Below are 57,671 nucleotides of genomic sequence, written 5' to 3' on the forward strand. Positions count from 1 at the left end.
TTGCCGATCGGGAATAGCTCCTTCGGAATGACCTTCGTTGCCGGGAGATTGCGTATTCCGTAGCCTGCTGCCGGAATGATCGCTTTGCGAATCACGTGGAATCACCTCTTGACTGCGTACTTCAACCATTTTCTTGTTCGGGCGATGAATCTTCCCGTTTTTAGCAGATAGGATCTTTTGGGTCTCCAAGTATGCATGTTCGGATCTGATCGACGCATATAGACGTAGTTATGTCTATTCGTCGCATAGATTCTATAGCCGCTCTTGCGAAATCTCGTCATGAAATCGACATCCTCGCCGAGTGACAGCGCACCGAATCTTACCTGCTGGAACGCGCTCTTCCGGATAACCATCGTACCGCCGGCAACATAGTTTTGGTAGCTATTCTCATAGCCGGGAAACCGCAATATGAGCATTCCATCTTCAAGGAAGTAGGTTAAAACGGACCGTTTACCGACCATGTCGACGTTTTTGCGCCGCATGGCTCGCAAGGCGGTAGTTAAATAGTACTTCGAATAGAAGTCATCGTCGTCGAACTTTGCTATGACATTGTATCGGCCTAAGTCGGCGGCATAGTTGAGGCACTCGCCGAGCGAGTATGACTCGGATAACTGGAAAATGAAGACGTCATGGTACGATTTTGCTTTCTCGTACCAGACACCCGCGTCTATCGAATTGCTGTTCAATATGATAATAAGCTGCTTGTTGGGAAGCAACTGACGTTGATAGTTGTCAAAAATGTTATTCATATACTGTAGTTTATTCGTACTCGTAATAATCGTTACGCCATTAATAAATCTAGATGAAAGAGCTGCTTCTTGCATAATGGAATCACCTCGGCAAGTAGATTAGATGAACTTCCCTTTTTTAAGCAAGAGCTTAATCTCGTCATGAGACATTAACTCCTGATCGGATTGGTAATAAGGAAAGCCGATGTTGTTCAGATGCTTATAGTGATTTAGAAGCTGATCATCCGGATGGGACGGTAGAATAACGAAATATTGCTTGTCGTATTGGAACGTGGTTAGCGATTCCGCTCGTGAGATAAGAACCTCGTGCAGCTTCTCACCTTCGCGCATCCCGATCTCCATGACAGGCAGATCGTTCTGATCATATATGGACTTGAGCACGTCGATCAGATCGGTAATTTTGCAGGCTGGCATCTTCATGACGAAGGTCTCGCCGCCAATTGCGGCGGAAGCAGCTTTAATGAGCAGCTCGATTGCTTCCGGAATCGTAAGGAAGAAGCGCGTCATTTCTTTATCGGTGAGCGTGAGCGGTTTGCCTTGAGCGATTTGCTGCTTAAACAGAGGCACGACGCTTCCGTTCGTGCCAAGCACGTTGCCGCCGCGAATGCAGACAAACTTAGTATGCTTACTGAGATCATTCGCTTTAATAATCAGTTTCTCGCCGATCGCTTTGGTCATTCCGTAGAAATTGATAGGATCGACCGCCTTATCTGTCGATACATCGATTACTTTCACTACACCTTGGGCGATACTCGCGCGGATGATGTTTTGCGTGCCGTTCACGTTCGTCTTTAGCGCTTCGAGAGGTTGATATTCACAAATTGGCACATGCTTCAATGCGGCGAGGTGGAACACGAAATCTACGTTCTGGCAAGCGTCGGATACCGCCTCATAGTCGCGAATATCTCCGATCAGAAAGTTCAAGACGGGGCTGTTGAATTTTCGCTTCATTTCGACTTGCGTAAATTCGTTGCGCGAAAAAATACGAATTTCCTTCGGTTCCTCAATGAGCAACTTGCGCGTCAACTCCTGACCCCAAGAGCCGGTACCCCCAGTAACGAGTATCGTTTTATTTTTAAACATGGTAAACCTCCTTATATGCTGCTTGCTTATTTGTTCCATATGACTTTGTTGATGATCGGGGTGTAGCTCTGAATGAGCTTGACGACTTTCACGGAAACATTCGTATCCCTATAATCGACGGGAGAATGCTGATGTGCCTTGTCTTGCGCATGAATGCCCACTGCGAGCCGAATCGATCCGACGAGATGCTCGCCCGTTATGCCCCCGATAACGATTGAGCCTTTGTCGAGCACTTCCGGCCGTTCGGTGCTAGTGCGTATTAAGACGCCAGGGAAGTTTAGAATGGCTGACTCCTCGCTTAGAGTGCCGCTGTCGGATAGTACGCAATAGGCATGCTGCTGAAGATGGTTGTATTCAATGAAGCCAAAAGGCTGATGGATCTGGACGAGCGGATGAAGCTCGATCTGCTTTGCTTGCAGCTTTTTGACCGATCTTGGATGGGCGGTATATAGGATCGGCAGGCCAAACTGTTCAGCTACCTCGTTCACCGCGGTCATGAGCGAGAAGAGCTGGCTGTCAATATCCAGGTTTTCTTCACGATGCGCGCTTAGGACGAAATACCGGTTAGGTTCAAGACTGAACTTTGTGAGCACCTCGCATTTATTGATCGCTTCTTGATGGTCGCGCAATACCTCAGTCATCGGCGAACCGGTAACGAATATATGCTCCTTGCGAACGCCCTCGGCTAACAGATAACGTCTGCTATGTTCCGTATAGGGCAGGTTGATATCACTAATGTGGTCGACGATTCGCCGGTTTGTTTCTTCAGGCACGTTCTGATCGAAGCAGCGGTTGCCGGCCTCCATATGGAAGATTGGAATCTTGAGCCTTTTGGCGGCAATGGCGCTAAGCGCGCTGTTCGTATCGCCTAGCAATAGCACGGCATGCGGCCGTTCCCGCTCCATAATCTCGTAAGAACGGGCAATGACGTTGCCGATCGTTTCGCCAAGGTTGTGGCCGACTACATTCAAATAATAATCGGGCTTGCGAAGTTGTAGATCTTCGAAGAAAATATCGTTCAGCGTGGGATCCCAGTTCTGTCCGGTGTGCACGAATATGTGTTCGAAGTGTACGTCGCAAGCTTTAATAACCGCCGATAAACGTATAATCTCCGGCCTCGTGCCCAGTATCGTCATCACTTTCAACTTGTTCACTTCAGACCGCCCTCCTAGTAAAATCTAGCGACCATGAGCTCAAACAGCTTATGGGTCTGGTATAGCTGATTAAATAAAGGCTGCTCAGGCGTATCCTGAGCAAGCAACATATTAACGTTTAGCTCATTCGTCAAATATTCTGTCGGAAGAGGGATATGAGAGGAATAGAACATGGCATAGGGAGAATAGATCATTTCTCTGGCTTTCATCATTACTTCCCGATCGGAAGCCGAAGGCATGCTGACGTATTGAACTCTTGGGTCGGGCATGTTGGTTACAATGGGATGCAGAACCATGTTTGGCGTTTGATCGATGACAATGCAGATCAGGTTATGATGAGTTTGATTCAAAATGCCGCTCAGTCTTTCGATTTCATTCGATGAAGCGGCGCTTGTGAGTAAGACTGTCACTTCGGGGTAAATTCGCCGCCGCTCTCTAGCTTCTAGACGAATTAGCTGAGATATATATTTTTTCTGACGCAAAAACAATTTAGAGGTTGCTAGTTTTCTGGACATGCTGAAAGGAGAACGGACTCTGTATTTCATAAGCTCTATCGGTAAATAGATCGTTCCACAGCGTTCTGTAACTCTAAGCCAATAATCGTAATCCTCAACAGGCGTATGCCTGTAATCTCCTACCTCGACAGCTACCGATTTTCTATACATAAATGAAGCTCCAATAAAACAGGTATTGATTAAGTTCTCAATTGGCTGTCCGCGCCATTGCCGTATAAGATTTAATCGGGCCGGCGTATGAATCGATTTTCCGTTGTTGTTGATCATATAAGAGTTGCTATAAACAAAACCGGTATGGGACGGGGCGTTGACCAGGCTTGTGCGTAACATATCGATATAATTGGGAAAGTAAATGTTGTCGCTGGATACCCAGGTTAAATAGCGGATATTGGGATTGTTTATTAATACATGAAACCCTGTATTCAGGGCATGGCTAGTGCCTTTATTGACACGATATGAAATGATCTTTACCCGTGAATCGAGTCTTGTCATTTTCCGCACCGTTTGTACCACATTAGCAGTTGTACCGTCAATTACAATGATAAGTTTATAGTTTCGGTACCTTTGGTTTAGGATGGAGCGCAGGGCAGCTTGTAGAAATCTCGTTTTTTGTTTATACACAGGCATAACAATACCTACATCCGTCATGAAATAACCTCCTCTCTAACGAATTATTGGTATTGTTCAAACTATTCGTGTTGCCGCCAGTCTGCTAACGGCAATTATCTATTTTCTATGAATATAGGCTTGAAAAGAAGTGTTGCGACTTAAATAGACGGTAGAAGCCTTATTTTTCTAGTATCAATCGCAATCCGCAATAAGTGACATATATTAGACAGAGTAATAGGGGAAATAAGTATAACGGAGAGGAGAATGTCCCGATGAATGTGTTGGTCACAGGCGCAAATGGATTTCTAGGAAAAAACCTAGTAGAAGGACTAAGCAGGTTCGACCATGTCCGAATACATGCATTTCACCGAAGCGATAGCCTGGCAGTATTGGAGAACCATTTATTGTCGGCGGATGTCATCTATCATTTAGCTGGCGTTAACCGCCCTGAGCATGAGGATGATTATAACGTAAATGAACAGTTAATGGATACGATCACAGCCATATTAAGAAAGCATAGCAAAGCTCCGAAAATCATATACGCATCAACCATCCAAGCGCTCAGTCATAATGCTTACGGAATGAGCAAAAAAGCAGCGGAGGATATTCTGATCCAATATGGGATGGAAGCACTGGCGAAGATTTATATATTCAGACTGCCGCATCTGTTCGGCAAATGGAGTAAACCGAATTATAATTCGGTAGTAGCTACCTTTTGCCACAACCTTTCAAGACAGTTAGACATTACCGTTTCCGATACGGATCATACAATAGAGCTAGCATACATCGATGATGTAGTTAATCGGTTTTTACAGCTTCTCGGTGAGGACGAGGGACCAGACGCCACATATTATGATATATCCCCTATCTTTGCCGTTACTTTAGGAGAGCTCGCGAATACTTTACGTACATTTAATAGTCTTCGCAAGACAGGTATACTTCCCCGATTAGACGATCCCCTTACCAAATATTTATACTCGACATTTTTGTCCTATCTAGACCGAGCCGACTTTGCATATGAAATCAAAACATTCCAGGATCATAGAGGCAGCTTATTCGAAGTTATTAAATCGGATGCGGCAGGCCAAATATTTGTATCCACATCATACAACGGAGTAGTGCGAGGCAATCACTATCATAATACAAAGGTTGAAAAGTTTTGTGTGATTAAGGGCAAAGCGATAGTGAAATTTCGACATATCTTTGAAGAGGCGGCCTTCGCGTACGAATTATCGGAAGAGAAGAAAGTCGTCATCGATATTCCCCCCGGCTACACGCATTCGATTGAAAACGTTACGGGGGAGGAGTTAATTGTATTGTTTTGGGCAAATGAATTTTTTCAAGCAGATCGTCCCGACACGTATGCCAATAAGGTATAACTGCTTGTACAACAGGAGGCAATGAAAATGAGTGAGCCTGTGAAGATTCCGAATATGAAGGTAGTTATTCTTGCAGGGGGCTACGGAACGAGAATTAGCGAAGAGTCTGTGCTGACGCCAAAGCCTATGATCGAAATCGGTGGGAAACCGATCCTTTGGCATATTTTAAAAATTTATTCTTCTTACGGATTTAACGATTTCATTATTTGTCTAGGGTACAAAGGAGATAAGATTAAACAATATTTTTATCATTATGCATTGCACAATTCGGACGTTACGTTTGACTATAGCCAAGAAGGACAGATGACAACCCATCAGTATATTGCTGAGCCTTGGCGTGTCACGCTTGTCGATACCGGGAAAGACACCATGACAGGCGGCAGAATCAAACGGGTAAAGGATTATTTGGGGGATGAGCCGTTCATGCTGACCTACGGCGACGGCGTATCGGATATTAACATTCGCGAGCTTGTCGAATTTCATATTCAGCATGGCAAGATGGCAACACTTACAGCTGTGCAGCCTCCTGGACGGTTCGGTTCGCTTAAGATAGACGCCGATCGTAAGGTAGAGGGTTTCGCCGAGAAAACAAAGGGCGACGGCGGCTGGATCAATGCGGGTTTTTTTGTTATGAAGCCGGAGATGATCGATTATATCGAAGGCGATCATTCTATTTTGGAACACGAGACGTTAGAGAAGCTTGCGATGGAAGGCAAGTTGATGGCGTATCCGCATACGAGCTTCTGGCATCCGATGGATACGCTCAGGGACAAAAATTATTTGGATGAGCTATATAAAGCGGGAAAAGCGCCGTGGAAAATATGGTAAACACTAGTGGGGGTATGAGCTTTTGGCTGAATAAAAAGGTGTTTATTACCGGGCATACAGGGTTTAAAGGTTCTTGGCTAAGCCTATGGCTCAGCTCGCTCGGAGCTAAAGTGACCGGCTATGCGTTAGAGGCACCAACAACTCCGTCCCTGTATCGCTTAGGTCGAATCGATGCGCTTATCCACTCGGTTATGGGGGATATACGAGACAGAAGCAAGCTCCGTGAGGCGTTGAACGCCGCCGAGCCTGACATTGTCTTTCACATGGCAGCACAGCCGCTTGTAAGGGAATCGTATCGAAATCCAGTCGAGACATACGAAGTGAATGTGCTGGGCACGGTTTATTTGTTAGATGCGGTGAAGGAACTTGGAAAGGCAGGGAAGCCAGTTAAGGCTATCGTCAATATTACAACGGATAAATGTTATGAGAACAAAGAGTGGATATGGGGCTACCGCGAGACAGATGCGCTCGGCGGCTATGATCCTTATTCGAACAGCAAAGCCTGCTCGGAGCTCGTAACGGATAGCTACTGGAATTCTTACTTCAAATTAAGCGGCAGCACGATGGTTGCAACCGCTAGGGCGGGCAATGTGATCGGCGGCGGAGATTGGGCGGATGACAGACTTATACCCGACTGTTTGCGCGCAATCGCAGCTGGTGAGGCGATTACGATTCGCAATCCCAATGCGATACGGCCTTGGCAGCATGTGCTGGAGCCTCTTAGCGGTTATATGCAGCTTGCCGAGAAGCTGGTGACCGAAGGCTCGCGTTATTGCGGAGCTTGGAACTTCGGGCCTAACGATGAATCCGTTAGAACGGTCGAATGGGTAGTAGGCCAACTCAACTCGAGATGGGGCAAGAACGTGAACATTCAACTAGAACAACAAATTCAGCCTCATGAGGCTGGCTTGCTCAAGCTCGATTGCTCTAAGTCCAATACGATACTAGGCTGGGAGCCGAAGTGGAGATTAGAGGAGACGATCGGCCAAATCGTAGCTTGGCATAAACGCTACGAGCAAGCAGATGATGTGCGCGACATTTGTCTTCATCAAATTAATGAATATACCAATTGGATTGACAGTAGGCGGTATTCATAAAAACGCCCGTGTCCTTCTTACTAACAGGGGCAACAGGGTATATCGGCTCCCGCTTGGCAAGAAGATTAGCTCATGCAGGTCATCGCGTCCATGTTGTTGTAAGACCGAATTCCAGTCTAGATTCATTGAAGCCCATCTTAAACCGTGTTCAACTTCATACGTACGATGGAACTGCGCAAAGTTTGCTTAAGCTGTTCACAACGAACCAGATCGATCTGGTTATCCATTTGGCCTCACTTGCTTCTGTGACCCATAGCTTGAACAATTTTGAATCGATGCTGCAGAGCAATATTGTATTTGGAACACAGTTGGCTGAGGCGATGCTCATTGGCAAAGTACCTTATCTTATTAATACGGGAACTTTCTCGCAGCATTATAACAACTGCGACTATAATCCACAAAGTTTATATGCCGCTACAAAGCAAGCTTTCGATGACATCATCCTTTATTATTCGGAGGCTACCTCGCTGCATTGCACGACGCTGGAACTGTTCGATAGCTATGGTCCCTTCGATCCGCGGCCGAAAATAATTCCTTTACTCATTCAGGCGTATCGCGACGGCAAGACACTTGCAATGTCTCCAGGCGAGCAACAGCTGGATCTGGTTTACATTGATGACATCGTGGACGCCTATGTAACTGCAGCAATGCGCCAGCTTCAAGGTAGGACAGCTAAGTTGGAACGCTTTGTTGTTGCAACGAATCAACCGATTACACTCAAACAGGTAGTGGAGCAGCTAGAGAGGGTGACTCAGAGCAGGCTGCCTATCATCTGGGGCGAGCGCAGCTATCGCATGCGCGAGATTATGATCCCATGGAATAAAGGTAAACAGCTGCCAGACTGGCAAGCGGTCACTTCGATTGAAGAGGGTTTGAAGCAGAGCGTGTTCGCTACGGATGATGATTAATAAATGTTAGGAGAGAGAGTATGATATTTTGCAGCGTTACGACGAATAACCATATAGGGTTCGCCGTCATGATGGCAAGCTCCATTAGAAACTACTACCCTAAAGCGAAAATCGTACTATGTTTGGTAGAAGAGAATACCACATTGCTAACACCTTATATGTCGCTTTTCGATGAGGTTATATTGGCGAAAAATCTCGGCTTCCCTCAATTCTATCGTCATATATTCAAGCATAGCGAGATGGAAGGGCCTTGCTCCTGTAAAGCAAGATTAATGCAATTTGCATTCAAGCGGTATCCAAGTGAAAGCAAATATATTTATATGGATACCGATATAATGCTCTTTGGCGATATCTCCGAGCTTATCAATGCGCTCGACGTACACCCGATTATATTAACACCGCATAACTTTATTCCTATACCGCTCATTATTCGTCATGGCGTATTCAATGCCGGTATGTTTGCAGTGCGTAAATCTCGCGCTGCTAGACGATTTTTACGCTGGTGGGCGAAAAAGTTGGATACGAGATGTTATCTGGATGTTGATAAGGGATTGAATGCAGACCAGAAGTGGCTCGATTATGTGCCGAAACGGTTCGGAGGTTATATATTTCCACATCCGGGTTATAACGTAGGGCCTTGGAATCTGAATGAAAGAATAATCACGATATCGGATTCGGGCGTCTTTCTCGTAAACGGCGAGCCTCTTAAAGCCTTTCACTTCTCAAGTTCGCTTAGGCATGCCGATTATATATCCTTCCTTCAACGTTGCGCAGGGAATGTACCCATAAGCGAGGCGACGATTCTATTGGTTAAGGCTTACTTGAATGAAATCAGCCCGCTGCGCGGTAATTATGAACATCCCTGGAGCTATAGTTACTTCCGTTCGGGCAGACCGATCGAGCTGGAGACGAGACATAAATTTAGAAATCGTCCAAGGCTCTTTGCCAAAGTGAAGAATCCGTACCTGAAATCGAATACTTTCTTTTTACGAAGACAGCCGAGCCAAAACAAGTAGCTTGTTAACAGGAATCAAGGAAGAGGGAGGAATAGACAGTGCCAGATGTAGGAATTGTGCTTCCTGTATATGTCCAAAGGAAAGACTATCTTCGCACAGCTATCCGTTCAATTCGAAACCAGTTGTACCGTAATTTCAAGCTGGTTATCGTTATAGACGGCATCACTCCGGAGGTGCAGCAGGTGGTGAATCAAGAAGCGAAACGAGACAAGCGAATCAAGGTTATTGCTTATACGCAAAATAAAGGTACAGAACACGCTTTGAACGTGGGATTCAATCACTTGAATCGAATGAAGGGCATTAGATATTTGACTTGGGTCGCAAGCGATAATATCTACCATAAACATTTTATCAAAGTTCTGAGAAATAACCTGAGACGAAGCCCTGGATCTGTAGGCTTGGCATACAGCATTATGAAATTGATCCGAAGCTCGGGAGAATTTATCTCGTATACGAAAAATTGGCAAAACCATCCGAAAGAAAAGCTGCTTGATTATAATTTCATATATGGTTCATTCATGTATAAGAAAAAGTATGCGGCGATTGCCGGACCTTACCAGCATTCACCTGTTGAAGATTACGATTATTGGCTGCGGTTAGCTGAGCATTGCGATGTTAAATACGTTCCAAGAACACTAGTCACTTATCGGATGTTCGCGCCGCTTAGCAACTCGATCAAGATCAAACGCGATCCAGTTTCCTTTCGGTTTAATCGGTATAAGTATCAACTAGTCAAGCAACTAGCTCGAACCAGAAGAGGGATTGCGACTGAAACGAGCATCATATTCCCAGTGCACGACGCTTCCGAGAATACGATTTACAGGCTGGAGGAACTGCTTAATCAAGATTACTCCAATTATCGCATCTTATTAATCGATACTTCTCCCGGTGCTGTAGTAACAGAAGCAATAAGGAATATACCTGATCCTCGTATCGACTACGTATCCGTGCCTTCTGCTACGGCGCAGGACATACGCCAGTCGACAATCCATTATGCGACAACCCCATTCGTCATGTTCTATTCGAGCCATTACAGTACAATGAAATCGGATTATATAGAGAACATGGCTGTGAGTCTAAGACAATCTCCTTATACGTTGGAAGTGGCCGAATTTGAGAATAACAAGCTCTATTCGACCGCTAACCTGCATTCGTCGTATTCTGGCGTAACTTAATATCCCCGTGGTTCGGGCGTCAACAATTGATTGCAATCGTTGACGCTTCCTTGCTACTTATTGTTCTTCAAATGTTTTTTCACCCAACCCTGGATTTGGACAACCGCTTCTGATACGGATGTAATAGAAGTGTCAATGACGGGATCAGATTTAGCTAGAGCAGCATCACGCAATCGTTGGGCATATGCATTCGTGTCTTCGAGTGCCTTCGGGGACCAACCGCCACGAGCATTTAATCGCTGAATTCTCGATGAATCACTGCAGTGCAAGAGCATATAATGAACAGGATCAAAGTGATAGAAGTAATCACATTTGTTTACATCGTACGGGAAAGGAACCGCACCAAATAAAATTGTAATATTTCCATTTAATGAATTAAAGTAAGAAACGCGCATCCAATTATTGCAAGCTGTTTGGTAGTCCTGATCATTAACGATATAGTCCATATCATATAAATTGAACCCTTTACTCATTTCTTTTCTTAATTCTTTAACGATAGTTGATTTTCCGGAACCGCTGGGACCAGTAACAATAAACAGTGGGTAGGTCATTTCTATCTCCTCCTAATCAATATGAATCTATTATTTATTAAATGCTAGAATTTCTATTCGGTGCTTGAATTGCCCTCCTTTGTATTGATTTGTATGTTTGAGGATAGGAAGGAACGCCGTTTCGGGAAGCTGATCCGCTGCATATGCTGATCATCAACAAGCATGCATTTTACGAGAGGAGACGTCAGCTTTGAACGTTATTTTATCGGCTGCTACACATCGATCAGGTTCTACGCTCGTTCAACGGATTTTGAACGCGAGGCCGCAGACGTTGATTTGGGGAGAACATCTGGGGATACTGAGGCAGTTTCATGCCATACAAAACAAAATGCAAACCTTCTCGAGGAAAGGCATTTCCAGCAGACAGGCATACTTTCAAAGTGGAGAGAATCCGAATCAATGGATGGCGCTTATGACACCGTCGCCTGAGTATGTCGAACAAGCTACGATCCAGTCGGTCAAAACGTTCTTGGATCACCTCTATCAGCAAAACAAAGAAGGCCATGACATTATTGGCTTCAAGGAAGTCCGTTATGGAGCCAAAGAGTTAACGATATTGAAAAAGTGCTATCCCGAGGCCAAACTTCTCCTGCTTGTCCGAAATCCGTTAAAAGCGTGGGAGAGTTATCCGAAATCATGGGGAGAATACCGCAGCACGCTACAATTCGCAAAGCAATGGAACAATAACGTTAACGACTATTTGAAGCTCGTTAATAGCGATCCACTGGCTATATTTGTTCAATACGAGAAGCTTATAGACAAGGATGAGCATACGGTAGATCAGATTACGCAGCTTGCGCAAATATCGAAGGAGCAGTTGGAAGCTGTACTGGCACAAAAAATACGCGGCTCTATACGAAAAAAATCAATTACACCAAAGCAGGCGGCGATCATAATGCGCATATGCAGGCGAAACATGAAACAGCTTGGGTATTTGTAACAACGAACGGCCGTCCTTGGAGGACGGCCGTTCGTTGCATTAGGAAGAAGTTCGGTAAAATTGCTGAAACGCTATTTCGTCCTTCGAATTCATTCGGTGACTGTAGGGAATATGGACCAGTTGACGCGCCCTCTGAATCTTGTCCTCGAAGTCATTGATATCATCAGAATATTCACCTTTACCATAAAACATGACATACGGTGTAGTCACGAGCTCAAGTTCTTTATTAACAGCATCGATGTACGACATCTGCGGATAGGCGATATATTCAATTCGCGGATCGGGTATTTCTCTAAACTTAGGCATGGCGTCTGTATTCGGCGTAAGATCGATAAGCTTAATTTTTAGATTGGTGTAGACTTGCTCCAATAAGCAATTCAATCGATGGATGGTTTCTTCGGAGGCGTCCTCAACGGGATAAATTATGCTTGTTTCAGCAGGAATCTTTCGTCTGTTTCGTGCTTCAAGTACAGTTAGATTGAGCAAGTAACGCTTCAACCAGTATTTCTTCTTCGAGTTCCGTAATGCAACAGAATTGCTGTGAGGAGTACGAATTCTAAAATCCATTAAGGTATGCGGCACGAACCTCATATCGGAAACTTCATTAAGGCGGAGGAAATAGTCATAGTCCTCAACGGGGGTGTAACGGTAATCACCTATTTGTTTGGCATAGCCTTTCCTGTACAGAAACGAATAACCAAGGAAATAGTTTTCAAGCAATCGTTCTTTTGAATGCTGGCTGTGATGTAAGATATCTACTTCGACAGGCACTCTCTCGAAATGAACTACATAGCGGAATTTGGAGTAGACGAAACCGATATTTGCAGGGGCGTTTCTCAAAGATCTTCGTAATCTTTGGATGAAGTGAAGATAATAAAAGTTGTCGCTGGATACCCAGGTCAAATATCTGATGCTGCGCATTTTCTTCAAACGGTTGAAGCCGATATTAAGGGCAGTATCCGTCCCTTTATTTTGCTTTCTTGGAATAACTTGAACTCTAGAATCCTTATGTGCAAAATGCCTAGCAATGCGAAGCACGTTGGGCGTAACGCCGTCAATGACAATAATGAGCTTCAAGCCTCTATAGCTCTGATTAAGAATGGAGCGTATTGCTTGCTTGAATAGCTGGCTGTCTTGTGTATATACAGGCATGACAATCCCAACATCGGCCATTATGAAAAGCACTCCCTCGTCTCTTGTGATAGTGTAGTATATTCACAATTGATTTATAGGACACGGCATATTCCCAGTCAGTTGACCGCCCATTTTATGCGATTGCCGCACCATTAAGACCCACTATTCATATGATAAGTTGACTGTATCCCTTAACCTTGTTAAACCATAAAAACCCGAGCAAGGAGGGGTGACAAACTTTGAAGGGTAGCGACCATAAGAGCAAGTTTTTATTGACGCATCGTGAACGCGAGGTATTCGAGCTGTTGGTACAGGATAAGACAACGAGGGATATTGCACAGCAATTATTCATCAGCGAGAAAACCGTTCGCAACCATATTTCGAATGTCATGCAGAAATTGAACGTAAAAGGTCGTTCGCAAGCGGTTGTCGAGCTGATTAAGCTTGGGGAGTTACAAATTTAACATAGTAAGCTCTCTCCATTCTCGTTTGTCAGGGCTTCTCGCCCTTTCTACATGCTTATAGAGAAAGTCAATGAGGCAGCATAGCGATATGCTGTCTTTGTTTTGTCCGGAGAGGGGGGGATATCGTGCTTGCTTATATTACAGATCATTAACCGTTCAACTCGGCGCGCAAAATAATTTCATGGCCAGAAGAGACGTTGCCGTCCGTAACTAGCTGTTCGACGATCTTCGTCAGCTCTGTGTTCTCGATCGCAACGGATGTAACCGGCGAATAACCAGATGCAATAATCGTATCTATGTCGAAGTCAATGAGCGTCTCGCCTGCCCGGAACGTATCTCCTGCTCGAACATGAGATATAAATCCATCGCCGCCAAGCCCGCTAGTACCAATCCCGATATCAATCTGAAGTCTTAAGCCCGAAGCGTGCTCGACGACAATGGAGTGGCTAGTATCGGCAATATGCGATACGGTGCCATAGAAAGGTGCGACAATTTGTCCGTTCTCTGGGTTAATGGCGAGCGCGTCCTCGCGGGGACCAGCTAGAATCACACCTGATAGGGGGGATGCGATGTCGACCTTTGTTCGTTTGCTCCTACCAAACAGCTTAGTCAGCATATCGTATGATGCTCCTTTATAATATGAGATCTATTATGGTGCTAGTATTGAGCCATGTGAGAGTACGTTTTCTGCCGCCGAAGCGACAGCTGTCTCTGCATGGCTCTTGTTTCTGATTAATGTGGAATCAATAGCCGTCCGTTTGCTCGCCCAGCTCTTCCGCTATTTCCATACCTTCGTTCGCTGGATGCGTGCCGACATGGCCGGAAGCGCCTTGTCCATTCGCATTCGCTTGCTTCAAGCCATCAGCAACGCGAGCGCCATAATCGGCATCCGCTTCGGTGAAATGGCTGACCATCTTCTCTTGAATATACGGAGTGCAATTGCTCAATGCATCTACCAGGTTAGCAATCAGCTCATCGCGCTCAAGCTGGCTGAACTGGCGGTACGTATCGCCTGCCTGCTTGAAGTTGTTCTGGCGGTCGATCGTCGCCCGCGTAAGCTTGTCCGAGTAGAACGGCTCATATGGAGCGCCGGGACGGTCTGCCTCCTGCAGTCCGCCGAGCGATGAAGGCTCATAGTTGACATGCGGATTTTGTCCAGGCGCGATATCGACGTAGAATGCCATTTGGCCGTCGCGCTGATTGGTCGCCACCCTTTTCTTGGGCGCATTAATCGGCAATTGCAAGTAGTTGCTGCCCACCCTGTAGCGCTGCGTATCGGAGTAGGAAAGCGTGCGGCCTTGCAGCATTTTGTCATCGGAGAAGTCGAGTCCGTCAACGAGGACGCCTGTTCCGAAGGCAGCCTGCTCGACCTCGGCGAAATAGTTTTCCGGGTTTTTGTTCAGAACCATTTTGCCGACGGGCAGCATAGGGAATTGGTCTGGCGGCCACAGCTTCGTATCGTCAAGCGGATCGAAGTCCAGCTCCTCGTGAGCATCGTCGCTCATCCACTGAACTTGAAGCTCCCACTCCGGATAGTTGCCTTGTTCGATCGCTTCATACAGATCCTGTGTGGCATGGTTGAAGTTTTTGGCTTGCAGCTTCTCTGCCTCGTCTTGAGTCAAGTTGCGAATGCCTTGAAGGGGCTCCCAGTGGTATTTGACTAGAACGGCGTTGCCCTCCGCATTCACCCACTTATATGTATTGACGCCGGAGCCCTGCATCTGGCGATAGTTAGCCGGTATGCCCCAAGGGGAGAAGATGAATGTAACCATATGCGTGGCTTCCGGTGTCTGCGATACGAAGTCGAAGAATCGCCCCATGCTCTGCACATTGGTTACCGGGTCGGGCTTAAAGGCGTGAATCATATCCGGAAATTTTATCGCGTCGCGAATGAAGAAGATCTTAAGATTGTTCCCCACTAGATCCCAGTTGCCGTCCTCCGTGTAGAACTTCGTTGCGAAGCCGCGCGGATCGCGCAGCGTTTCCGGAGAATGGCCGCCGTGAATAACGCTGGAGAAGCGCACGAACACCGGCGTTTGCTTGCCTGCCGTCTGGAATAGCTTTGCGCGCGTATACCCCGCAATCGGCTCATCGCCCAGCTTGCCATACGCTTCGAAGTAGCCGTGAGCGCCGGCGCCTCTGGCATGAACGACCCGCTCAGGCACGCGCTCGCGGTCGAAGTGTGATATTTTCTCAATAAAATGGTAGTTTTCGAGTGTGGACGGACCGCGGTTGCCAATCGTTCTAATATTTTGGTTGTCGGTTATCGGATGGCCTTGGCGATTCGTTAACGTTTGCTCCGTCTCACCGGGAGCTAGGCTGCTTTTATTGTCATTCGTTTCATTTGTACTCATAGCACAGCTACCCTCCATATTGGAATCATGTGGATTCTTGCCATAGTATGAAGCGGCATAAATATTTTTATTCATATAAAAAAGAATGGGGCAATATAGATCGATTTGCTCTAAAAATATGAATTATATGGTATGATAGAACTATTACATACGCATATTCACGTTTAACAGGTTAAAATTTCATAAAATTTGCACGTTTTGTTATGTTGCTAGGAATATTGTTCCGTATTGTAATGATAGTTTACACGGCTAAATGGTAATGGTTTTTGCCATTATTCAATTGTCAAAAAGAGTTGGATTGTCCATTAAGCGATCATGAGACATAATGAGAGCTATAATATACAGAAGGGCAAGATGCAGGGGATGCAGCGCAACATTTGGTTAATGGCGGTTAGCATAATCGTCATTCTTATTCTAATCAATAATACGGTCTATTATTTTTTGACGAAGAAGACGCTGGAAGAGTCGTTGAATCATGAAATGCTGACACTAGCGAAGCAGCTTGAGATATCCCTCGAGCAATCAAGGCTTGGCGCGGAGCTTTATCAAAATCAAATCGGTCGGGAGCTGCGCACTGCTTCGATCGCAACGCAATACGCACTTGATCCGGATGTTGAGAAAGTGACGAACGAGCAGCTAATGGAGCTGAGAGACAAGCTTGACCTTAGCCACATTACTCTGCTCAAGCGAGAGCCCGACGACATTATTTTGTACAAGTCATCCGACCCAACCCAGCTTGGCAAGAGCACGAAATCATGGGATCCTTGGTACACCGCTTTCAATCAGCTTTTCGACAATAAGGAAGTGACGGTTGATTGGTTAGGTCAGACGCTCACGAATTTCTGGAGCGGGCCCTTTGAAGTATCATCCACGGACGTCAGCAAAATTTATAAATGGGGCTATTATTTCGACGGAGCTTCCAATTACATCGTTGACCCCTATATCAGCTATGAGCTGTTGGATGAATTCGAGAGGATGACGGGTGTCGATCGAATGATCGAGAATTCGGTCAAGCATAATGATGATTTGCTCGAAATTGCTTTTATTAATCCGGAAATGTTCCCTGACGGCCATCAAACGATTCATCCGAATGGCGATGTGCAGGAGCATCAAGTACAGCGACCGATTTTCTACGGCAATTATACGTTTAAGTCAAAGAAGGATATTGAGCTCGTAAGACAAGCGTATATGTCGAAGCAAATGGTAACGTTGAAAGAAAATATAAACGGCAAGCATGTATTCAAAATGTTCATCCCCGTTGATGTAACGGATAATGGGATGAGCATTACGGATGAGAACGGCGTTCCGATGAACAGCTATGTGTTAAGTCTCGTGTCCGACTACAATGTTGTTCAGAGGCAGCTCGACAAGCAGTTTCTTAATCTTGGTCTTATTATTATCATTCTTACGGGCTTTAGTCTGCTCGTTGCCTTCGTAGCCATGCATTATTTCAGACAGTCTCGCGATAAGGCGGTTCGTGTTACGCAGGAAACCTATATTGATGAGATTAACCAAATGTTCCATTCGATTCGTGCCCAAAGGCATGATTTCCTTAATCATGTACAGACGATCCACTCTCTGGCCGAATTAAGCAAGACGAAGGAACTTGCTGCCTATACGAAGGAGCTAACCGGCGAAATTCGCTTAATGAACGATATTATTAATATCGGCAACCCGGCTATTGCGGCGCTCATCCGCTCGAAGATCTCGCAGGCAGAGAGCAGCAAAATTCAGTTCGCATGCTCATTCAGCGGCTTGAATATGCAGGAGATGGGAGCTAAGACGCTGGATGTGAATCGTATACTCGGCAATCTTATCGATAATGCCTTCGACGAAGTGCTCAAGTACCCGGATGAGCAGCGAGTCGTCAATTTAATCGGCAATCAGACTGCTTCCGGGTTGGAGCTGACGATCAGCAATGTTTGCGCAGATGCGCCGAGAGTCATAACGAAGCCGCTGATGGAGGCTGGATATTCGACGAAGCAGGATGAACATCAAGGTCTTGGACTGTCCATCGTGAAGTCGATTACCGACAAATATAAGGGCTCGGTGAAAATAACTGCCGAACCTAATGATTGGATTACGTTTTCGGTTATTATTCCTATTTAACGCCGCTAATAAGCCAATCCGACGAGTGTGATTCGTCGGATTGGCTTATTTTTGTTTCAAGAATGAAGGATTGGGAACTTAGAGAGGCAATTGACTTGGCGTCATGTGGTATAATAGTAAGAATGCAATGGAACGGAAAGGAAGCGGGTGAATGTCATTTATGCCTCTTAGTGAAAAGCTGCACACTGCGCTGGAACAAGAGCTGCGCGATCATATAGATGCATCCGTATTAAAACGGGGTTGGCAATATTATGTAGACGGCCGCGTTCAAAATACTCGAGCAAGCGAATACGATACGTTGTATGGGATTGTGCAAGGCAGCGATCTTTATTCGGTCGTCATGGATGCAAGCCACTTTGCTTACAGCTCATGCACTTGTCCGGAGGATCATTACTGCAAGCATATGGCTGCTGTCTTATTCCAAGCATGCAGCGAGCTGCCAGATGGTCATAAGACAGCGGAGAGAACCTACTTTCGAATGCTCGGACTTACGTCTGCTAGCGAAGTATCGATAGGCAGTCGGGAACAAGCTGCTGTACCTGCAGAAGCGGGGAGCATGACACATCCGTCCGAGCTCGCAAGCGGGGCGGAGTGGCTGGCTTGGATGGAGCAATCGCAAGGCGAGACATGGCGCAAATGCCGGCATTCGCTTCATGCCCTGCAGCCTGTGCTTCAATCGCTTAAAGGGTTATCAAAGGATTGGGAGAAGCCGCGGCAACGCCTTCACTGGGCAACTGCGGTTATATTCGTGCTTGAGCAGGCCGAGATGGCCATTACGACCGTCGATTCGTTCAGCCGGTATTACCATGAAATGTCGTTTATTCGAATGGCTGAGCCTTGGGTTGAGCATTTATATACGCTTATTGGCGAGCTTGAGCCCGCGGCTATGGATAATGCGGAGACGCAGTGGGCAGATCTGCTCATTGCGGTCATTAAAGCGCGGGCTTCAAACGTAGAACGCCAACTGTTTGAATGGGAATATATTTATTTGTCACTGAGCGAGAAGCTGTCGAGCAATAGAGAATGGTTCGAGCGTGAGCTTGCGTTGATGCTGGAAGCGGAGAAGGAGGAGTCGTCGGCTTTCGTGCAAATTGCAATTGCCATGATGTATTTCTTCGATAAACGGGATGACAAGTCGATGGAGCATTTCGCCAAGGCTAGCTTCGATAAGGCACAAAGGGTTATTTATCCTTGCGCGGCACAACGGATGGAGGAGGAGAAGTGGGAGCTTGTAGAGCTCTGGATGAGCTTCCTGTATGAGCGTATCTATCCGAATCGCAACGGCAGAACGGTAGGCGTCTTCGTGACGTTGTGCCGGAGAGCGGATCAGGATCGTCCCGACCTGCCGCAATGGTCCACCTATATGACGGAGCTGTTGCCATTTTCCTTTCTAGAATTATCGGAGCATTGGCTGGGGCAGCAGCGTTATGAGGAATGGGCCGATCTCCAGCTGCTAACCGGAGCGAGGCTTGAGGATGTTGGTGTTCAGGCGTTGCGAGAAGTAGCCAAATCCGCGCCGCAGGTGCTCCTGCCGCTATACCATCAATCGATTGACGCAAGCATTCAGTCTCGTAATCGGCAAGGGTACAAGATGGCGGTGAAGCAGCTCAAGAAGCTGGAACGTCTGTACAAATCCGAGCAGGAGGATGCTCGCTGGGATAACTATATTAAAGGCTTAACTTCGAAATATCAGCGTTTGCGCGCATTCCAGGAGGAATTGTGGAAAGGGAAAATCGTAACATGAGAGTACAAAGCAGCGTTCGCAAACTTGTGGTTGACGGATTTTGGAACGAGAACGCGGAAGAGTCCGCGATTATGCTGGTCGCAGAAGGCCGGAAGGATGCGGCAGACAATCGGCTGCGCTCGCTCTTGTTCGCATGGCATAAGGCTTCATGGTACGGTACGGAGGTTGAAGAGATCAGCGCTGGCGGCAGGACGCTGCTGCAGCTTAAGCCGCTAATAGCGGTCGATTATTTATCCGCTCCTCAGGCGGTAAGGCTGCTGCAGCTCGAATGGACGCCGAGGCTAACGCTTCTCATGCGAATCGCGGAGCAAATAAGAGAAGCGCTATTGAACGGTTGGTTCATGCCTGATTGGGCGACATGGACCGAGCATCATCGCAGCTGGCGGATGGCTATTCCGAGTCAAGAAGAGCAGAAGTTGCTCATGTGGGAGCAGTCCTTGCAGGAGGCGGCAGATGCCGGAGATAAAGGTGTCGATAGGTGGCTCGGTTATGCCGTCGAGCAGATGGTCGAGGAGAATGAGCTAGCTGCAAAAGCATGGCGAGAGATCGGCCTGTTATCGGGTGAAGGCGTGCTAAGACGCAAATCGTCGGATGAGGAAGATTGGCTCATTGCTATTGGACTGAGCAAGGATACGCTGCCGTTCCGCGTAGCGTTGCAGCTCGTCGAGCCTCAAGAGACGAGCGGCTGGCGTCTGCGCCCGGCGCTTCAAAGCCGGGAAGGCGGGCCGTGGCTGCCGATTCGCCATGACGGTTATACCGGCTGGGAAGCAGACACGGCAGATGGCCGCGCGATCGAAGAAGCGTGGCTGCCGCTTATAGAGGCGAAGCTTGCGAAGGAGCAAGCGAAGTGGATTGATGCGCTGCCGGAGTGGGAAGATACGGCGGCAGAAGGCGTGATTCGCGCAGAGCTGACGGATAATGAAGCGTGGATGTTTCTCGAGGGGGCAAGCGTTCAACTGCTGGAGGCTGGCTGTCCCGTACTGCTTCCGAGCTGGTGGGAAGCGGTGCGTTCGCGCAAGTTGCGTCTGAAGGCGAAGATGAAATCGTCGGTCGGGTCGGCTGCCCAGCCGATGTTCGGTCTGAATCAGATCGTTCAATTCGATTGGAAGCTGGCGCTTGGCAATGTCGATCTGTCAGAGGCGGAATTTCTTCATCTTGCCGAGCAGAATCGCAGACTCTTCCAAGTAGGCGGCGAATGGGTGCATCTTGACCCGCAGGATGTTGACCAAATAAAGCAGTGGCTGAATAAGATGGGCAAGCGCAGCGGATTATCGTTCCGTGACGTGCTGGAGATGCACCTGCGCGGAGGAACGCCGCTGGAAGACGACAGTGTGTATGAATCAGAGCTTCGCGCCGAGGTTGAGCTGAACGAGCATTTGACGACATGGCTTGCCCAGTTGCAACAAGCATCGCAGATTCCGCTAGCCGAGTTGCCTCCTCAATTTCTCGGAGAGCTTCGTCCTTATCAGCTGGAAGGCGTGTCATGGCTGCTGTTCTTGCGCAGATTCGGACTTGGCGGCGTGTTGGCCGATGATATGGGTCTCGGCAAGACGATTCAGTTCATGGCTTATATGATGGTTATTAAGGAGAAGCAGGGCGGATTCAGAGGTCCGTCGCTGCTCATCTGTCCGACCTCCGTCATCGGCAACTGGGAGAAAGAGCTTGAGAAGTTCGCCCCGTCGCTGAAGGTGATGCTGCATTACGGCGCGAAGCGCGACAAGGGTGAAGCGTTCAGAGAGGCAGCGGATCAAGCGGATATTGTTATAACCTCGTATTCGCTTGCTCAATTAGATGAAGAAGTGCTAAGTCTCGTTGAATGGGATGTATTGTGCTTGGATGAAGCCCAAAATATAAAGAACGTATATACGAAACAATCGAGCGCGATACGCAGGTTCAATGCCTTGCACCGAATCGCTCTTACCGGCACGCCGATGGAGAATCGACTTACGGAATTATGGTCGATCTATGATTTCATTAATCCAGGGTACTTAGGCAGCTTGAATGAATTCCGCACCGCCGTAGTTGCCCCGATCGAGAAGACGCGCGACGAGGCGATGATTGCAGGGCTGCAGCGCTGGGTGAAGCCGTTCATGCTGCGCAGAATTAAGAAGGACCCTTCCATTCAGCTGTCGCTGCCGGAGAAGAATGAGGCGAAGACGTATATGACGCTGACAGCAGAGCAAGGCGTCATATACGAGAATCTGGTTGCCGATCTGTTGGATAAGCTCGATAAGCTGGGGCCGATGCAGCGCCGCGGGCTTATCTTGTCCGCGCTCACGAAGTTCAAGCAGCTGTGCGACCATCCCTCGCTTCTTAATGCTGATGAACGCAAGCTGCAATGGGAACCTGAGCGCTCGAATAAAGTGGTTCGGCTGCTGGAGATGTGCGAGGAGATCGCCGCTGAAGGCGAGCGTTGCCTCATCTTCACCCAATATGTTGATATGGGCGAGCAGCTTCAGAAGCTGCTTGAAGAGCGTCTTGGGATGCCGGTACCGTATTTGCACGGCGGCGTGCCGAAGGCGAAGCGCGATGAAATGATTGAACGGTTCCAAAATCAAGATGATCCGTGCTGCGCCTTCGTATTATCGCTTAAGGCCGGCGGGACCGGGCTTAACCTGACAGCGGCCAACCATGTGTTTCACTTCGATCGCTGGTGGAATCCGGCGGTCGAGAATCAGGCCACGGACCGAGCGTTCCGAATCGGGCAGACAAAGCAGGTACAGGTGCATAAGTTCGTTACGCTTGGCACGCTGGAGGAGAAGATCGACGAAATGATCGAGAGCAAGCAATCGCTTAGCGAGCAAGTCGTCGGACAGTCGGAGCAATGGATTACGGAAATGTCTACCGATGACTTGAAAGAGATTTTTGCCCTCCGCAAGAGCTGGCTGAAGGGGTGAGGGATATAAATGTCGGACGATAATGCACTGTTTAAGCAAAGACTGGAGAGACTGAGGAAAGAAAACGCTCCCTCTTCGAAGGAAAACTCACATCAGGATCCGTCGAAATCCAAAGAAATTGGCGGATTGCATAGTGAGAGCAGCGAGTGGAGACGGTTTTACGAAGTAGTCAAGCAAATAACAGAGGATATGCGTCACTAATACGTAAGATAAATTCACATAGCCTGTCGGGAAAAGTAACCCGGCGGGCTATAAGATTTTATCCCTCCCCGCCAAAAAAGTAGAATTGTATCCCTAACTTATTGTTTTTTGGACCTCCTAGCGATAGGCAATGGCATCCTATAATGAGGGTGCGAGGCAAACAAGCAACACCATAAACGAGGAGGTCTATCAAATGAAAAGAAGCTTTACGAGTATCGCTGTTGCATTGGTATCCATTATGTTGGTCGCATCCGCTTGCGGAGGCAACAACAACGGCGGCAACAACAAGCCGGCTAATGAAGGCACGGACGCAACAAACGCACCGGTAGAGACGAAAGCGCCGGAAGCGGAAGCGAAAGACGTAACGTTGTCCCTTCGTCACACACAAATTAAAGAGACAAGCAAAACACGCTTGAAAATCCTAGAAGATGTCGTTGCAAAAACACAAGATGAGAACAAAGGCTTGACGTTCAAGCTTGAAGGCATCGACGAGATCGTTAACCGCGATCAGAAGCTGAAAGCCGAGATGGCTGCAGGCAACCCTCCGGACATCTTCGAAGTATTCGGCGGAGCTGACCTTAACCTGTACGTGAAAGCAAACCGCATGCTTGACCTGACACCGATCATCGAAGAGCTTGGAATTAAAGACAAGTTCGCAAGCTTGGATGAGTTCACGATTGACGGCAAAGTATACGGCCTTCCTTTCGGCGGCTACAGCGAAGCGATCTTCTACAATAAGAAAATTTTCTCCGAGCTAGGTTTGGAAATCCCCACAACTTGGGCGCAATTGCTTGAAATTTCCGACAAAATCAAAGCGGCAGGCTACACGCCATTTGGTCTTGCTGCCAAAGACGGCTGGGTTAACGGCATGATGTGGAACACGGTTATGGAACGTAACGTAGGCATCGACGCATTCAGCAAAGTCGTATCGGGCGAAGCAAAGTGGACAGACGAAAACTTCGTTAAAGGTCTAACATCCTACGCTGAACTTGTTAACAAAGACTTCTTCACGAAAGGCGCACTCGGACTTGCATACGCAGATCAAGGCGCACAGTTGCTTTCCGGCAAAGCGGCAATGGTATTCACGGGAACATGGGACGCAAACCGTTTCTCCGGCGACGAAGCTGGCGAGTTGAAAGGTCAAATCGGCTACTTCGCATTCCCGTCCATCGAAGGCGGCGCAGGCGACCAAACGTCGATCAACGCATCGTACTCGAACGGCTTCGGCTTCTCGGCTAACCTGAAAGAAGATCAAATTGGAGCCGTTAAGAAATTTATCGCTAACTTCTACACCGAAGAAGTGCAAAAACGTACGCTTGTCGAAGACAAATTGCTTCCTTCCATGAAGCTGAGCGACCTGTCCGGCGTAGACCCGCTTACGACTGAAATCTTGACGGTAATGGCTAACGCTTCGAGCTCGTGGAAAGCTTATGACGCTATCGTTCAACCGGCAGTCGGCGCTGACATCAACGTTGGTATCCAAGAGCTGATCGGCAAAGTAAGCACGCCTGAAAAAGTAGCTGAGAAAATTCAAGCTTCCCAAGAGAAAGCGAATGCAGCTCAGTAATTGACAATAGCGACACATGACAATCGATCCTGATTGGCGAGAGGGTGTCCTTCCTTGCAGGAGGACACCCTCTTTCACTCTCAGGCACGGTATCGCTTACAAGTGAATCGTATTCGCAAAACTGTTAAGGAGAGGGAAGCTATGAACAAAGCGCTCAAAAACCCGATCACCTATATCGCGTTCATTATTCCAACGCTCGTCTTGTACGCCATATTTTTCTGTTATCCGGTTATCGTTTCTTTCATTTACGGTTTCTTCCGGTGGGATGGCATTACCGAGAAAGTATTTATAGGTTTCGACAACTTCGCAAGGCTTTGGGATGATGAAGTATTTAGAAAAGCGTTACTGAACAATTTCTACTTCATGGTATTTTCCTTAATCGTGAATATTCCGCTCGTCTTCCTGATCTCGATCATCATCAGCAAAGTTAGACGGATGCGTGACTTCTACAAATCGGCCGTGTTCGTGCCGGTTGTTATATCGACAGCTACTGTAGCGATTCTGTTCGGCGTTCTATACAATTACGATTCCGGTCTGATCAATCAGTTCATTCGCCTCGTTGCTCCTGAAAGCTGGGCGCGCGAATGGTTGTCCGATCCGAAGCTCGCGCTGCTCTCCATCTTGATTGCCAATGCTTGGCAGAACGTCGGTTTCTTCATCGTATTATGTCTTGCGGCGATCTTGAACATTCCGAAGGAAATCGTTGAAGCATCGAAGATTGACGGCGTTAACGGCTGGCAAGAAACGTGGAGCATTACGCTTCCGCTCGTGAAGCCGGTGCTGTTCGTTATGCTGCTGCTCTCGGTATCCGGAACAATGAAGGTGCTGGACATTGTCCAAATCATGACGAACGGCGGACCGTTCCAATCGACCGAGGTTATGGCGACATACATGCTTAAGGTAGGCTTCCGTTCGATGGAGCTAGGTTACGGCAGCGCGATCGGCGTTGCGATGTTCATCATTATTTTGGTTCTGACCGGCATTCTGCAACGGTTAACGAAGAGCGAGGAGGTGCAGTACTAATGACAGCACGTATGAAAAACTCACAATGGTGGATGCACAGCTTCCTATTCGTCTATGTCGTCGCACTGCTCTTCCCGTTATTATGGCTGTTCATGTCTTCCTTCAAAACGAATCGACAAATTACGGAAAATACATGGTCTTTCCCGACTTCGTTCAACTTCGACAACTATGTAGCCGCATGGGGTACGGCCAATATCGGCAAGTATGCGCTGAATAGCGTGTACGTAACCGTTGCCGCATGTTTACTAACGCTGCTATTTGCTGCGATGACTTCATTCGCCATTTCCCGGATGAAATACGAGAAGATGAATAAAATCGTGTATCAATTCATCCTGCTCGGTCTGCTCGTTCCGGCTGGCGCCTTGTTCATCCCGCTGTACCGCTTGATTCAAGGGATTGAGCTGTTCGGACACAAGCTTTATGATACGCATTTGTCGCTAATTTTGGTATACTCCACATATGCGTTGCCGATTACCGTCTTCATTATTTACGCCTTCATGCTCTCGATTCCAAGCGAGCTCGAAGAGGCAGGCATTATGGACGGATTAGGCGCATCGGGGCTGTTTTTCCGAATTATTGTTCCGATTTCTGTGCCGGCGCTAGTTACGGTGTTTATATTAAACTTCATCGGCAACTGGAACGAGTATATTTTATCCCAATTGTTCATCACTTCCGAATCGCTCCGAACGCTGCCGACAGGCATGGCGACCTTTAACGACGGTTATCGAACGAACTTTGCTTCCCTTTCGGCTGCCGTAATTATAAGTATCATTCCTGTTCTTATCGTCTATGTGTTCCTGCAACGTCAGATCATAGAAGGAATGACCGCGGGCAGCGTCAAAGGTTAATAGAATCGCTTTACAATCAGAAGCAGCTTGCCGTCCATGGACGGCATCTGCTGTTTATGCTAGTTACTGACCAGGAGGCTCCCTAGATGAACTTGAGACCGAAGCTTATGCTCGCATTCATAGCTCTGATCGTCATCCCGATGATTGGCCTCGGCATCTTCTCGTTTCTGAATTCGGAAACGCTGCTTGAGGAAAAATATAGCGAGCAGACGGAAATTTCGCTCAAGGCGGTAGGAGGCAACATCCGTTATTTCTTCCGGGAACTCGATCAACTGTCAGACGGCAATCTGACAAGCTCCGAGGTTCAGGATACGCTTAAGTACAGCACTTATACGGCAATCGATCCAAGTACGCTCATCGCGATTAATCAGGCGGAGAAGGAGATGAACCGGATTCTGTTCCAGCATCCGGCGGTCAGCTTCGTCGTGCTTTACGCGAAGGACGGCACGATGTTCCGCTCCTATCGCAACGATCCGACGACGTTCAAGCCGATTACCTTCGATATGTTTAAGCTGCATTCGATCTATGACGAGGTGATAGCGCTAGGGGGACGTCCGCTATGGATCGGACCTTACGAGCAGCGAGAGCTGACGGGCGTTGATCCGCCCTTGTTTACTCAGCTTCGCGTCGTAAAGGATATCGAGACGTTCAACGATCTGGGCGTCATGATTACGCAGTACAAGACCGAAGAAGTGATGAGCATGCTCAAAGCGTTCCAGAATCCCGACAGCAATGTACCGGAAACGCGTTATATGATTATTAATAATAGCGGACTCATTATGCTGGACAGCATGGGAGAAGCGCAGGGCAACAAAATTAACGAATACACGGCGCTTAAGCTGCAAAATACGGTCAATTACGAGAGCTCGCGCGAGACCTTCGATACGATTGACGCGCTTGTCTCGTCCTATCAGCTTGATCGGAGCGGGTGGATTCTCGTTTCGATTAAGTCGTGGAACTCGCTGACGAACGAGAATGTGCGATTCGTGCAGTGGATCGGCATGATTACGGCGCTTGGCGTTATTTCGGCGATATTGTTCAACGTCTTCTTCGTTAATCGCGTGGCAAGGTCGATTATCAAGGTCGTTCGCAAAATGCGTCTTGTAGAGCAAGGACTATTAGATATTCGTATTACCGCCCAAGGCAAGGACGAGACGGTGCTGCTCGCAAATAGTTTCAATAGTATGGTCGAGCGAATCGGCAGTTTGCTGAGCGAGGTCCGCAGAGAGCAGCAGCGCAAGCAGCATGCGGAGATGATGCTCATGCAGGCGCAGATCAAGCCTCACTTCCTGTTCAACACGTTGGAGTCCATTAACGCGCTCGCCGCGCAGAACGAAGGCAAGAAGATTATGCTCATGGTTCGCCGACTGAGCAACCTGCTGCGGACGAGCATGCATCATTCCGAGGAAATTACGATCGCGCAAGAAATCGAGCATGTGCGCAGCTATTTGGAAATTCAGAAATACCGCTTTGAGGAGCTGTTCGCCTACGAGATGAACGTTCCGGAAGAGGCGCTCGATTATTCGATTTTGAAGCTGACGCTCCAGCCCCTGGTCGAGAACAGCATACAGCATGGACTTGAAGGATATGGCGACGGAGAAGGGATTATCACGATCGAGGTATTTGTTGAACTTCACCAAATCGTGTTGTTCATCCGCGACAACGGAGTCGGGATGAGCGAAAACGTATTGCAGAAGCTGGCACAGGGCTGGGGTCCGACCAGCAAAGGTCAGAATGCGGCGGAGCTTGGCGAGAGAAGAGGACTTGGTCTAAGAAACGTAGCGGACCGGCTGCGTATCCATTACGGACCGAACTTCGGTTTATGGATTTGCAGCGGCGAGGGATATGGTACCGTTATCCGCTGCGTCATTCCAAAGAGCAGAGGTGAACAGCAATGAGCGGTAAAGTACTCTTAGTCGACGACGAAGCACATATTACACGAAACTTGGAAAAGGTTATTCCCTGGGAAATGCTTGGCTTGACCGTAGCCGGCGTTGCCAAAAACGGCGTCGAGGCGCTGGAGCTGATGGAGCAAGGGCCGATTGATTTGCTGCTATGCGATATTCGTATGCCGGTTATGGACGGTCTTGAGCTTGTCCGCCATATTCGCGAGAAAGAAATAGCTTGCGATATCATTATGCTGTCGGGATACCAAGATTTCACGTACACACGCACCGCCATTCAATATGGCGTCAATGATTATATGCTGAAGCCGATTCCATACGATGAGCTGACGGGCGTTATTGCCCGCATTATGGCGAACCAGCGGAACAAGCAGAAGCAGAAGCTCGAAGAGAAGCAGAAGCTTGGCAGAATGATCGACCTTGCTAGCGAAAAAATATTGTACGACATCATCATGGATTATACCGATGTAACGGCAGACAATTGGCTGCTTACAGGCGATGAGCAGCAGCTTAAGGAGCAACAGTTCGTCCTCATTGTATTGGATCTGGACGTCAGCTCGGAGAAAACGAAGGATTGGCGCGACTGGTCCGATAAGGAACGCAAGCTGTGGAACTTCGCGGTGTGCAACGTGCTTCGGGAGAAGCTGCATCAGCAGTCGCTTCACCATGCGGTCATACAAATTCGCGATGGCGAGTGGTGCGTGCTGATTGAGGTGGACAAAGATATTCCATACAATTTGGCTCAAATCAAAGAATGGACGGAGATGCTGCTCATAACCGTAAGCGGTCATGTGAAGCTGAGCCTGTTCGCCGGCATATTCCGAGAATTCGCCTCTGTAGCCGACTTGTCCAGTGCTTATAAGGTTGTACAGCAAGGCATGCAGCTTACACCCGTGCACGATGTCATTGCGGTCTATCCATCCGAGCAGATGAGATCGTCGAAGGCGGATCAAGCGTTCTGGGATACGGCGGAGAAAATCATCGGCGCGGTGAAGCGCGGCGATTCGATCACCGTTGATTTCGAATTGCAGAGCGTGACGCTGCTGCTCCAACAGATGAATGAGCCGAGTCTCGGCCGGGTGAAGCCGCTGCTCCATTTCTTCGTCCTGCATCTGATGCGGGAGATGAAGGAGATGGGCGTGTTTACCCGCGAGCAGGAGGATATGCTGTGGCGCAGGTTGGACCGAAGATTCGGCATTAAGGATTTGTTGTCGGTCATTAGGCAAGTGACAAGCACGGTATCCGAGAAATCAATGGATAAGAAGAAGCAGTCGGAGCGTTCGATGGCCGAGGCGAGATCGTTCTTGGATCGAAATCTATACCGCGATCTTAGCGTGGAGGAAGCGGCGACGCATGTGGGCTTAAGCACGTCGTACTTCAGCTTGCTGTTCAAGCAGACGTTCGGCGAGACGTTCATCGAATATGTAACGAGGCAACGGATGGAGCGGGCGAAAGCCATGCTCGCCGATACGCAGAAGAGCGTCGCTCAGATTGCGAAAGAGGTAGGATACGCGGAACGGCGGTATTTTACGAAAGTATTCATGAAATATACGGGCGAGAATCCGACGGATTATAGAAGCAAGCATCAAGATGGGGAGCAGGGTACGGATTCGTTATAAGGAGAGAGGATGGGGAAACGGTGTCTATTAAGCGCGATTGGAAGCAATGGAGTCTTAAGGAGAAGATCGGCCAGTTGTTCGTATTCGGCTTTCATGGGACGGAGCCGACGGAGCAGATTCAAGATCTAATTCGCGAATATGGGATAGGAGGAACGATCTACTTCTCCCGTAATGTCGTGAATGCCCAGCAAGTGCATGAGCTGAGCGGCAATCTGCAGCGCATCGCGAGCGATGCGGGCAGGCCGCCTGTATTCGTCGCTATTGATCAAGAAGGCGGCATGGTTGCAAGGCTGGTAGAGGGCGTTACGCTTATGCCGGGCAACATGGCTTTAGGTGCTGCCAGCATTGCTGCAGGCGCTCGCGAGACGGCGCGAGTATGCGGCGAGGAGCTTCGCAAGCTCGGCGTTACGATGAACTATGCGCCGTGCATTGACGTTAACAATAACCCGGACAATCCGGTTATTAATGTTCGTTCGTACAGCGATCGCTCGGACGTCGTTGCCGAGCTGGGCGCTGCGGCGGTTCAAGGCTACCAGGAGGCGCGTATTGCCGCGACGGTGAAACATTTCCCAGGGCATGGCGATACGTCGGTGGACTCGCATCATGCGCTGCCGGTATTGCCGCATGATCGAGCGCGTCTCGACGCGATCGAGCTTAAACCGTTCCGAGCGGCGATCGAAGCCGGAACGGATTGTATTATGACGGCGCATGTATGCTTGCCGGCGCTTGATCCGAGCGGCGTGCCGTCGACGCTATCGCAGCCTGTGTTGACCGGGCTGCTGCGCGAGGAGCTTGGCTACGACGGCATCGTCGTGACCGATTGCCTCGAGATGAGCGCAATCGACGAGTTTTACGGTCCGGGACCGGGCGCTGTACAGGCATTGCGGGCTGGAGCGGATATGGTGCTCGTAAGCCATACGTACGAGAAGCAACTGGCTGCGCTGGAAGCTGTCGCAAGCGCGGTTGAAAGCGGTGAGCTTGCGATGGATCGGATTGACGAGGCAGTAGGCCGCGTCATGGCTTTGAAGGAAAAGCTGGCGCTCGATGAGCCATTGCTTCCATGGGAAGATGCCCGGAAGGAGATTGCCACAGAGGACAATCAAGCAGTAGCCGCGCGTTGGAGCGAAGCATCCGTGACGCTCGTTAAGAACGAAGGTGGCTTGCTCCCGCTTAGCCGAACGGCGAGAACGCTTGTCCTGTGGCCGGACATCGTGCCGGTATCGGTAGCCGACGAGATGCTGTCAGGTCAAGGTACGCTTGGCGACTTCCTTGGTCAGTTTCATTCGAATCAAGTAGAACGGAGATTGAGCGATCGTCATGCGCTGGCAGAGCTCGATACATTCGAGCAAATCGTCGTCGTTACCTATGACGCCTCTAAGCATCCGCTGGAACGGGACATTTCGCGCGAGGTTGTGAAGCTTGCCGGCGACCGCACAGTTGCGGTATCCGTCCGCAACCCGCTTGATCTGCTGCTCTATCCGGACGTGCTTGCGTACATCGCAGTCTACGAATGCCGACCGCTGGCACTAGCCGCTGCGGCGAAAGCGCTCGTCGGTGAGCTTAAGCCGCAAGGCAAGCTGCCCCTCGACATTTCTAGCACCTACCCGTTCGGCTGGAGCGCTAGCTCATTGGCGCAATAATATGGAAACGGCTGCCTCACGAAGCTATATGCTTCGTGAGGCAGCCGTTTTTTACTAGTTATTTGACTTTTTATAAAGGCTCGTATGAAACTATCTTTTTTCCTTTTGCTCACTATCCCATCGGGTCAGGCAGTATGAAGCCGAATGTACATTGGACAAGTTGCAGAAACCATTAACGGGAAATTATCCTGTTATATTTACTCGAAATGGCTGCGTAGGGCTGAATCGGCGGAAGTAACAGGAGTTTTTCCAGTTAAGCAGCGAGGTTTTGGTCTTGGACGTGAATATAACGGGAGTTTTTCCATTTAATTAAGCAAAGGTGTGTGAAGGATGAATGGCAGCTGTCAGGAAGCGGTGTGTGGTGGAAGGACCAATGGTGACGCAACTTGGAGATTGGCTGATGGGATGGGGATATCGGTTATGCCCGGACAAATCCTCCATCGTGCCGAGCGCTTGTTCTGAATCTGTTGGTGCGGCGGCTACGAGTTCATTCGCGATTACATTTACTTGCTGAGCATCTTCGATAAGCTGCTTGTCGACTAAGGCAATCATTTGCTTCGTACCAGCAGATAGGAATAAGCTTGCGGGAGCGCCTTGCTCGATTTGCTGCTGCAGTGTGCAGGATGCTCCGAAGTTTTATTATCTATGTTAACATGTGTTTGAGTATAAATTAGTGTTTTTTTATTTCAAAATATAAATAGAAATAAATAATTAGGAATGGACGCAATATGATGCTAGAAATCCATGATTGCGATATACTTTGGTTTAGTAATCAACGCGAAATGACCTATACAAAGGACAGGATGTTCGGGAGCTAGGGTACTGCTCGATGAGCAGCTGAGGCTGCATGGTCTATCACGCAACAGTGCGAGAGGGTATGAGGATGAGGAATCGAATCACTTAGGCGTAGCGGGTTCATACCGCTTGCGATGGAGCGCTGCGACCTTGTCATGCTGCGAACGCCCCAAAATAAAGCATGGATCGAGCTCGTTCAATCGATCGTTGCTTCGCCCTCTTATCAAGAAGAGCTGCGGTCTATACAAGGCTACGATCTGTCGTTTACCGGCTCGGTGCTTCTGGACAGCTAGTAAGCTGTGCCGAGAATCATTGTTGACCAATGAGATTCGAATACGTTAAGTCATGCAAAATATAAGCGAGGAAAAAGATGACGCAAGGGTTCTCGTACCGATGCTGAATTTTGATCAACTGCTGATAGTACGTCTCCGCATAATGCGGATTGTTGCGCATTTCCAGACCGGCCTTGATTAACGCGTCGAGCTTATCGGCGATGTCGACCATTTCGCCTGCGTAATCATCTGATTTGCTGTCGACGATGTAGCTGGTCATCTCGCTGCGGAATTCAGCAGGCAGCAATTCAACGATAGTCGCGGCCGTTTCCTTCTCATATTGCTCGAAGGCGAGCTTGATCTCTTCATTGTTATGCTTAAAGTTCGTCACGACATCGCCGGACAGCACCTCCGGCAGATCGTGCAGAACTGCCTTTGCGACCAGTTCATACAGGTCGAACTCGGCTTGGCCGAATCGATCCCGTTCGAGCAGGCCGTTGAACAAGGCAAGCGAAGCGACCCGGAAGGAATGTGTCGCATCATTATCCGGCACGAGGTTATAGCTGCCGTTCCACCGCTTCACCGTATCGAGATCGACGATATAGCCGAGGAAGGCGGCAACGCCTTCCTGCTTTTCGTATTCGGCGAGCAGCCATACGATCGATGGCTGCTTAGAGCCTGCCAGCAGCTGGCGCAGCTCCTCGTACTTAGCTTGGAAAAACGGGTTCGAGCCGTACTTCGCCTCGCGGTGGCAGAAAAGCATCGCGTCGAACGTATCGATGGCCTCGACCAATTGTCCGACAAACGAGTCGTCCTGCGCGTCCACGATAAAGTCGGCCGCAGCGGGCTGCAGCGATTTGGACAAATAGGAGACGATTTCCTTGCTGAGCTCCTTCTCGAAGGAGCGGATATGGTTTATGACGAGCGTTTCTTTTTTCGTAACGTATTTAATGGAGCCTGTGCCCGTGTTTTTGAGATCGCCCCATAGGCAGCGTCCGAGCAGCTTCAGCTTGTCGATGGGGTTGCTGTATAGATGCTCTTCGGCTGTGGCGATAACGATCGATAACGCAGCGCATCTGAAGCTGTGACTTGCCGCGTTGTCCTCGAATCTCGGCGCGTATTCGCTCCATCGCGGAACGTATTGCATGCGGATAATTGTGTTCGTGAATTTACCGTTTTTCATATCAACACTTCCTTTGCAGCGCCTCATTGCAGCGGCGCATCTATACGGGCTGCAACATGCCCGACTATGCTATTATAATGCTTATCATCTGAACCGAATAGATATAACTGGGATATGCTCAACAAGCGTGTATGCTGCGCAAACCATTAAGGAGTGGGATGACTTACGAGAGAGCTAGGACTTGCTTTCAATCGGATTTTTGAAAAATGGATGTTCGTTATCATACCGGGATCGCTTATTCTCGGCTTCATTTTCTCGTCTAGCCTGCAGCCGTTAATCAAGGCTGTGCCGTATATGTTCGCTTATGTGACGCTGACGATGGCTATCGGCTGCGGTTTGACTCAACTGCGCGAGGTCGCGAAGCGGCCGGGGATAATGGCGCTTACGTTCGTTATCGCTCACATTGTATCGCCCCTGCTCGCATATGGAGCAGGGACGCTCCTATACGGAGCGGATTCGCCGTACGTCATCGGGCTCGTATTATTCACCATCATACCGCTTGGCGTCTCAACGGTGCTATGGGTAGGGCTGTCGGGCGGCAGCGTGCCGCTTATGCTGGCGATGGTCGTGCTTGATTCGGCCCTAAGTCCGCTTGTTGTTCCGGCGGGCATCCATTTGTTCTTCAATACAGCGGTAGAGATCGAAGCAGGACCGCTTATCGCCGATCTCTTCATCTTAATCGTTCTGCCTACTATAATCGGGGTCGCGCTTAATCAGTTCAGCAAAGGGCGCATCCAGGGCATCGTCATGCCGTATACCGCACCGATGTCCAAGCTTTGCTTCGTAGGGGTCGTTGCGTTGAATTCTTCGGCCATCGCGCCTCATATGGACAAGCTCAAGGAGGATATGGCAACGCTCATACCGCTCACCGTGCTGCTGGTAGGAGCTTGTTATGCGCTCGGCTTCATCGGAACGGCGAAGCTCCGCAACCGCGAGCAGCAAGTTACGGTGTCGTACGCAACCGGCATGCGCAATATCTCGCTCGGCATCGTGCTGGCGCTTGGTTATTTCAGTCCTTTGACGGCAGTGCCGGTCGTGCTGTCGATCTTGATTCAGCAGCCGCTCGCGACCGTTCACCATTACGTTTTACAAAAACTTAACAATAAGACGGCTGGCAAACCTAAGCCATCGCAGGTACGATAGGTGCAGGCACGAAGATGAAGGAGAGAGAAAGAGATGAACAGCTTTCGCAATCGGCTTACGCTTATTATGATCATTATGGTTGCTATATCCGTCAGCTCGGCAGGCGTATTTATGGCGAAGACGTTCAAGGATAACCACATCCAAGCGCTGGAGGAAAATATGATTCGCGAGATGCGCATCATATCCTCGAAGATGGATTGGAGGTCCGGCAGCCTCGAAGAGCTGTACGTCTTCTATAATAGAGAAGCGAAGGAATTGAAGAGTTATACGGACGCTAGGGTCACTTTCATACGGAGCGACGGCGCTGTGCTTGGCGATTCGGATACCGAGCCGGAGAAGATGGACAACCATCTAGACCGGACGGAAGTAAGAGAGGCGCTGGAGTCTGGCACGGGAAGGTCGATCCGGGAGAGCGAAACGATCGGTCAAAATATGATCTATGTCGCGATACCGGTGTCGGTTATTCCCGGTGAGGAGCCTTATATTATTCGGCTGGCAATGAGCCTGCAGCAGGTCGATGAGAGCATCCACAGGATGACGGCGGTGCTCATCATGGGCTTGCTCGTGCTGTTCCTTATTGTAGCGCTGATCAGCTATCGCTTAGCGCTCAGCTTGACGAGACCGCTGGAGCAAATTACGAAGGTAGCCAAGCGGATCAAAAATATGGACTACGCCGCACGCGTCAAAGTAACGAAGCAGGATGAGATAGGCGAGCTTGGCTATGCCATTAATGCGATGGCAGACAGTCTGAATGAGCAAATGACGCGCATTCGAGAGAATGAGGGACAGCTCGAGAGCGTATTGAACAATATGATTAACGGTATCGTTATGATCGATCAAACAGGGCGTATTCTGCTTATGAACCGCCGCGCAGAGGAAGTTCTTGGCTTCTCCGCGCGCGAGCTTGTCGGCCGTCACTTCGCGGAAGCGAAGCAGCAGTATGAACTGGCGCAAATGATTCAAGAGGGACTCGATACGAGGGAGCATCTTCGCGAGGAGATTACGTTCTACTTCCCTGAGGAGCGGCTGCTGGAGCTGAACGTCGTCCCGATTCACCGGGAGGTGGACGTGTTCACCGGCGTCCTGCTCGTGCTGCAGGACGTATCGGCGATCCGCAGGCTAGAGCGGATGAGAAGCGAATTCGTAGCGAATGTATCTCATGAGCTGAAGACGCCGATCGCAGCGGTGAAGGGGTTCGCGGAGACGCTGCTTGGCGGTGTCGTGAAGGACGAGGAGACGGCGAGATCGTTCCTGCAAATTATTTTTGACGAGAGCGATCGGTTGAATCGGTTAATCGGCGACATCCTTGAATTGTCCAAGATTGAGTCGCGCCGAGTGCCGCTTATTTTCTCGCCGATCGAGCTCGATTCCTTTGTCTCGAAGACGGTAACGCTGCTTGAATCGGAAGCGGCGCGCAAAAATATTAAGCTCCATATGCAGATCGAGCCAGGCCTCTACATGGAAGCGGACGAGGATCGGCTGCGGCAAATTATGATGAATGTGCTCGCGAACGGCATCAACTACACGCCGGAGGGCGGCCGCGTATCGATTAAAGTACATGCCCGCGGCGAAGAGCATATTCATTTCCAAATTAGCGATTCTGGCATCGGCATTCCGAAGAAAGATCTTCCGCGCATTTTCGAGCGCTTCTACCGCGTTGATAAGGCCCGCTCACGCAGTTCAGGCGGCACGGGGCTTGGTTTGTCTATCGTGAAACATCTCGTTGAGCTGCATAAAGGGACGATTACGGTGGAGAGTACCGTTGGCGTCGGGACGACATTTGATATTGAATTGCCTGTTCTGCACTAGGAACTGGAGCATGTTAGCGCGACGATGACAAAAACATTTACCTATTCTTTATGAAACCGTGATAAACTATAGGAGAATTCGATACTATGCGGACGGATTTTCCGTTTGCGAAGTTGGAGGTAAGTATGCCGCATAAAGTGCTCGTAATTGAAGACGAACCGACACTAGCGCGATTGTTGTCGTACAACCTGACGCAGGAAGGCTATGAAACAACGGTCATTGATCACGGCGGAGAAGGTCTGCAGACGGCTTTGCAGCGAAGCTTCGACCTTGTTATTCTAGATATTATGCTGCCGGGCTTGAACGGCTTCGAAATTCTGAACCGACTGCGCCAGAACGGCGTCAGAACCCCGGTCATTATATTGACGGCGCGCAATGCAGAGGAAGAGGTCGTGCAAGGGTTGAAGCACGGCGCGGACGATTATATTACGAAGCCGTTCGGCGTTGCCGAGCTGTTGGCCCGCGTATCCGCCGTCCTTCGCCGCACGCAGGAGGGCGATGTGAAGCCGCTGGAGACGTCGGAGAAGGTAATAACGGCTGGCGATCTGTCCATCTATCCCGATAAGTACGAAGTCGTGCTGAATGCGGAGTCGATTCCGCTTAGGCCGAAGGAATTCGAAGTGCTGCTGTACCTCGTGCAGCGTCCCGGAATGGTTATTACGCGCGATGATCTCATGAATGTCGTATGGGGCTTCGATTACATTGGCGGACAACGCACGGTTGACGTTCATGTCAGCTCCCTGCGCAAGAAGCTGGAGCTCGGCCAGCAATCGGTTCAGATCGAATCGATCCGCGGCGTCGGCTACAAGCTCGTAATGCCCAAAAAGCTCGCCTCCCCCAAAGTATAGGGTGGACGAGCTTTTTTTGTCTGCCGAGATGATGCGAGGGGTTCGCCTATTGCTTATTCCATACGAGCATCTTGCGCTGGAATTGCTTCGGCGAGCAGTCGTTGTATTTCTTGAACATTTTGTAGAAGTGGGCCATGTTGGGCATGCCGATTCGCTCGCCGACCTCGGAGATGCTGAGATCCTTCGTAAGCAGGATGCGCTCGGCCCATTTGACTTTGCGATAATTGACATATTCGGTGAACGAGAGGCCGATCGTTTTTTTGAAATATTTTACGAAGTAGTAATAGCTCATATTGGCGATCTTGCACACCTCTTCAACCTGAATGCGGTCGGTCAAGTGCATCTCGATATAATCAAGCACCGGGCGCAGCCGTGTTCGGTCGAAATCCTCTTGCAGCGTAAGCACCTTACGGCTGTCGCCGCGCAGCAGCAGCAATAGAATCTGCTTAATGAGTATGCTCACGGCAAGCTCATAGCCGGTATCCTTGCGGGTCGCCTCTTCAAGAATCTCTTTCGTTAATGAGGCGGTCTGCTGCTTAATGCTATGATTGAGATGGAAAATATAGTTCGCTTTGCTTAACGGCATCTGTGTCTCGGAAAAATAACGCATATAAGGAATCGTGCTCTGATCGTAAAATTGCTCCAAATCGAATTGAAGCACGATATAGTCGAGAACGCCGATGCTGCGGTCGCGGTGGAGCTCTGAAGCGCCGATAAGAACGACATCGCCGGCAGCGATGTGGAAGTGCTCTTCCTCGACGTAGACGTCAAGCTCGCCGCTGAGTACGAGCAGCAGCTCCAACTGCTTATGATAATGCCAATTCGTTAGCCCCTCTTCATTGCGGATGGAGCGGAATACGCGTATCGATAGCAATGGGTTCTCATAAGCTACCTTCTCGTTAAAGGCTTCCAATCAAATTGTCCTCCTTGGCGCGCGGCCTGCAATACTTATATTTTAGTGCTGAAATCTATCAAAGGCAATACGGGAAAGGGAGGACGTAAGTATTATGGAATGGCAACAGGAGCTGAAGGATAGGATGAGCGGTATGCTCTTGCTCGATCGAATGAACGAGGTGAGGGAGCTTGATCCGCTGCACGCCTTCGCGCTTGACGATTGGTTATGTCGACGAACGGGGCAAGGCGGCCCGTCGATATGCCATCTATGGCGTCATCCGCAAGCATTCATCCTCGGAATGCGCGACAGCAGGCTTCCCCATGCGGACGAGGCGCGCGGGTGGCTTGAAGCTGGCGGCTGGCGCACGGCTGTACGCCATTCGGGGGGAGCGGCCGTCCCGTTAGATCTTGGAGTCGTCAACGTATCTCTTATTATGCCGAAGCCTAGCGTGAACCACATGCATTACCATAATGACTTTGAACTGATGTATCGTTTCATCCAGGAAGCGCTGCGAATGACGGGAGAACAGGTGGACAAGGGAGAAATCGGGGGCGCTTATTGTCCAGGCGATTACGATCTGAGCATTGGAGGGCTGAAGTTCTGCGGCATTGCGCAACGAAGGCAGACGCATGCGTTCATTGTGCAGGCATTCGTTGTCGCGGAAGGCTCGGGAGCGGAGCGGGCGAAGCTTGTGCGTTCTTTCTATGAGCGGGCTGCTGGTGCTGCACGTGCCGATGAGGTTGGCAATGTCAGCGAATATCCGCTCGTGGAGGCTGGCAGTACAGCCAGTCTGGAGGAGCTCGCGGGACTAGGGCCGCAGGCCGGTCAAGCGTTCGCGCGGCAGCTGCGGCGAATCGTGAGCGAGGGGCAGACAGAAGCTGGCCTCTCAAGCGCTGCCGAACGGCTCGCGATGCCTACGGCCGAGGAGCTGGAGAGGGATATTGCGGCGCTGCGAGCCAGGTATGCCAGCGTTTCGCATTAGCAACGGCTCATAGCTGCTTGGCGCATTGGAGGAAGCTGGCGATTGTCTCGTCCAGCTGTCGTCGCAATTGGTGCAGCGGCCAAATGCCGGCATCCGACTCGATATCCTTGGCGATGAGGCGGAGCATCCATAGCGAGTAGACGGCTGCGAACAAATAATAACCTCGCTTGAATTCGGCAGGCGTCGTTGCAGTCAAAGCTACATATTCGTCTAGCAGACGCTCTCTGTGAGGAATGGTCATTTCCTTCGGAAATGTCGGATGAGACATGTCGATGACATGATATAAATCCCAATACGGGATGTTCAGATGAGCATGCTCCCAATCAAGCACTTTTATGTTGCCCATAACGATAGCGTAGTTGCCGAGATGAAGATCGCCATGCGACAAAACGAGCGGTTGATCGAGCAGCAGCTTATGCCCCTCGCGCTCTAACGTATCGAGTACAAGGCTGATGCCATGCTGAGGAAGATGAAGTTGGGAGGCTAGGCTAAACCAGCTTGCGCGATCCTCCAGAAGTTCGGCTGCAACATGATCAGCATTCGGTTTTGGGCCTTGCAAGGAAGAGAATGCGGGGATATCGATCGCTAACGCATGCCAAGAGACCATATGCGGGATTAGTGCTAATGACGCCCGGAGCTCGAACTGATGGCTTAGTGGACCAAGATCCTCAAATAACGTCCAGCTATGCTCGGGGGCGACATCTTTTGGCGACTTCGCCAGCAGCATCGGGTAGATGGGCTGCAAGCGAGGCAAAATATGCTCATACACCCAAGCCTCCGCACCGGATTGGCCGTCATTCGTAAGCGGCTTGAAGATGAAGCTGCCTGCGTCTGTTGGATTAATGCGTTCAACCGACTTCCCGTTCATACCTTTGTATAACATGTCTCTGCTTACAATCCGAGACGCAATAATATTGCCGTGTTGATCAATCCATGACGTATCCATCTTCCCCCGATACCTCCCCCGATTATTGCCGTTGGCGCTCCGATCGTTTGATCATTTGACCGATCACTTCCGAGAATACAAGACCGATCGCAATAGCGCCTGAGATCATGAACGCTTTGGCGCTTAGCTCTACAGCGGCATCATATTGATTCTCCACGACATTGCGCATGGCGTCGTACGCAATGCCGCCGGGCACAAGCGGAATGATGCCGGACACGCTGAATACGATCATCGGCATTTTATAGAGCTTGGAGAACAGCTGGCTGACGACAGAGACGATGAAGGCGGCGATCAGCGTAGCCGGTATCGCATCCATGCCAAGGTCGGTAGCCATTACATAGATAAGCCAGCCGAGCATGCCGACGGCGCCGCACTGCAGCAACGCGTTTCTTGGCACGTTGAATATGAGGCCGAATGCAGCAGAAGCGATAAAGCTCGTTACGAGCTGTGCGAATATGTCCACTCCGTACCTTCTCCTCTCAGGCTTCTCATTCAATATCCGTTAATAAAATGAAAGCACCGCTGCGATGCCGGCCCCTATTGCGAAGGCGGTCAGAAAAGCCTCCGCCCCCTTTGACAGACCGGATACAAGATGTCCGGCCATAAGATCCCGTACTGCGTTCGTCAAGTGAAGTCCGGGAACGAGCGGCATGACGGAGCTAATAATAATTTTGTCCAGATCGGTGCCGAAGCCGACATGGACGGTAAGCACGGAAAGCAGGCCGATTAGGACAGCGGTCAGAAATTCGGCGAAGAATGTAATCGGGACGATACGGTGGAGCGTCACGAAAAATAAATAGCCGATGCCGCCGCAAACGATGACGGGCCAAAAGTCCGACCAAATGCCTTGAAACATAATGAGGAAGCAGCCGCTGGCAATTGCGGCGGTGACGACCCTCAGCCAGTTCGGGTAGCTATAGCCGCTGTCGCCTGAATCGATGCGCTGAAGCATGAGGTAGGCTTCCTCGGGCGTCACTTCTCCGCGGCTAATCTGCCTCGAAATATCGTTAACAAGCGTCACCTTCAACAGGTTGGTCGATCTCTCAGAGATACGGATGAGTCTTGTCGTATGGGCAGTGCCCTCGATGGCGAAAATAATCCCGGTAGGCGTCACGAAGCTTTGCGATTGCGAGACGCCGCAGGCGGCTGCGATGCGAACCATCGTATCCTCCACGCGGTAGGTTTCACCGCCGTTCTGGAGGATGATCTTACCCGCGAGCAAGCAGAGCTGCGAGATGTCGCAGCGATTGTTATCGTCGGGAGGCTGTGAGATTGCCGTCATGGCTGCTTCGTCTGCCGCTCGAACTCCTCGCGGATGCGAGCGAGCAGGGCGGGATCGGCGCATACGTCATAAGCCGTCGCAGCAAGCATTTTGGCGCTGAACAACATGCGGTCGTACGCTCGTTCTGTCATAGCTGCGTCACGGAACGCTTCCGTATGCAGCAGGAATCGTTCCTCGACTACTTTGACGTAGGGATGAATGGCCGGGCAGCGAACGGATACGTTGCCGAGATCGAGTGATCCGTGGTCCTTGCCGAATGCAATCTCTTCGGGAAGGATACCGGCGTCGATCAGATTTTGGTTGAATTGAGCCGATAGTACTTCGTTCGTAAGCAGCTCGTCATACGAAAACTCATATTTGTTCGTTGTTAGCGTACATCCCGTTTGCAGAGCGGCTCCTTCGGCGCAGCGCAGTACCTTTTCTGCTAGCTCGTTCGTGTAGGCGCGTGAAGCGGAGCGCACATAGAACTTGGCCGAAGCATAATCGGGAATGATGTTCGGCGCTTTGCCGCCGTTGTCGATAATGCCGTGAATGCGAGCGTCGCTGCGGCATTGCTGGCGAAGCGCGTTGATGCTATTGAACAGCATAAGCACGGCATCGAGCGCGTTCACGCCTTCGTACGGGCTTGCAGCGGCGTGAGCGGCAACGCCCGTAAATTCGAATTGAATGGCGTCAAGCGCAAGCGATTCGCCGGAACGCTCGAAGGTATAGTAGGGATGCGCCATTAAGGCGAAGTCGCAATCGTCGAATAAGCCGGCTGCAGCCATGGGCACCTTCGCGCCTTTCGTTTCTTCGGCAGGCGTGCCGTAGATGCGGATTCGTCCGCCTAATTGATCGATCACCGACTTCAGTCCAACGGCCGCCGCAATACTCATCGAGCAGATGAGATGATGTCCGCAAGCGTGGCCGATTTCCGGAAGAGCGTCATACTCGCATAGAAAACCCGCAGTAGGACCAGGCTTGCCGGAATCGTAAACGGCGATGAAAGAAGTCTGTATATCAAGAATGCCGCGCGTAACCTCGAAGCCGAAGCCCGCAAGCTCCTTTGTTAACAGCTCCGCAGCGAAGAACTCCTCATGGCCAAGCTCCGGCCTGCTCCCGATCGAGCGGGAAATGGAGCGGAAAGTTTCGGAGTGCTCGTCTATGGTACTAAAAACAGTCTGTTTATTCGTCATAGCAGAGAATATACCTCCTCATATCGTTAGTCTCATTTTACCGCATGCCGTGAATTTTTTTGAATTGCTCAGGACTAAGGCCTTCAAGCCGCTTGAATACCGAGCTGAAGTAGCTTGGGGAGTCGAAGCCGACCCGCCTTGCGATCTCGTTCATCTTAATATCGCTTTCATGGAACATAAGCTCCTTGCTGCGGTTGATGCGCTCGCGGTTCACATATTCCAGCGGCCGCATCTTCAGCGCTTTCTTGAACAGCAGGCATAAGTATTGCGGCGTAATGTCGATACAAGCGGCTAAGTCCTTGATCGTAATAAGCTTGTCATAATTATCTTCAATATACTTCAGCACCGGCTTCAGCTTCAATATATGATGCTCTGCCGATTGCGAGCTGACGAGAATAACTTTCATCAAATCAAGCAAAAACATGTAAACGAGCTTAGAGCATTCCAAGCCGAGAAATGAGCGGCCTGATTGCGTCATCGCATAGATGTTTTTCATATGTGTCATCATCATATCATGATCGGCTGTCGAGTAGACGCCAGATTGCTTAATCCCTGCTTGACGCAGCATCGTTTCCGATAGATCGCCGCGAAAGCTGAGCCAGAAGATTTCCCAGGGCTCTTCCGTTGCATAATAAGCATGAGGATCGCCCGGTAAGAGACAGAAGCCTTGTCCGGCTTGAACAGACATTTTATGCTCGCCGACCTGAAGAATGCCTGCTCCGTTCATGACCTGCAGCCACTGAAAATGCGGATATCCGTCAGGGCGGTCGATCGTTTCTTGATTGTTCCAATGACCGATGCTCGTAAGGTAGAGGGGAAGCGTTGTATCGGCTTCCGTAAGCGTAGGGAAGACCATCGTGTCCATCTTTATGCAGCACTCCTGTTTCATATTTTGTTATCTATGCGAAAATACTGTTATTTTAATGGAGATGCTTTCATTTTATAATATGAATATCATTATAGTCTACCCAACTACGACGATTCACAAGAAGATATAGGAGGCTCATTTCATGACAACAAAGTTCCCGCCGATCAGCGGCAAGGTACCGCAAATGCTGCACGGAGCAGATTACAACCCGGACCAATGGCAGAAGTATCCCGAGGTGCTGGAGGAAGATATACGTTTAATGAAGCTGGCTAGCTGCAATGTGATGTCGGTAGGCATCTTCGCATGGGCGGCGTTAGAGCCTGAGGAAGGCCGCTTCACTTTCGAGTGGTTGGATACGCTGCTGGACAAGTTCGCCGCGAACGGTATTTTTGCCCTGCTTGCAACGCCAAGCGGCGCGCGTCCGGCTTGGATGTCGGAGAAATATCCGGAAGTATTGCGCGTTGCCGAAAGCGGCATTCGCAATCTGCATGGCGCAAGACATAACCACTGCTTCTCCTCGCCGGTTTATCGCGAGAAGGTAGAGATTATGAACAGCAAGCTGGCTGAACGTTATTCGCAGCACCCGGCTGTTATCGGCTGGCATATCTCCAATGAATACGGCGGCGAGTGCCACTGTAATTACTGTCAGGACGCCTTCCGCGGCTGGCTGCAAAATAAATACGGCTCGCTCGAAGCGCTCAACGATGCATGGTGGACGACGTTCTGGAGCCACACGTATACGAACTGGACGCAGGTGGAATCCCCTACTGCGCGCGGCGAGAATGCCGTTCATGGTCAAAACGTGGATTGGAGACGTTTCGTAACGGATCAAACGGTCGATTTCTGCCGTCATGAGATTGCTCCGCTGCGTGCAGCTAATCCGGAGTTGCCGATTACGACTAACTTCATGCTTGATTTCGAGCCGCTTAACTATTGGAAGTTCAGCGACCTGCTCGATATGATTTCATGGGACGCTTACCCGACATGGCATGACAACTTTGGCGACGACAGTTCGCTAGCGTCTTGGATTGCGTTCAACCATGACGTATTCCGCTCGCTCAAAGGCGGCAAGCCGTTCATGCTGATGGAAAGCACGCCGAGCATGACGAACTGGCAGCCGGTCAGCAAGCTTAAGCGTCCGGGCGTTCATATCTTGTCTTCTTTGCAGGCGGTTGCGCATGGCTCGGACACGGTTCAATATTTCCAATGGCGCAAGAGCAGAGGATCGAGCGAAAAGCTGCACGGTGCGGTTGTCGACCATGTTGGCAACGAGCACACACGCGTCTTCCGCGAAGTGTCCGAGCTTGGCCAAACGCTGGAGAAGCTGACGGAAGTCGTCGGCACATCGGTGAAGCCGGAAGTAGCGCTTATTAACGATTGGGAAAACCGCTGGGCAGTGAAAGATTCGCAAGGACCGCGCAATGGCGGCTTGCATTACGAGAAAACCTTGCACAACCATTACCGTCCGCTATGGGATCTAGGGGTATCGGTTGATGTAATTGATTCTGAATGCAGCTTCGATTCCTATAAAGTGCTTATTGCTCCGATGCTCTATATGGTACGTCCGGGCGTTGGCGAACGCATTGAACGTTTCGTCGAGAACGGCGGTACGTTCATCGCGACTTATTGGAGCGGCATTGTCGACGAGAACGATCTTTGCTTCCTTGGCGGTTTCCCAGGTCCGCTTCGCAAGACGCTGGGCATTTGGTCGGAGGAAATCGATTCGCTTCATGATCACGACTCGAACCGCGTCGTGATGAACGATGGCAATGAGCTTGGCTTCGGCGGCGAGTTTACTGCTCGTGAGCTTTGCGACCTCATTCACCTCGAAGGCGCTGAGGCGCTTGCGGTGTACGGTGAAGACTTCTATGCAGGACGTCCAGCCGTTACGGTTAACAAGCTTGGCAAGGGTAAAGCGTATTATATTGCGTCGCGCAATGACAATGATTTCATTAAACAATTGACAGCGAGTGTTATCGAGCAGGCTGGCGTGAAACGTGTCATCGAGTCCGAGCTGCCGGAAGGCGTAACCGCTCAGCTTCGTACGGACGGCGAACAGGATTTTGTGTTCGTCTCGAACTTCACGGATGCTAGCAAGTCGGTAGAGCTGGACGGCCGCGTATACACGGAACTGCTGACAGGTGCGGCTGTAGGCTCGTCAATCGAGCTTGAAGGCCACAGCATTAAGCTTCTGAAGCGCGCATCGAAGTAACATTCTTATATTCCTAACAAACTGTGCAACACGTACGAAAGCCGTACGTGCTGCGCAGTTTTTTTTCGTTGTGGTTGAGCAAGCGTGTAAGAGCACATGCGCTCTTACACACCTCCCCGACAAGTTACTCCTTCGCTATAAGAGCACATACGCACTTACAGCTCACATTCGTACAAGTAGCCTGTGCGCCTTGGCTCTGTAAGCGCACATGCGCACTTACACGCCACCCCGACAAGTTACTCCTTCGCCATAAAAGCACATACGCACTTACAGCTCACATTCGATCAAGTAACCTGGCAACTCTTAAGTCTATTTATCAATTATTGTCGAATTTAACATTCCGATAACATTTCGCGCCTCTACAGTTGATGCTTGAGACCTATAGTGTTTCTGAGAGGATATGGAAGGAAGGGTGATCGTGAATGACGGTGTCCGTTCTGGATAAGCAAATGAAGCAAGAAATGGTTGAGCACGAAGAAGGAAAGTCTTCGGCAGCGGCTGCATCGGAAGTTGTACCATCTGCCGCAGAGGTCGTTTCCGAAGCTGCAACAGAAGCTTTGGTACAATCGGAGCTCCTATTTATTGAAAGAGAACTTAATCAAACCTTGTTAACAGTTAATGAAGTAACAGCAGATGAAATGACAGAGCAGCGGTCCGTCCGGATTGCCGATTATATGCGCGGAGCACCAACCGTTGAAGAACAGCGCTCCTGCCGCGAGACGATAAGCGTGTTCAAGCAGCATCCCGATTGCGAGTGCGTAGTCGTCGTACGAAGCGGTGATCAGATCCCGGTCGGTCTCATGATGCGTAACCGGTTTTTCTTAAAGCTGGGTCATCGGTTCAGCGCCGATCTGTACTATGAGAAGCCTGTAACGAAGCTGATGGATACAAGCCCGTTAATGGTACATAGAGCGGATGCGCCGCAGCAGATCATTGACAGCGCGCTCAGCCGCGATGAGAGCATCCTCTATGATTGCGTCATCGTGACGCAGCAGGACGGATTGTTGGCTGGCGTGCTGACCGTATCGGACATGCTTAAGATGTCGAGAGAGCTGCAGCAGGAAGCGGTTCATGCGCAGCGCCGCATCATTCAATCGGCGGAACAGCGGGTAAGACAGATTGAGCAGGCGGCAAGCGCCGTCCGAGGCTCTACCGAACAAGGGGAATCGCTGTCCGTAGAGATGGTTGATCTGACGTTAAGCGGCAAGAATGAGCTGGACAAAGTAAGCAACGCTTTCGTATCGATAGCGACTTCTTCACAGCGTCAAGAGCAGCGCATGAACGAGCTTCAAGTAGAAGCGGGCTCCATCAGCCGCGTGACCAAGGTGATCCGCGAGTTGGCGGATCAAAGCAATCTGCTCGCGATCAATGCTTCTATAGAAGCAGCGCGTGCGGGTGACCAAGGACGCGGCTTCGCCGTTGTGGCCGGCGAGGTCATGAAGCTGGCAGGCCAGACGAAGCAGCTGGCCGGAGAGATTACAATGCTGACTAAGTCAATCGTCGATGCGATCGGCGAGACCGCGGCGCTTACGCGCTCGGGCCGGTCGGAGACGAAGGATAGCGAAGCGTACGTGCTCGCTGCGGTTGAAGCGTTCAATCGCTTGTTCCAGGCGGCCGCGAATAATCGCGGAAGCGCGAAGCAAGTCGGGGAGCTGTCGGAGCAAGCGCATCGCCAGTCGATCCATGTCGCCGATGAAATGGAGAAATTGCGGCAGTCGTATTTTTAACATGAAGTTTACAAAAAGCAAGTACCGGATTTACAAACGGCTAGTAGTATTGATCTTGCAAGGGGAAACCCATACTAGATAAATTAAGAGGAGTGGTAGAGTTGTTTAAGGGGAAAAAGAAAGTTGTACTAACGTTGATGATGTCCATGTTGATCGTATTCGCAGCAGCTTGCGGCAATAACGCCAATAGCGGAAATAACGGTTCGGAGAATAACGGCGGAGCAGCTACGAACAACACGGCAACAAATGCGCCAACTGAAGAAGCGGTTAAGCTGTCGGGCGAAATTAAAATAGACGGTTCCAGCACAGTGTTTCCATTAACGGAAGCAGCGGCTGAAGAGTTCAACAAAGAGCATTCGGATGTACGCGTACCAGTCGGCGTATCCGGCACAGGCGGCGGCTTCAAGCAGTTCTGCGCTGGCGAGATTGCAATTGCAGACGCATCGCGTCCAATCAAGGACGAAGAAGCAACGGCTTGTAAGGACGCAGCTATCGAATACACGGAGCTTTCGGTAGCATTCGACGGTCTGTCGGTTGTCGTTAGCAAAGAAAATGATTTCGTAGACCACCTGACTGTTGAAGAGTTGAACAAAATCTTCACAACAGGCAGCACGGTTGCTACTTGGAAAGACGTTCGCGACACATGGCCTGCAGAGCCGATCGTTATGTTCTCGCCAGGCGCTGATTCCGGCACTTATGACTACTTCAATGAAGCAATCCTTGAAAAAGCAGGCATTCGCAACGATAAAGCAATCAGCTTCAGCGAAGACGACAACGCACTCGTTCAAGGTGTAGCAGGCAGCAAATACGGCATCGGCTACTTCGGCTTCGCATACTTCGAAGAAAACGCCGATAAGCTGAAAGTCGTTCCGGTTGACGGCGGTTCCGGTCCAATCGAGCCTTCGTACGACACGATCAAAGACGGCACTTACGCGCCATTGTCCCGCCCGCTCTTCATCTACGTGAACAACAAAGAGCTTGAGCGTCCTGAAGTGAAAGAATTCGCTAAGTTCTACATTGAAAACATCGGAGCATTGGCTGGTGAAGTTGGCTACGTGTCGCTGCCAGATGAGCAATACGCAACAGAAGCTGCCAAAATCCAATAATAAATAAGCTCGTACTTGAAATATAGGAAAGTATAAAATGCTCTTTGTTATACTGGCCTATATTTCATCCGCGAAACGATGCTTATGCCGCCAATGGACGGCAACAGCCGTTTACGCTTGGTGATGAATATGTGATGTCTCGCGAGACATCACATTTTTCACGCCGCATATGTTAATGAATTGTAAATGGCAAGAAGGAGGCCGCCGGCATGCAAAGCGAAGCTCTGCAAAGCAAAGATAAAGGGCAAACCGCATCTGCAAAAGTCAATGCATATAAATTCAAAAACGAGCGCGTCAGCATCATGAACAAAGTAATGCCAATCTTGCTGTTTCTATGCGCGTCCGTATCCATCATGACAACGATCGGAATCGTTGTAACGCTCTTAACCGAAACGATCCAGTTTTTCAAAACGATCCCGATCACGGACTTTTTGTTCGGAACAAAATGGTCGCCGCTAATCCCGCCTAAGAGCTTCGGAGTGCTGCCGCTGCTTACCGGAACGCTTATGATTACTGTCATTGCTTGTCTTGTTGCCGTGCCTATCGGTCTTGCAAGTGCCATCTACTTATCGGAATATGCGCCCAAAAAAGTAAGGAAGGTCATTAAACCGATTCTTGAAGTGCTCGCAGGCGTTCCAACGATCGTATACGGTTATTTCGCGCTAAGCTTGATTACGCCGATTATTCAGAGCGTATTCCCAAGCGCCGGCATATTCAATGCGCTCAGCGCCGGAATTGTCGTCGGGATCATGATTATCCCGATGGTCAGCTCGCTAAGCGAGGACGCGATGTCGTCCGTACCGCGCAGCTTGCGCGACGGCGCTTATGCGCTTGGAGCTACCAGGTTCGAGGTTGCCCTTAAGATAGTCGTTCCTGCCGCACTGTCGGGTATCGTAGCATCTGCTGTACTTGCATTCTCACGGGCTATTGGCGAGACGATGATCGTGACGCTTGCAGCGGGATCGACGCCGAACATGACGGTGAATCCGCTGGACAGCATTCAGACCATGACCGCCTACATCGTTCAAGTCAGCTTAGGCGATACGCCGCACGGTACGATCGAATACGGCTCGATATTTGCAGTTGGCATGACGTTGTTCGTCATCACGTTCTTGCTTAATATTCTTGCCCAGTACGTAGCAAGAAGATTCAGGGAGGAGTATTAATATGAACATCTTTCACGATGCGAACCGCAAGCAAATTGCCGGCCGCCGCAGAACGGACTGGCTGCTGCATATCTTGTTCGTTACGGCAACCTCGATCGGCGTAATCGCGCTTTGCGCGCTGCTTATCGACATACTGATCGACGGTGTTGCACGTCTTCAACCAGACTTGTTCACCAACTTCCCGTCCCGCAAGGCGGACGGCTCGGGTATGAAGTCCGCGCTTGTCGGAACGATTTATATGCTGCTCATTATGGCGCCGATATCCTTTATCTTCGGCGTTGGAGCAGCAATTTACCTAGAGGAATACGCAAACAAAAACCGCTTTACAAGGCTCATTCAGCTTAACATTAGTACGCTTGCCGGCGTTCCTTCGATCGTATACGGCATTCTCGGCCTCGCCTTGTTCGTAAGGCTTCTGGCGCTCGATAAGAGCTTGATCGCAGGCGCGCTTACGATGACGTTGCTCGTGCTGCCGATTATCATCGTGTCGGCGCAGGAAGCGATTCGCGCCGTGCCGAAGTCTCGCCGCGACGCCTCGTTCGCGCTAGGTGCGACCAAGTGGCAAACCGTGGCGCGCTCGGTAATGCCGTCAGCTATTCCCGGCATCCTTACCGGCGTTATTCTCGCAATGTCGAGGGCGATCGGGGAGACGGCTCCGCTTGTTATGATCGGCGCGCTAACGTACGTCGCTTACTTGCCGAAGGGTATTACGGATTCTTTCACCGTTATTCCAATTCAAGTGTACAACTGGTTGTCCAAGCCTAAGGTGGAGTTCCAGGAGCTTGCGGCAAGCGGCATTATCGTATTGCTGGCGCTGCTGCTGCTTATGAATTTCTCGGCTATACTGCTTCGCAACAAATATAGCAAAAACGTTTAATAACGGTTGGAGGAGACGAGCGAAATGGAAGCACTCATTAATATTAACAAGTTGAATTTGTTTTACGGCACTTTCCATGCACTCAAAAATGTATCGCTAACGATTCCGGAGAAAGCGATCACCGCCTTCATCGGCCCGTCCGGCTGCGGCAAGTCGACGCTGCTCCGCACGCTCAACCGTATGAACGATATGATTCCCGGCACGCGCATCGAGGGCGGCATCGCCATCGGCGGAACGGAAATTTATTCGAACGAAGTAGATGTCGAGACACTCCGCAAGAAGGTGGGCATGGTGTTCCAGCAGCCGAATCCTTTTCCTAAGTCGATCTACGATAATGTTGCCTACGGTCCGCGCCTGCATGGTGTATCGAGCAAAAAGCAACTCGATGAAATCGTTGAGACGAGTCTGAAGTCGGCCGCGCTTTGGGATGAAGTGAAGGACCACTTGAAGCGTTCCGCCTTCGGCATATCCGGCGGCCAGCAGCAGCGTCTGTGCATTGCGCGCGCTCTTGCGGTGAACCCTGATATTTTGCTCATGGATGAGGCGACTTCGGCGCTTGACCCGATCTCCACGCTGAAGATCGAAGAGCTGGCGCAGGAGCTGAAGGATAAATATACGATCGTTATGGTTACGCACAATATGCATCAGGCAGCAAGGGTTTCCAACCAAACGGTATTTTTCTTGAATGGCGAGGTCATTGAATATTCGGATACGGAGAAGCTGTTCTCCAACCCGACCGATCAGCGCACGGAAGATTATATTAGCGGACGTTTCGGCTAAGCCGCAACTGTATTCGCGATTGAACGAATACCTAATAGGGGGAAACTAGCTGTGATGACGAAACGCAAGGAATTCGATCAAGGACTGGAACAGCTTCATAATTTGCTTGTGGAGATGGGCGGCTTCGTAGAGGGCGCGCTTGTTGACTCCATAGAAGCGCTCAAGGTCGTTGATGTAGAGCGGGCTAAGCTTGTTATTAAGAAAGATCCGCAATTGAATCAAATGGAAGAAAAAATTACGGAGATCGGCTCGCGTCTTATTGCGACGCAGCAGCCGGTTGCGAAGGATTTGCGCCGCATTTTGTCGGCGTTCAAGATTGCCAGCGATCTGGAACGCATGGGCGATCTTGCGGTTGACGTGGCGAAGGTCGTCTTGCGTCTTGAAGGTCAAGAGCTTATTAAGCCATTGATCGATTTGCCGCGCATGGCGGAGATCGTTCAGACGATGACGTATGAGTCGATCCAATCCTTCGTGCTCGAGAATGTTGATCTTGCTTACAAAATGGCGAAGGACGACGATCTGGTCGATGCGTTGTACGGTCAAATCACGCGCGAGCTGTTCTCGCTCATGATGGAGAACCCCCGCAATATCGCTCAGGCGTCGCTGCTTAGCTTCGTCGGCCGTTATATGGAGCGCTTCGGCGACCATGCGACGAATATTGGCGAAAGCGTCGTTTACTTGGTTACGGGCAACCGTCCGGACTTGAATCAATAATTAAAAATGATCGAACAATAAACTTTACCGCAGAGGAAGTCCGCGCCGTAGCTGGACTTCCTCTGCGGTTTTTTTCTATTGAACAAGCAAACATTATAATGTTTGTTGACCTGAGCCTAAAATCAGTGTACTTTAAACATTATAACGTTATAATCTTAACTGGATTGAAGGTGAGCTGCATGAAGCAAGAACGGATCGTATGGCGCAACGTTAAGCGAGCGAATGGCGAAGCAATCGATATTGCCGTCGAGAACGGTATCATTACGGAAGTAACGGCTGCCGGCCGCGCGAATGATGGGATTGACGTCAGAGACGGCTCTGGACTGTTTGTTTCCAGCGGCTGGATCGATGTGCATGTTCACGCGTTCGCCGAGCTGAGCCCGTACGGAGACGAGATCGACGAGATCGGCGTGGGGCAAGGAGTCGCGACGATCGTCGACGCTGGAAGCTGCGGGGCGGATCGGATCGGCGACTTGGCGTCAAGCCGGGAACAAGCGCTCACGAACGTGCTCGCGCTGCTGAACGTCTCGAAGATCGGCTTGCATCGGATTGACGAGCTGTCCGACCTCGGCTGGATCGACCGCGAACTCGCGGTAGAAGCCGTTCGCAGCTACCCAGACTTCATCGTCGGCTTGAAAGCAAGAATGAGCGGGAGCGTCGTGAAGGAATGCGGCATAGAGCCGCTGCGGATAGCTAGAGCAATGGCGGATCAGATGAGCTTGCCGATTATGGTTCATATTGGCTCGGCGCCGCCTCGGATCCAGGATATATTGCCGTTGTTGAAGGAGAACGATGTCGTAACGCATTATTTGAACGGGAAGAGCAACAATTTGTTCGACGATGCCGGGCAACCGTTGCCGGAGCTTAAGGAAGCAATCGCCAGAGGGGTGCGTATGGACGTCGGACATGGCACAGCCAGCTTCTCGTTCAAGACGGCTGAGGCCGCGAAGGAGAGCGGGATCAGGTTCGACACCATTAGCTCCGATATCTATAGAGGCAACCGACTGAGAGGTCCCGTTCACAGCTTGGCGCATGTTATGTCCAAGTTTTTATTATTGGGCTACCCGCTAGCCGATGTGGTTGACGCCGTTACCGTTCGGGCAGCGAACTGGTTGAACAAGCCCGAACTCGGACGTATCCAAGTCGGCGACAAAGCGCATCTTACTTTTTTCACCGTGAAGCATGAGAAGACGGAGTTCATCGACTCCGAAGGGGAGATGCGTGTGGGAGATCAACATATTGAGGCAAAAGGGGTAATCGTCAATGGCAGATTTGTTGAATGCTAAATATGGATTGAAGCGTGTCATTAACGCAAGCGGACGCATGAGCATCCTCGGGGTATCGGCACCAACCGACACGGTTATGGATGCGATGAAACGCGGGGGGCAAAGCTACGTGGAAATCGCCGATCTCGTTGATAAGGCGGGCGATCATATCGCCGGCATTCTCGGATCGGAAGCGGCAGTCGTTGTCAACTCTGCTTCCAGCGGCATCGCGTTATGCGTGGCCGGTGTCGTAACGCAAGGCAATCGGCGGAAAAGCGAACGGCTGCACCAAGATCCGATCGAAAAGAACGAAATCATTATTTTGAAGGGTCATAATGTTCAATACGGAGCGCCGGTGGAGACGATGGTATTCCTCGGCGGTGGCAAGCTGCTGGAAGTCGGTTATGCGAACGAAGGCAAAGCCGAGCATATCATGGATGCGATCAGCGAACGTACGGCCGCGATCTTGTATGTGAAATCGCATCACACGGTGCAGAAGAACATGATTTCTATTGAGGAGGCATGGGAGGTAGCGCAGCAGAGCGGCGTGCCGCTCATCGTCGATGCGGCAGCGGAAGAGGATATTCGCAAGTACGTGAAGGTCTCGGACTTGGCGATTTATAGCGGCTCCAAGGCGATCGAAGGGCCGACATCAGGTATTGTCGGCGGCAAACGCCAGTACGTAGAGATGGTGAAGGTCCAATTGCACGGTATCGGCCGCAGCATGAAGGTCGGCAAGGAGACGACGTTCGGCTTGCTCCAAGCGCTGGACGAGTATCTGGACAAACCGGATAACAGCGAGCGGGAGAAGGCATCGCTTCAAGCGCTTATGCCGCTCGGCGAACAACCGGGCGTTCAAGTGACGATCGTACAGGACGAGGCGGGGCGGGCGATATTCCGAGCTAGAATTCAGATCGATCCGGCGCTGACGGGCACATCGGCCAAAGAAGTCGTTCAGCGGCTGCAGAACGGCGACATCGCTATCTATACGCGCGACTACGGCGTGAAGCAGGGCTACTTCGACATCGATCCGCGTCCGCTGCTCGGCGACGACATTGACGTGATTGCAGCAACTATTAGCAAGCTAACGGGAGGCAACTAATATGTCCAACATGAACAGACGATTGTATAATAGCCGCGCAGCGCTGAATGTGCTTGCGAACAGCGTAGAGAATGCCAAAGAAGTGTTCGATGCCGCAGAAGGGCATGTGCTTGTTGGCGTTCTGTCCAAAGACTATTCTACTGTCGAAGCAGCCGTCGAAGCGATGAAGCAGTATGGAGAGGCTATCGAAGACGCTGTCTCCATCGGTCTCGGAGCGGGAGACAATCGGCAAGCGGCGGTCGTAGCGGAGATTGCGAAATATTATCCGGGCACGCATATTAACCAAGTATTCCCGGCGGTCGGCGCCACTCGAGCGGGCTTGAACGGCCAAGATAGCTGGATCAACAGCCTTGTCTCGCCGACGGGGCAAGCCGGGTACGTCAACATCTCGACTGGACCCTACAGCGCTGCTCAGCCGGAGCAAGCAATCGTGCCGGTCAAGACCGCGATCGCGCTCGTCCGGGACATGGGCGGCAACGCGCTCAAGTATTTCCCGATGAACGGATTAAGCCGGGAAGACGAGCTTCGGGCAGTAGCGAAAGCATGCGGCGAGGAAGGCTTCGCGCTTGAGCCTACGGGAGGCATTGACATGGATAACTTCGAACCGATCTTGCGCATCTCGCTGGAAGCAGGCGTCCCTCAGGTCATTCCCCATGTCTACTCGTCGATCATCGACAAGGCGACAGGCAAGACGAACGTGGCAGACGTACAGACGCTGCTGGCTACGATGAAGAGATTGGTTGACGCCCATGGCTGAACGTAACCGTGACGATCGTAAGGCAGTGGCCGTCTTCGGCGAAGTGATGATGCGGCTGCAGACGCCGGGTTACGAGCTGCTGACACAGGCAAGCAGCTTGCATTATTCGTTCTCCGGAACGGGCGTTAACGTCGGTTCCGCGCTTGCTCGCTTCGGGCATCGCTCGGAGCTCGTCACTACGTTGCCGGGTAATCCGCTTGGAGACGCGGCTGAAGCATTCGCGCGCAAGCTGGGGATGTCGACGGATTTCGTCGTCAGGTCCGGGCAATACGTCGGCATGTATTTTCTCGAGAACGGCTTCGGCGCACGCCCTGGCCGGGTCACTTATTCCAATCGTCAGGCAAGCAGCTTTAACACGGCGCCTGCCGGAACATACGATTACGATGCAATCGCCGAGCGCGTTGACATCGCGCATTTTTGCGGCATAACGCTGGCGATGAACGACCTCGTCCGCAGCCATCTGATCGCATTGGCACGGGCGGTTAAGGCGAAGGGCCGCCGGATCGTATTCGATTGCAACTATCGTCCGGGTCATTGGGGAGAAGACGGTCATGTGAAGGCGCGGCCTTATTACGAAGAGATGCTTTCCCTGGCCGATATCGTCCTGATGAACGAGCAAGACGCCATACGAACGCTTGGAATGGCAACGGAACAAACAGGGCGGTACGAGCAGTTGACCGAGCTGATCCCTCAAGTCGCAAGTAAATACGGCATCTCCGCGATCGCGGGGACACATCGAACCATCAACGAGAATAACACGCATACGCTGCAAGGTTATTTGTACAAAGACGGCTTCTTCTTCGCTGATCCGGTTACGTTCGCCGTACACGACAGAATTGGAGCGGGCGACGCGTTCGCAAGCGGTATCCTGCATGGCGAGCTTAGCTTATTCGAGCCGGACCGTACGGTCCGCTTCGCGGTCGCGGCAGCCATGCTCGCTCATACGATTAGCGGAGATACGCCGTTGTCGGGTGAGCAAGATATTATTCGCGCCATGACGGGAGCCATTGGCGACGTGGAAAGGTAGGTGCCGCCTGTGCGGCGTTCTCGCAACAAACCGCTTTACTTGCAGGTCATGAGCGTATTGAAGGACCGAATTCTTCACGGGACTTACCCGGTAGGCACGTTGATTCCTTCCGAGCCGCAACTGGAAGCGGAATTTAGCGTCAGCAAAATTACGGTGCGCGCAGCCATCAAGGAGCTCGTGCAAGATGGCTACGTGGACAAAGGAAGCGGCAAAGGCACGAAGGTCATTCGCAGCACTTCGACCTCGAAGCTGTCGAAGCTGAAGCGGTTTACGGAGGTGCTCGTCGACGAAGGATACCGCATCCGCAAGGAGCTGCTTGCCGCGGAAGTCATCCTGACCGAGGAAGGCTCGGTCGCCAGGCAATTGTTTGGCGATCGATGCGTGAAGATCGAGCGCCTATACCGGCTTAACGGTGCGCCTTACATTTACTACACGCATTATTTGACTGACAAGGTGTCCGGGATCGAACCTAACGACTTGAATGAGCAATCATTGTACGACTTGCTCGAAGAGCGTCAAGTGACGCTGGACAAGTACCGCGACGAATTTTCCGTTATCGCCAGCGCTTCTGAAATTGCAATGGAGGCGCTCGAGCTCCGAACAGGCAAACCGCTGCTGAAGCGAGCGCGCTACTCCTACGACGAGAACGGCGAGCCGGTCGAATACAGCGAAGGCTTGTACGATACGGATCTGCATCATTACGTCGTCAATTACGACGTGTGAATGAACGGTATACTCCCTCTCTTCTGAGAGGGAGTTTATTTTGGCTTAATTGCTCAGTATATGTAGTAAAGCTGCTATATGAATGAACATAAATGTGAACGGATGGAGGTCGTATGGACGGCATGAACGGCTGGTTCAGAAGATCGTTGAAGCGCAAAATCACGTTCCTGCTCCTCATTTCGATTTTGTTGCCTCTATTGTCATTAGGCTTGTTTTCTTATTTTATCGCTTCCGATATAACCGAGAAAAAACAGAAGGAATCGGGCATGAGCATCATGAAGCAGATGGCCTCTAACCTCGAGTTTATTATGCGCGACATCGAGAACAGTTCTTTGTTCCTTATCGGCAACAAGGATGTTCAGTTATATTTGAACGTCTCAGAGGAAGAAGCGAACATGCGGCAGAATCGTATGACTGAATTTTTATCCAACCTGATGTATTCCAAAAACTATATATCGGATATTACGATTTATCCCGCCAGTGAGGCGCTTCCAGTGTCCAACACGACA

Annotated in this window: 50 protein-coding genes and 2 pseudogenes (2 of these 52 cut by a window edge); 35 read left to right on the forward strand and 17 right to left on the reverse strand. The window is 50.2% G+C overall.

The window, feature by feature from the left end; translation table 11 throughout:
* The 5 genes in view from V8F51_RS05175 to V8F51_RS05195 are tightly spaced (at most 26 nt apart) and all read right to left on the reverse strand, a layout consistent with a single transcriptional unit that may run on beyond the window.
* Positions 1-95: the start of a UTP--glucose-1-phosphate uridylyltransferase gene (locus tag V8F51_RS05175; protein WP_337099005.1), read on the reverse strand. Its footprint begins 715 nt before the window's first position; the window shows 95 of its 810 coding nt (coding positions 1-95); it begins with the start codon at positions 93-95; its stop codon lies off the left edge, out of view.
* A gap of 6 nt (positions 96-101) precedes the next feature.
* On the reverse strand, positions 102-824 hold the full coding sequence (locus tag V8F51_RS05180) for a glycosyltransferase (RefSeq protein ID WP_337099006.1): 723 nt from the start codon (positions 822-824) through the stop codon (positions 102-104).
* 24 nt (positions 825-848) lie between these two features.
* Positions 849-1,832 (reverse strand): polysaccharide biosynthesis protein, encoded by a 984-nt coding sequence (locus V8F51_RS05185; RefSeq protein ID WP_337099007.1) that lies wholly within the window; start codon positions 1,830-1,832, stop codon positions 849-851.
* Positions 1,833-1,858: 26 nt separating this feature from the next.
* On the reverse strand, positions 1,859-2,986 hold the full coding sequence (gene wecB / locus V8F51_RS05190; protein WP_337099008.1) for a non-hydrolyzing UDP-N-acetylglucosamine 2-epimerase: 1,128 nt from the start codon (positions 2,984-2,986) through the stop codon (positions 1,859-1,861).
* A gap of 14 nt (positions 2,987-3,000) precedes the next feature.
* Positions 3,001-4,149, reverse strand: coding sequence for a glycosyltransferase family 2 protein (locus tag V8F51_RS05195; protein WP_337099009.1), 1,149 nt, complete (start codon positions 4,147-4,149; stop codon positions 3,001-3,003).
* Between the two features lie 233 nt (positions 4,150-4,382).
* On the opposite strand from V8F51_RS05195, the gene V8F51_RS05200 reads away from it, so the two are divergent.
* From V8F51_RS05200 to V8F51_RS05225, 6 genes are read left to right on the forward strand one after another with little or no spacing between them, the layout of a single operon-like run.
* Positions 4,383-5,489: a polysaccharide biosynthesis C-terminal domain-containing protein gene (locus V8F51_RS05200; RefSeq protein ID WP_337099010.1), complete on the forward strand. Its 1,107-nt coding sequence runs from the start codon at positions 4,383-4,385 to the stop codon at positions 5,487-5,489.
* A 54-nt stretch (positions 5,490-5,543) separates the two neighbouring features.
* The gene (gene rfbF, locus V8F51_RS05205; protein ID WP_337099370.1) at positions 5,544-6,317 is read left to right on the forward strand and encodes a glucose-1-phosphate cytidylyltransferase; all 774 of its coding nucleotides are present in this window, start codon (positions 5,544-5,546) and stop codon (positions 6,315-6,317) included.
* A 14-nt stretch (positions 6,318-6,331) separates the two neighbouring features.
* Entirely contained in the window at positions 6,332-7,414 is a 1,083-nt protein-coding gene (gene rfbG / locus V8F51_RS05210) for a CDP-glucose 4,6-dehydratase (protein ID WP_337099011.1), read from the forward strand.
* A gap of 8 nt (positions 7,415-7,422) precedes the next feature.
* Complete coding sequence (locus V8F51_RS05215) at positions 7,423-8,322, forward strand: NAD-dependent epimerase/dehydratase family protein (RefSeq protein ID WP_337099013.1); 900 nt, start codon at positions 7,423-7,425, stop codon at positions 8,320-8,322.
* 20 nt (positions 8,323-8,342) lie between these two features.
* On the forward strand, positions 8,343-9,338 hold the full coding sequence (locus V8F51_RS05220; protein WP_337099015.1) for a hypothetical protein: 996 nt from the start codon (positions 8,343-8,345) through the stop codon (positions 9,336-9,338).
* A 38-nt stretch (positions 9,339-9,376) separates the two neighbouring features.
* Positions 9,377-10,513 (forward strand): glycosyltransferase family 2 protein, encoded by a 1,137-nt coding sequence (locus tag V8F51_RS05225; RefSeq protein ID WP_337099017.1) that lies wholly within the window; start codon positions 9,377-9,379, stop codon positions 10,511-10,513.
* A gap of 53 nt (positions 10,514-10,566) precedes the next feature.
* Here V8F51_RS05225 and V8F51_RS05230 read toward each other — a convergent pair whose 3' ends face one another.
* Positions 10,567-11,064, reverse strand: a complete 498-nt coding sequence (locus V8F51_RS05230; RefSeq protein WP_337099019.1) for an AAA family ATPase — start codon at positions 11,062-11,064, stop codon at positions 10,567-10,569.
* Between the two features lie 190 nt (positions 11,065-11,254).
* Here V8F51_RS05230 and V8F51_RS05235 point away from each other — a divergent pair, with 190 nt between their 5' ends.
* Positions 11,255-12,004 carry a sulfotransferase gene (locus V8F51_RS05235; protein WP_337099021.1) on the forward strand — a complete coding sequence of 250 codons (750 nt, stop codon included), beginning with the start codon at positions 11,255-11,257 and terminating at the stop codon, positions 12,002-12,004.
* Between the two features lie 39 nt (positions 12,005-12,043).
* Here V8F51_RS05235 and V8F51_RS05240 read toward each other — a convergent pair whose 3' ends face one another.
* Complete coding sequence (locus tag V8F51_RS05240) at positions 12,044-13,177, reverse strand: glycosyltransferase family 2 protein (RefSeq protein WP_337099023.1); 1,134 nt, start codon at positions 13,175-13,177, stop codon at positions 12,044-12,046.
* Between the two features lie 200 nt (positions 13,178-13,377).
* Here V8F51_RS05240 and V8F51_RS05245 point away from each other — a divergent pair, with 200 nt between their 5' ends.
* Positions 13,378-13,602 (forward strand): helix-turn-helix domain-containing protein, encoded by a 225-nt coding sequence (locus V8F51_RS05245; RefSeq protein ID WP_006040330.1) that lies wholly within the window; start codon positions 13,378-13,380, stop codon positions 13,600-13,602.
* Positions 13,603-13,750: 148 nt separating this feature from the next.
* Here V8F51_RS05245 and V8F51_RS05250 read toward each other — a convergent pair whose 3' ends face one another.
* The gene (locus tag V8F51_RS05250) at positions 13,751-14,218 is read right to left on the reverse strand and encodes a PTS sugar transporter subunit IIA (protein WP_337099025.1); all 468 of its coding nucleotides are present in this window, start codon (positions 14,216-14,218) and stop codon (positions 13,751-13,753) included.
* Between the two features lie 127 nt (positions 14,219-14,345).
* Positions 14,346-15,908 (reverse strand): annotated as a pseudogene (locus tag V8F51_RS05255) (catalase); the annotation flags it as partial.
* Between the two features lie 363 nt (positions 15,909-16,271).
* On the opposite strand from V8F51_RS05255, the gene V8F51_RS05260 reads away from it, so the two are divergent.
* The 9 genes from V8F51_RS05260 (at position 16,272) to V8F51_RS05300 (ending at position 31,508) form a co-directional block, all read left to right on the forward strand.
* Positions 16,272-18,065 carry a sensor histidine kinase gene (locus V8F51_RS05260; protein WP_337099027.1) on the forward strand — a complete coding sequence of 598 codons (1,794 nt, stop codon included), beginning with the start codon at positions 16,272-16,274 and terminating at the stop codon, positions 18,063-18,065.
* 151 nt (positions 18,066-18,216) lie between these two features.
* Complete coding sequence (locus V8F51_RS05265) at positions 18,217-19,809, forward strand: SWIM zinc finger family protein (protein ID WP_337099028.1); 1,593 nt, start codon at positions 18,217-18,219, stop codon at positions 19,807-19,809.
* Positions 19,806-22,706: a DEAD/DEAH box helicase gene (locus tag V8F51_RS05270; protein ID WP_337099029.1), complete on the forward strand. Its 2,901-nt coding sequence runs from the start codon at positions 19,806-19,808 to the stop codon at positions 22,704-22,706. Before V8F51_RS05265 ends, V8F51_RS05270 begins: the two co-directional genes overlap by 4 nt.
* Positions 22,707-23,100: 394 nt before the next feature.
* The gene (locus V8F51_RS05275) at positions 23,101-24,474 is read left to right on the forward strand and encodes an extracellular solute-binding protein (RefSeq protein ID WP_337099030.1); all 1,374 of its coding nucleotides are present in this window, start codon (positions 23,101-23,103) and stop codon (positions 24,472-24,474) included.
* 141 nt (positions 24,475-24,615) lie between these two features.
* Positions 24,616-25,497, forward strand: coding sequence for a carbohydrate ABC transporter permease (locus V8F51_RS05280; protein ID WP_337099031.1), 882 nt, complete (start codon positions 24,616-24,618; stop codon positions 25,495-25,497).
* On the forward strand, positions 25,497-26,345 hold the full coding sequence (locus V8F51_RS05285; protein WP_337099032.1) for a carbohydrate ABC transporter permease: 849 nt from the start codon (positions 25,497-25,499) through the stop codon (positions 26,343-26,345). The genes V8F51_RS05280 and V8F51_RS05285 overlap by 1 nt, the downstream gene beginning before the upstream one ends.
* Before the next feature lie 86 nt (positions 26,346-26,431).
* On the forward strand, positions 26,432-28,243 hold the full coding sequence (locus V8F51_RS05290; protein ID WP_337099033.1) for a cache domain-containing sensor histidine kinase: 1,812 nt from the start codon (positions 26,432-26,434) through the stop codon (positions 28,241-28,243).
* Positions 28,240-29,868 carry a response regulator transcription factor gene (locus V8F51_RS05295; RefSeq protein WP_337099034.1) on the forward strand — a complete coding sequence of 543 codons (1,629 nt, stop codon included), beginning with the start codon at positions 28,240-28,242 and terminating at the stop codon, positions 29,866-29,868. The genes V8F51_RS05290 and V8F51_RS05295 overlap by 4 nt, the downstream gene beginning before the upstream one ends.
* A 20-nt stretch (positions 29,869-29,888) precedes the next feature.
* On the forward strand, positions 29,889-31,508 hold the full coding sequence (locus V8F51_RS05300; RefSeq protein WP_337099035.1) for a glycoside hydrolase family 3 protein: 1,620 nt from the start codon (positions 29,889-29,891) through the stop codon (positions 31,506-31,508).
* Between the two features lie 309 nt (positions 31,509-31,817).
* On the opposite strand, the pseudogene V8F51_RS31530 reads toward V8F51_RS05300, so the two are convergent.
* A pseudogene (locus V8F51_RS31530) lies at positions 31,818-32,129 on the reverse strand (substrate-binding domain-containing protein); the annotation flags it as partial.
* Positions 32,130-32,437: 308 nt separating this feature from the next.
* Between V8F51_RS31530 and V8F51_RS05310 the strand changes: the two are divergent.
* On the forward strand, positions 32,438-32,596 hold the full coding sequence (locus tag V8F51_RS05310) for a hypothetical protein (RefSeq protein WP_337099037.1): 159 nt from the start codon (positions 32,438-32,440) through the stop codon (positions 32,594-32,596).
* A 16-nt stretch (positions 32,597-32,612) separates the two neighbouring features.
* On the opposite strand, the gene V8F51_RS05315 is transcribed toward V8F51_RS05310, so the two are convergent.
* Positions 32,613-33,758 (reverse strand): YfbR-like 5'-deoxynucleotidase, encoded by a 1,146-nt coding sequence (locus tag V8F51_RS05315; RefSeq protein ID WP_337099039.1) that lies wholly within the window; start codon positions 33,756-33,758, stop codon positions 32,613-32,615.
* A 210-nt stretch (positions 33,759-33,968) separates the two neighbouring features.
* On the opposite strand from V8F51_RS05315, the gene V8F51_RS05320 reads away from it, so the two are divergent.
* The 3 genes from V8F51_RS05320 to V8F51_RS05330 all read left to right on the forward strand — a co-directional run bounded on the left by V8F51_RS05320 (position 33,969) and on the right by V8F51_RS05330 (position 37,558).
* Positions 33,969-34,901: a bile acid:sodium symporter family protein gene (locus V8F51_RS05320; RefSeq protein WP_337099040.1), complete on the forward strand. Its 933-nt coding sequence runs from the start codon at positions 33,969-33,971 to the stop codon at positions 34,899-34,901.
* A gap of 33 nt (positions 34,902-34,934) precedes the next feature.
* Positions 34,935-36,710 carry a two-component system histidine kinase PnpS gene (gene pnpS / locus V8F51_RS05325; protein WP_337099042.1) on the forward strand — a complete coding sequence of 592 codons (1,776 nt, stop codon included), beginning with the start codon at positions 34,935-34,937 and terminating at the stop codon, positions 36,708-36,710.
* 125 nt (positions 36,711-36,835) lie between these two features.
* Positions 36,836-37,558, forward strand: coding sequence for a response regulator transcription factor (locus tag V8F51_RS05330; RefSeq protein WP_337099371.1), 723 nt, complete (start codon positions 36,836-36,838; stop codon positions 37,556-37,558).
* 46 nt (positions 37,559-37,604) lie between these two features.
* On the opposite strand, the gene V8F51_RS05335 is transcribed toward V8F51_RS05330, so the two are convergent.
* Complete coding sequence (locus tag V8F51_RS05335) at positions 37,605-38,471, reverse strand: helix-turn-helix domain-containing protein (protein WP_337099043.1); 867 nt, start codon at positions 38,469-38,471, stop codon at positions 37,605-37,607.
* A 94-nt stretch (positions 38,472-38,565) separates the two neighbouring features.
* On the opposite strand from V8F51_RS05335, the gene V8F51_RS05340 reads away from it, so the two are divergent.
* Complete coding sequence (locus V8F51_RS05340; protein ID WP_337099044.1) at positions 38,566-39,435, forward strand: lipoate--protein ligase family protein; 870 nt, start codon at positions 38,566-38,568, stop codon at positions 39,433-39,435.
* Between the two features lie 7 nt (positions 39,436-39,442).
* Here V8F51_RS05340 and V8F51_RS05345 read toward each other — a convergent pair whose 3' ends face one another.
* Genes V8F51_RS05345 through V8F51_RS05365 form a run of 5 tightly spaced genes read right to left on the reverse strand, consistent with a single transcriptional unit; the run spans position 39,443 to position 43,703 of the window.
* A complete protein-coding gene (locus tag V8F51_RS05345; RefSeq protein WP_337099045.1) occupies positions 39,443-40,381 on the reverse strand; it encodes a phosphotransferase in 939 nt (312 codons plus the stop codon).
* Positions 40,382-40,403: 22 nt separating this feature from the next.
* On the reverse strand, positions 40,404-40,844 hold the full coding sequence (locus V8F51_RS05350) for a threonine/serine exporter family protein (RefSeq protein WP_337099046.1): 441 nt from the start codon (positions 40,842-40,844) through the stop codon (positions 40,404-40,406).
* A gap of 39 nt (positions 40,845-40,883) precedes the next feature.
* Positions 40,884-41,663, reverse strand: coding sequence for a threonine/serine exporter family protein (locus V8F51_RS05355; RefSeq protein WP_337099047.1), 780 nt, complete (start codon positions 41,661-41,663; stop codon positions 40,884-40,886).
* Positions 41,660-42,838: a M20 family metallopeptidase gene (locus tag V8F51_RS05360; protein ID WP_337099048.1), complete on the reverse strand. Its 1,179-nt coding sequence runs from the start codon at positions 42,836-42,838 to the stop codon at positions 41,660-41,662. Before V8F51_RS05360 ends, V8F51_RS05355 begins: the two co-directional genes overlap by 4 nt.
* Positions 42,839-42,875: 37 nt before the next feature.
* The gene (locus tag V8F51_RS05365) at positions 42,876-43,703 is read right to left on the reverse strand and encodes an AraC family transcriptional regulator (RefSeq protein ID WP_337099049.1); all 828 of its coding nucleotides are present in this window, start codon (positions 43,701-43,703) and stop codon (positions 42,876-42,878) included.
* A gap of 145 nt (positions 43,704-43,848) precedes the next feature.
* On the opposite strand from V8F51_RS05365, the gene V8F51_RS05370 reads away from it, so the two are divergent.
* The 13 genes from V8F51_RS05370 to V8F51_RS05430 form a co-directional block, all read left to right on the forward strand.
* Positions 43,849-45,918: a beta-galactosidase gene (locus tag V8F51_RS05370; protein ID WP_337099050.1), complete on the forward strand. Its 2,070-nt coding sequence runs from the start codon at positions 43,849-43,851 to the stop codon at positions 45,916-45,918.
* 422 nt (positions 45,919-46,340) lie between these two features.
* Complete coding sequence (locus V8F51_RS05375; RefSeq protein ID WP_337099051.1) at positions 46,341-47,645, forward strand: methyl-accepting chemotaxis protein; 1,305 nt, start codon at positions 46,341-46,343, stop codon at positions 47,643-47,645.
* A 101-nt stretch (positions 47,646-47,746) separates the two neighbouring features.
* On the forward strand, positions 47,747-48,751 hold the full coding sequence (locus V8F51_RS05380) for a PstS family phosphate ABC transporter substrate-binding protein (protein WP_337099052.1): 1,005 nt from the start codon (positions 47,747-47,749) through the stop codon (positions 48,749-48,751).
* A gap of 302 nt (positions 48,752-49,053) precedes the next feature.
* Positions 49,054-49,917 carry a phosphate ABC transporter permease subunit PstC gene (pstC, locus tag V8F51_RS05385; protein WP_337099372.1) on the forward strand — a complete coding sequence of 288 codons (864 nt, stop codon included), beginning with the start codon at positions 49,054-49,056 and terminating at the stop codon, positions 49,915-49,917.
* A gap of 1 nt (position 49,918) precedes the next feature.
* On the forward strand, positions 49,919-50,794 hold the full coding sequence (gene pstA / locus V8F51_RS05390; protein ID WP_337099054.1) for a phosphate ABC transporter permease PstA: 876 nt from the start codon (positions 49,919-49,921) through the stop codon (positions 50,792-50,794).
* A 24-nt stretch (positions 50,795-50,818) separates the two neighbouring features.
* Positions 50,819-51,574: a phosphate ABC transporter ATP-binding protein PstB gene (pstB, locus tag V8F51_RS05395; protein WP_337099055.1), complete on the forward strand. Its 756-nt coding sequence runs from the start codon at positions 50,819-50,821 to the stop codon at positions 51,572-51,574.
* Between the two features lie 54 nt (positions 51,575-51,628).
* On the forward strand, positions 51,629-52,288 hold the full coding sequence (gene phoU / locus V8F51_RS05400) for a phosphate signaling complex protein PhoU (protein WP_337099057.1): 660 nt from the start codon (positions 51,629-51,631) through the stop codon (positions 52,286-52,288).
* Between the two features lie 179 nt (positions 52,289-52,467).
* Positions 52,468-53,574 carry an amidohydrolase/deacetylase family metallohydrolase gene (locus V8F51_RS05405; RefSeq protein WP_337099058.1) on the forward strand — a complete coding sequence of 369 codons (1,107 nt, stop codon included), beginning with the start codon at positions 52,468-52,470 and terminating at the stop codon, positions 53,572-53,574.
* Positions 53,552-54,655: a DgaE family pyridoxal phosphate-dependent ammonia lyase gene (locus V8F51_RS05410; protein WP_337099059.1), complete on the forward strand. Its 1,104-nt coding sequence runs from the start codon at positions 53,552-53,554 to the stop codon at positions 54,653-54,655. The genes V8F51_RS05405 and V8F51_RS05410 overlap by 23 nt, the downstream gene beginning before the upstream one ends.
* Position 54,656: 1 nt before the next feature.
* The gene (gene dagF, locus V8F51_RS05415; RefSeq protein WP_337099061.1) at positions 54,657-55,412 is read left to right on the forward strand and encodes a 2-dehydro-3-deoxy-phosphogluconate aldolase; all 756 of its coding nucleotides are present in this window, start codon (positions 54,657-54,659) and stop codon (positions 55,410-55,412) included.
* Complete coding sequence (locus V8F51_RS05420) at positions 55,405-56,439, forward strand: sugar kinase (protein WP_337099062.1); 1,035 nt, start codon at positions 55,405-55,407, stop codon at positions 56,437-56,439. Before dagF ends, V8F51_RS05420 begins: the two co-directional genes overlap by 8 nt.
* A gap of 9 nt (positions 56,440-56,448) precedes the next feature.
* A complete protein-coding gene (locus tag V8F51_RS05425; protein ID WP_337099063.1) occupies positions 56,449-57,162 on the forward strand; it encodes a GntR family transcriptional regulator in 714 nt (237 codons plus the stop codon).
* Positions 57,163-57,275: 113 nt separating this feature from the next.
* A protein-coding gene (locus tag V8F51_RS05430) for a sensor histidine kinase (RefSeq protein ID WP_337099064.1) crosses the window boundary here: on the forward strand, positions 57,276-57,671 show its 5' end (the start). The gene runs 1,377 nt beyond the window's last position; the window shows 396 of its 1,773 coding nt (coding positions 1-396); the start codon lies at positions 57,276-57,278; its stop codon lies off the right edge, out of view.

This window comes from Paenibacillus sp. YIM B09110 (genome assembly GCF_037167145.1).
GTDB lineage: Bacteria > Bacillota > Bacilli > Paenibacillales > Paenibacillaceae > Pristimantibacillus.

What these genes read in the sequence shown, in the direction of transcription:
- V8F51_RS05200 (WP_337099010.1), top strand. Translation starts at nt 4,383, where the DNA reads ATGAATGTGTTGGTCACAGGCGCAAATGGATTTCTAGGAAAAAACCTA.
- V8F51_RS05360 (WP_337099048.1), bottom strand. Translation starts at nt 42,838, where the DNA reads ATGACGAATAAACAGACTGTTTTTAGTACCATAGACGAGCACTCCGAA.
- V8F51_RS05280 (WP_337099031.1), top strand. Translation starts at nt 24,616, where the DNA reads ATGAACAAAGCGCTCAAAAACCCGATCACCTATATCGCGTTCATTATT.
- V8F51_RS05310 (WP_337099037.1), top strand. Translation starts at nt 32,438, where the DNA reads ATGGAGCGCTGCGACCTTGTCATGCTGCGAACGCCCCAAAATAAAGCA.
- V8F51_RS05320 (WP_337099040.1), top strand. Translation starts at nt 33,969, where the DNA reads ATGTTCGTTATCATACCGGGATCGCTTATTCTCGGCTTCATTTTCTCG.
- pnpS (WP_337099042.1), top strand. Translation starts at nt 34,935, where the DNA reads ATGAACAGCTTTCGCAATCGGCTTACGCTTATTATGATCATTATGGTT.
- V8F51_RS05340 (WP_337099044.1), top strand. Translation starts at nt 38,566, where the DNA reads ATGGAATGGCAACAGGAGCTGAAGGATAGGATGAGCGGTATGCTCTTG.
- pstB (WP_337099055.1), top strand. Translation starts at nt 50,819, where the DNA reads ATGGAAGCACTCATTAATATTAACAAGTTGAATTTGTTTTACGGCACT.
- V8F51_RS05220 (WP_337099015.1), top strand. Translation starts at nt 8,343, where the DNA reads ATGATATTTTGCAGCGTTACGACGAATAACCATATAGGGTTCGCCGTC.
- rfbF (WP_337099370.1), top strand. Translation starts at nt 5,544, where the DNA reads ATGAAGGTAGTTATTCTTGCAGGGGGCTACGGAACGAGAATTAGCGAA.
- V8F51_RS05295 (WP_337099034.1), top strand. Translation starts at nt 28,240, where the DNA reads ATGAGCGGTAAAGTACTCTTAGTCGACGACGAAGCACATATTACACGA.
- V8F51_RS05345 (WP_337099045.1), bottom strand. Translation starts at nt 40,381, where the DNA reads ATGGATACGTCATGGATTGATCAACACGGCAATATTATTGCGTCTCGG.
- V8F51_RS05315 (WP_337099039.1), bottom strand. Translation starts at nt 33,758, where the DNA reads ATGAAAAACGGTAAATTCACGAACACAATTATCCGCATGCAATACGTT.
- V8F51_RS05375 (WP_337099051.1), top strand. Translation starts at nt 46,341, where the DNA reads ATGACGGTGTCCGTTCTGGATAAGCAAATGAAGCAAGAAATGGTTGAG.
- phoU (WP_337099057.1), top strand. Translation starts at nt 51,629, where the DNA reads ATGACGAAACGCAAGGAATTCGATCAAGGACTGGAACAGCTTCATAAT.
- rfbG (WP_337099011.1), top strand. Translation starts at nt 6,332, where the DNA reads ATGAGCTTTTGGCTGAATAAAAAGGTGTTTATTACCGGGCATACAGGG.
- dagF (WP_337099061.1), top strand. Translation starts at nt 54,657, where the DNA reads ATGTCCAACATGAACAGACGATTGTATAATAGCCGCGCAGCGCTGAAT.
- V8F51_RS05275 (WP_337099030.1), top strand. Translation starts at nt 23,101, where the DNA reads ATGAAAAGAAGCTTTACGAGTATCGCTGTTGCATTGGTATCCATTATG.
- V8F51_RS05370 (WP_337099050.1), top strand. Translation starts at nt 43,849, where the DNA reads ATGACAACAAAGTTCCCGCCGATCAGCGGCAAGGTACCGCAAATGCTG.
- V8F51_RS05180 (WP_337099006.1), bottom strand. Translation starts at nt 824, where the DNA reads ATGCAAGAAGCAGCTCTTTCATCTAGATTTATTAATGGCGTAACGATT.
- pstA (WP_337099054.1), top strand. Translation starts at nt 49,919, where the DNA reads ATGAACATCTTTCACGATGCGAACCGCAAGCAAATTGCCGGCCGCCGC.
- V8F51_RS05260 (WP_337099027.1), top strand. Translation starts at nt 16,272, where the DNA reads ATGAGACATAATGAGAGCTATAATATACAGAAGGGCAAGATGCAGGGG.
- V8F51_RS05290 (WP_337099033.1), top strand. Translation starts at nt 26,432, where the DNA reads ATGAACTTGAGACCGAAGCTTATGCTCGCATTCATAGCTCTGATCGTC.
- V8F51_RS05250 (WP_337099025.1), bottom strand. Translation starts at nt 14,218, where the DNA reads ATGCTGACTAAGCTGTTTGGTAGGAGCAAACGAACAAAGGTCGACATC.
- V8F51_RS05285 (WP_337099032.1), top strand. Translation starts at nt 25,497, where the DNA reads ATGACAGCACGTATGAAAAACTCACAATGGTGGATGCACAGCTTCCTA.
- V8F51_RS05185 (WP_337099007.1), bottom strand. Translation starts at nt 1,832, where the DNA reads ATGTTTAAAAATAAAACGATACTCGTTACTGGGGGTACCGGCTCTTGG.
- V8F51_RS05230 (WP_337099019.1), bottom strand. Translation starts at nt 11,064, where the DNA reads ATGACCTACCCACTGTTTATTGTTACTGGTCCCAGCGGTTCCGGAAAA.
- V8F51_RS05410 (WP_337099059.1), top strand. Translation starts at nt 53,552, where the DNA reads ATGGCAGATTTGTTGAATGCTAAATATGGATTGAAGCGTGTCATTAAC.
- V8F51_RS05420 (WP_337099062.1), top strand. Translation starts at nt 55,405, where the DNA reads ATGGCTGAACGTAACCGTGACGATCGTAAGGCAGTGGCCGTCTTCGGC.
- V8F51_RS05195 (WP_337099009.1), bottom strand. Translation starts at nt 4,149, where the DNA reads ATGACGGATGTAGGTATTGTTATGCCTGTGTATAAACAAAAAACGAGA.
- V8F51_RS05270 (WP_337099029.1), top strand. Translation starts at nt 19,806, where the DNA reads ATGAGAGTACAAAGCAGCGTTCGCAAACTTGTGGTTGACGGATTTTGG.
- V8F51_RS05355 (WP_337099047.1), bottom strand. Translation starts at nt 41,663, where the DNA reads ATGACGGCAATCTCACAGCCTCCCGACGATAACAATCGCTGCGACATC.
- V8F51_RS05265 (WP_337099028.1), top strand. Translation starts at nt 18,217, where the DNA reads ATGTCATTTATGCCTCTTAGTGAAAAGCTGCACACTGCGCTGGAACAA.
- V8F51_RS05240 (WP_337099023.1), bottom strand. Translation starts at nt 13,177, where the DNA reads ATGGCCGATGTTGGGATTGTCATGCCTGTATATACACAAGACAGCCAG.
- V8F51_RS05405 (WP_337099058.1), top strand. Translation starts at nt 52,468, where the DNA reads ATGAAGCAAGAACGGATCGTATGGCGCAACGTTAAGCGAGCGAATGGC.
- V8F51_RS05365 (WP_337099049.1), bottom strand. Translation starts at nt 43,703, where the DNA reads ATGGACACGATGGTCTTCCCTACGCTTACGGAAGCCGATACAACGCTT.
- V8F51_RS05330 (WP_337099371.1), top strand. Translation starts at nt 36,836, where the DNA reads ATGCCGCATAAAGTGCTCGTAATTGAAGACGAACCGACACTAGCGCGA.
- pstC (WP_337099372.1), top strand. Translation starts at nt 49,054, where the DNA reads ATGAACAAAGTAATGCCAATCTTGCTGTTTCTATGCGCGTCCGTATCC.